General features: G+C 68.3%; 43 protein-coding genes (2 of these 43 running past the window's edge). 21 read left to right on the forward strand and 22 right to left on the reverse strand.

The genetic code is table 11. The features are described 5' to 3' along the window. A protein-coding gene (locus tag ACFK0J_RS24295) for an AraC family transcriptional regulator (RefSeq protein WP_378731008.1) crosses the window boundary here: on the reverse strand, positions 1–196 show its start. It extends 848 nt beyond the left edge of the window; only the first 196 of its 1,044 coding nucleotides appear in the window; it begins with the start codon at positions 194–196; its stop codon lies off the left edge, out of view. Between the two features lie 51 nt (positions 197–247). Further along, entirely contained in the window at positions 248–904 is a 657-nt protein-coding gene (locus ACFK0J_RS24300; protein WP_378731010.1) for a hypothetical protein, read from the reverse strand. Between the two features lie 95 nt (positions 905–999). Here ACFK0J_RS24300 and ACFK0J_RS24305 point away from each other — a divergent pair, with 95 nt between their 5' ends. Continuing rightward, positions 1,000–1,848: a TetR/AcrR family transcriptional regulator gene (locus tag ACFK0J_RS24305; protein WP_378731013.1), complete on the forward strand. Its 849-nt coding sequence runs from the start codon at positions 1,000–1,002 to the stop codon at positions 1,846–1,848. Here ACFK0J_RS24305 and ACFK0J_RS24310 read toward each other — a convergent pair. Both ACFK0J_RS24310 and ACFK0J_RS24315 read right to left on the reverse strand, forming a co-directional pair. Continuing rightward, positions 1,798–2,445, reverse strand: coding sequence for a pentapeptide repeat-containing protein (locus ACFK0J_RS24310; RefSeq protein ID WP_378731015.1), 648 nt, complete (start codon positions 2,443–2,445; stop codon positions 1,798–1,800). The genes ACFK0J_RS24305 and ACFK0J_RS24310 overlap by 51 nt on opposite strands. A gap of 92 nt (positions 2,446–2,537) precedes the next feature. Beyond that, entirely contained in the window at positions 2,538–2,789 is a 252-nt protein-coding gene (locus tag ACFK0J_RS24315) for a dihydrofolate reductase family protein (protein ID WP_378742977.1), read from the reverse strand. 196 nt (positions 2,790–2,985) lie between these two features. On the opposite strand from ACFK0J_RS24315, the gene ACFK0J_RS24320 reads away from it, so the two are divergent. After that, positions 2,986–4,248, forward strand: coding sequence for a serine hydrolase domain-containing protein (locus ACFK0J_RS24320; protein WP_378731017.1), 1,263 nt, complete (start codon positions 2,986–2,988; stop codon positions 4,246–4,248). Between the two features lie 30 nt (positions 4,249–4,278). Here ACFK0J_RS24320 and ACFK0J_RS24325 read toward each other — a convergent pair whose 3' ends face one another. After that, positions 4,279–7,461 carry a carboxyl transferase domain-containing protein gene (locus ACFK0J_RS24325; protein WP_378731019.1) on the reverse strand — a complete coding sequence of 1,061 codons (3,183 nt, stop codon included), beginning with the start codon at positions 7,459–7,461 and terminating at the stop codon, positions 4,279–4,281. A 117-nt stretch (positions 7,462–7,578) separates the two neighbouring features. Continuing rightward, positions 7,579–9,084, reverse strand: coding sequence for a flavin-containing monooxygenase (locus tag ACFK0J_RS24330; protein ID WP_378731021.1), 1,506 nt, complete (start codon positions 9,082–9,084; stop codon positions 7,579–7,581). A 262-nt stretch (positions 9,085–9,346) separates the two neighbouring features. Here ACFK0J_RS24330 and ACFK0J_RS24335 point away from each other — a divergent pair, with 262 nt between their 5' ends. The 7 genes from ACFK0J_RS24335 (at position 9,347) to ACFK0J_RS24365 (ending at position 16,392) form a co-directional block, all read left to right on the forward strand. Next, positions 9,347–10,141: an ABC transporter permease gene (locus ACFK0J_RS24335; protein WP_378731023.1), complete on the forward strand. Its 795-nt coding sequence runs from the start codon at positions 9,347–9,349 to the stop codon at positions 10,139–10,141. A 77-nt stretch (positions 10,142–10,218) separates the two neighbouring features. After that, a complete protein-coding gene (locus ACFK0J_RS24340; protein WP_378742979.1) occupies positions 10,219–10,947 on the forward strand; it encodes an ABC transporter ATP-binding protein in 729 nt (242 codons plus the stop codon). Then, positions 10,944–11,951 (forward strand): ABC transporter substrate-binding protein, encoded by a 1,008-nt coding sequence (locus tag ACFK0J_RS24345; protein WP_378731025.1) that lies wholly within the window; start codon positions 10,944–10,946, stop codon positions 11,949–11,951. The genes ACFK0J_RS24340 and ACFK0J_RS24345 overlap by 4 nt, the downstream gene beginning before the upstream one ends. A gap of 14 nt (positions 11,952–11,965) precedes the next feature. Beyond that, positions 11,966–13,111 carry an LLM class flavin-dependent oxidoreductase gene (locus ACFK0J_RS24350; protein WP_378731027.1) on the forward strand — a complete coding sequence of 382 codons (1,146 nt, stop codon included), beginning with the start codon at positions 11,966–11,968 and terminating at the stop codon, positions 13,109–13,111. Between the two features lie 137 nt (positions 13,112–13,248). Then, the gene (locus tag ACFK0J_RS24355; protein WP_378731029.1) at positions 13,249–14,649 is read left to right on the forward strand and encodes an amino acid permease; all 1,401 of its coding nucleotides are present in this window, start codon (positions 13,249–13,251) and stop codon (positions 14,647–14,649) included. A gap of 131 nt (positions 14,650–14,780) precedes the next feature. After that, positions 14,781–15,191, forward strand: coding sequence for a YybH family protein (locus tag ACFK0J_RS24360; protein WP_378731031.1), 411 nt, complete (start codon positions 14,781–14,783; stop codon positions 15,189–15,191). A 163-nt stretch (positions 15,192–15,354) separates the two neighbouring features. After that, positions 15,355–16,392 (forward strand): hypothetical protein, encoded by a 1,038-nt coding sequence (locus tag ACFK0J_RS24365; RefSeq protein ID WP_378731032.1) that lies wholly within the window; start codon positions 15,355–15,357, stop codon positions 16,390–16,392. A 9-nt stretch (positions 16,393–16,401) separates the two neighbouring features. Here ACFK0J_RS24365 and ACFK0J_RS24370 read toward each other — a convergent pair whose 3' ends face one another. Continuing rightward, complete coding sequence (locus ACFK0J_RS24370) at positions 16,402–16,725, reverse strand: hypothetical protein (RefSeq protein WP_218469839.1); 324 nt, start codon at positions 16,723–16,725, stop codon at positions 16,402–16,404. 229 nt (positions 16,726–16,954) lie between these two features. Here ACFK0J_RS24370 and ACFK0J_RS24375 point away from each other — a divergent pair, with 229 nt between their 5' ends. Beyond that, complete coding sequence (locus ACFK0J_RS24375) at positions 16,955–17,290, forward strand: RNA polymerase-binding protein RbpA (protein ID WP_378731034.1); 336 nt, start codon at positions 16,955–16,957, stop codon at positions 17,288–17,290. Between the two features lie 46 nt (positions 17,291–17,336). On the opposite strand, the gene ACFK0J_RS24380 is transcribed toward ACFK0J_RS24375, so the two are convergent. The 9 genes from ACFK0J_RS24380 to ACFK0J_RS24420 form a co-directional block, all read right to left on the reverse strand. After that, positions 17,337–18,119: an ABC transporter permease gene (locus tag ACFK0J_RS24380; protein WP_378742981.1), complete on the reverse strand. Its 783-nt coding sequence runs from the start codon at positions 18,117–18,119 to the stop codon at positions 17,337–17,339. A gap of 225 nt (positions 18,120–18,344) precedes the next feature. Then, positions 18,345–19,337 carry an ATP-binding cassette domain-containing protein gene (locus ACFK0J_RS24385; RefSeq protein WP_378731036.1) on the reverse strand — a complete coding sequence of 331 codons (993 nt, stop codon included), beginning with the start codon at positions 19,335–19,337 and terminating at the stop codon, positions 18,345–18,347. Positions 19,338–19,371: 34 nt separating this feature from the next. Next, the gene (locus tag ACFK0J_RS24390; protein WP_378731038.1) at positions 19,372–33,282 is read right to left on the reverse strand and encodes an amino acid adenylation domain-containing protein; all 13,911 of its coding nucleotides are present in this window, start codon (positions 33,280–33,282) and stop codon (positions 19,372–19,374) included. A gap of 360 nt (positions 33,283–33,642) precedes the next feature. Continuing rightward, positions 33,643–35,319, reverse strand: a complete 1,677-nt coding sequence (lnt, locus tag ACFK0J_RS24395; RefSeq protein WP_378731040.1) for an apolipoprotein N-acyltransferase — start codon at positions 35,317–35,319, stop codon at positions 33,643–33,645. Next, the gene (locus tag ACFK0J_RS24400; RefSeq protein ID WP_378731042.1) at positions 35,309–36,904 is read right to left on the reverse strand and encodes an amidohydrolase; all 1,596 of its coding nucleotides are present in this window, start codon (positions 36,902–36,904) and stop codon (positions 35,309–35,311) included. Before ACFK0J_RS24400 ends, lnt begins: the two co-directional genes overlap by 11 nt. Positions 36,905–37,089: 185 nt before the next feature. Next, entirely contained in the window at positions 37,090–37,341 is a 252-nt protein-coding gene (locus tag ACFK0J_RS24405; protein ID WP_378731044.1) for a hypothetical protein, read from the reverse strand. Positions 37,342–37,417: 76 nt separating this feature from the next. Continuing rightward, entirely contained in the window at positions 37,418–37,900 is a 483-nt protein-coding gene (locus ACFK0J_RS24410; RefSeq protein ID WP_378731046.1) for an FxsA family protein, read from the reverse strand. 86 nt (positions 37,901–37,986) lie between these two features. After that, positions 37,987–38,646, reverse strand: a complete 660-nt coding sequence (locus tag ACFK0J_RS24415; protein ID WP_218469844.1) for a response regulator transcription factor — start codon at positions 38,644–38,646, stop codon at positions 37,987–37,989. Positions 38,647–38,848: 202 nt separating this feature from the next. Beyond that, the gene (locus tag ACFK0J_RS24420; protein ID WP_378731049.1) at positions 38,849–40,024 is read right to left on the reverse strand and encodes a sensor histidine kinase; all 1,176 of its coding nucleotides are present in this window, start codon (positions 40,022–40,024) and stop codon (positions 38,849–38,851) included. Positions 40,025–40,211: 187 nt separating this feature from the next. On the opposite strand from ACFK0J_RS24420, the gene ACFK0J_RS24425 reads away from it, so the two are divergent. Beyond that, entirely contained in the window at positions 40,212–40,979 is a 768-nt protein-coding gene (locus ACFK0J_RS24425; protein WP_218469846.1) for a TSUP family transporter, read from the forward strand. Here ACFK0J_RS24425 and ACFK0J_RS24430 read toward each other — a convergent pair whose 3' ends face one another. Beyond that, complete coding sequence (locus ACFK0J_RS24430) at positions 40,980–41,624, reverse strand: TetR/AcrR family transcriptional regulator (protein ID WP_378731052.1); 645 nt, start codon at positions 41,622–41,624, stop codon at positions 40,980–40,982. A 198-nt stretch (positions 41,625–41,822) separates the two neighbouring features. Between ACFK0J_RS24430 and ACFK0J_RS24435 the strand changes: the two genes are divergently transcribed. Together ACFK0J_RS24435 and ACFK0J_RS24440 are read left to right on the forward strand one after the other, a co-directional pair. Then, positions 41,823–43,352, forward strand: coding sequence for a TldD/PmbA family protein (locus ACFK0J_RS24435; RefSeq protein WP_378731054.1), 1,530 nt, complete (start codon positions 41,823–41,825; stop codon positions 43,350–43,352). An 8-nt stretch (positions 43,353–43,360) separates the two neighbouring features. Continuing rightward, positions 43,361–44,773, forward strand: coding sequence for a metallopeptidase TldD-related protein (locus ACFK0J_RS24440; RefSeq protein WP_378742983.1), 1,413 nt, complete (start codon positions 43,361–43,363; stop codon positions 44,771–44,773). 57 nt (positions 44,774–44,830) lie between these two features. Here the strand turns inward: ACFK0J_RS24440 and ACFK0J_RS24445 are convergent, their stop codons facing one another. Further along, positions 44,831–45,379, reverse strand: coding sequence for a PadR family transcriptional regulator (locus ACFK0J_RS24445; protein ID WP_378731056.1), 549 nt, complete (start codon positions 45,377–45,379; stop codon positions 44,831–44,833). A gap of 114 nt (positions 45,380–45,493) precedes the next feature. Here ACFK0J_RS24445 and ACFK0J_RS24450 point away from each other — a divergent pair, with 114 nt between their 5' ends. Further along, positions 45,494–46,213 carry a glyoxalase gene (locus tag ACFK0J_RS24450; RefSeq protein ID WP_378731058.1) on the forward strand — a complete coding sequence of 240 codons (720 nt, stop codon included), beginning with the start codon at positions 45,494–45,496 and terminating at the stop codon, positions 46,211–46,213. Between the two features lie 44 nt (positions 46,214–46,257). Here ACFK0J_RS24450 and map read toward each other — a convergent pair whose 3' ends face one another. Further along, positions 46,258–47,025, reverse strand: a complete 768-nt coding sequence (gene map, locus ACFK0J_RS24455; protein ID WP_378731060.1) for a type I methionyl aminopeptidase — start codon at positions 47,023–47,025, stop codon at positions 46,258–46,260. Between the two features lie 75 nt (positions 47,026–47,100). Between map and ACFK0J_RS24460 the strand changes: the two genes are divergently transcribed. Then, positions 47,101–47,364 carry a helix-turn-helix transcriptional regulator gene (locus ACFK0J_RS24460; RefSeq protein ID WP_378731062.1) on the forward strand — a complete coding sequence of 88 codons (264 nt, stop codon included), beginning with the start codon at positions 47,101–47,103 and terminating at the stop codon, positions 47,362–47,364. Between the two features lie 62 nt (positions 47,365–47,426). Here the strand turns inward: ACFK0J_RS24460 and ACFK0J_RS24465 are convergent, their stop codons facing one another. The 3 genes from ACFK0J_RS24465 to ACFK0J_RS24475 all read right to left on the reverse strand — a co-directional run bounded on the left by ACFK0J_RS24465 (position 47,427) and on the right by ACFK0J_RS24475 (position 51,246). Next, complete coding sequence (locus ACFK0J_RS24465; RefSeq protein WP_378731064.1) at positions 47,427–47,816, reverse strand: PPOX class F420-dependent oxidoreductase; 390 nt, start codon at positions 47,814–47,816, stop codon at positions 47,427–47,429. A 96-nt stretch (positions 47,817–47,912) separates the two neighbouring features. Next, the gene (locus ACFK0J_RS24470; RefSeq protein WP_378731066.1) at positions 47,913–49,076 is read right to left on the reverse strand and encodes an epoxide hydrolase family protein; all 1,164 of its coding nucleotides are present in this window, start codon (positions 49,074–49,076) and stop codon (positions 47,913–47,915) included. 226 nt (positions 49,077–49,302) lie between these two features. Beyond that, on the reverse strand, positions 49,303–51,246 hold the full coding sequence (locus ACFK0J_RS24475; protein ID WP_378731068.1) for an amino acid transporter: 1,944 nt from the start codon (positions 51,244–51,246) through the stop codon (positions 49,303–49,305). A gap of 216 nt (positions 51,247–51,462) precedes the next feature. On the opposite strand from ACFK0J_RS24475, the gene ACFK0J_RS24480 reads away from it, so the two are divergent. From ACFK0J_RS24480 to ACFK0J_RS24505, 6 genes are all read left to right on the forward strand, one after another. After that, positions 51,463–52,176: a cysteine hydrolase family protein gene (locus tag ACFK0J_RS24480; RefSeq protein ID WP_378731070.1), complete on the forward strand. Its 714-nt coding sequence runs from the start codon at positions 51,463–51,465 to the stop codon at positions 52,174–52,176. A 341-nt stretch (positions 52,177–52,517) separates the two neighbouring features. Further along, on the forward strand, positions 52,518–53,048 hold the full coding sequence (locus tag ACFK0J_RS24485; RefSeq protein ID WP_378731072.1) for a GtrA family protein: 531 nt from the start codon (positions 52,518–52,520) through the stop codon (positions 53,046–53,048). 5 nt (positions 53,049–53,053) lie between these two features. Beyond that, a complete protein-coding gene (locus ACFK0J_RS24490; RefSeq protein ID WP_378742985.1) occupies positions 53,054–53,698 on the forward strand; it encodes a formylglycine-generating enzyme family protein in 645 nt (214 codons plus the stop codon). Positions 53,699–53,820: 122 nt separating this feature from the next. Continuing rightward, entirely contained in the window at positions 53,821–57,093 is a 3,273-nt protein-coding gene (locus tag ACFK0J_RS24495) for a beta-phosphoglucomutase family hydrolase (RefSeq protein WP_378731074.1), read from the forward strand. Between the two features lie 202 nt (positions 57,094–57,295). Next, the gene (locus ACFK0J_RS24500; protein WP_378731076.1) at positions 57,296–57,574 is read left to right on the forward strand and encodes a hypothetical protein; all 279 of its coding nucleotides are present in this window, start codon (positions 57,296–57,298) and stop codon (positions 57,572–57,574) included. A 58-nt stretch (positions 57,575–57,632) separates the two neighbouring features. Beyond that, on the forward strand, positions 57,633–57,671 hold the 5' end (the start) of the coding sequence (locus tag ACFK0J_RS24505) for a helix-turn-helix transcriptional regulator (protein WP_378731079.1). Its footprint extends 921 nt past the window's final position; 39 of the gene's 960 nt are visible here — the first part of the coding sequence; it begins with the start codon at positions 57,633–57,635; its stop codon lies off the right edge, out of view.

A 57,671-nucleotide genomic window follows, 5' to 3' on the forward strand; every position in this document is an offset into this window, starting at 1 on the left:
CGAGGCCGGGCTCGGTACCGAAGCGGGCCAGCAGATTACGCACGACCAGTAGTTCCTGACGTGCCGTGCAGTCGACATCCGCCGGTGCCAACGCGGTGCCCGACAGGCAGTCCGTCGCGGACATTCCGCGTTCCGCCGCCATCGTGATCAGCACGCGAACGCCGGCAGCGCTGCGGCGATAGTCCCGGTCGAACATGTACCCGCATTCCTCATCGAATTCGCCGTACGGACGGCTTGGCGAAATCTATCAATGCGCGGCCCGGGATATGGGCGAAATGACGAACTGATCGGCCGGCGCGCGCAACAAGGCGACGCTCACCGCGAGCAGCCAGAGTATGGTCAGCCCGCCGGTGGTCGCCGTGGTGCCCCAGCCGTTGGCCGCGTAGAAGTTCGCCGGGTCGTTCCCGCAGTACATCGAGGGCACGAAAGCCAGGTGGATCGCGGCCAAGCCGAACGCCGAACGCCGCGTCCACGGTGGCAGCAGGCCGGTGCCCGCGATCGCGAAGGCGAACGCCACCAAGAACAACGCGATCAGCAATTTCGACAGCGAGCCGTAGAGGATGTAGGTGCCGGTGACGGCAATAGTGGGATCGATCGGGTCCGGTGCCGCGATCGCCGCACCGACCTCGAGGCTGGTGGAGATGGCGGCGACCGTGAGCCACATCAATCCAGCGGCCGCACTGATCGACCCTATCCAGACCGCTGTCGGGCCCGCCGCCCGCAACAGGTGCGGGATGCCGATCATGAAGACCACCAGCAGCGTCGTGCCGGTGAGCCCGAACATGCTGCGGGTGAAGATATTCCAGTCCGGCGGTGGGCCGCCGTAGACGAAATAGAGCGGTAGTTCCACGAGCATCAGCAGCGTGGCGGCCAAGCCCGCCGCGCCGGTGGTGCGTCGGATCACGGGGCCGTCCATCGACTCTCGCTTTCGGTGAAATGTCGCCGAGGCGTGGCGACCAAGCCGTTCCTAGTTAGTATATGCCTTATACTATAAGGCGAATGCTAACGTTCCGGCCGTTCGAGCACAAGCACCCGAGGAGGCGGACCGCACCGATGGTCGACGACAATCCCCCCGACGAGTTGATTCGGCTATGGCGCCTGCCCACCGGTTCGCGACTGGGCCGCCCGGCCGGGCTCGATGTCGATCTCGTCGTCCGCACGGCGGTCGAACTGGCGGACCGGGGCGGATTGCCGGGTGCGACACTGCCGAAGATCGCCGAAACGCTCGGCGTCACACCGATGTCGCTCTACCGCCACATCGGTTCCAAGGAGGAGCTACTCGTCCTGATGAGTGACGCGGCTACCGCGCCTCCCCCGGATTTCGCGACGCCAGTCGATGATTGGCGTCCGGCGCTGCGCGAATGGGCCAGCGCGCTCTGGTCGGTGCACCGGCAACGGCCCTGGCTCGCCCAGCTGCCGATCGCGGGACCACCCCGCGGGCCCGGCGCGATCGGCTGGATGGACGCGGGCTTGCGCGCGCTGCGCCCCGCCGGACTCGACGCGGGCATGAAGGTCGGTGTGGTGATGGTGGTCAGCGGGTATGTGCGGCAAGCCGACCTGTTGGCGCAGCAGCTCGAACAAGGCAGGCGCGCAACAGGTCTCGATGAATCCCAGACCAACCGCGCCTACGGTCGGCACATGGCTCGGCTGGTCGATCCGGAACGGTTCCCGGACGCGGCGCAACTCTTCGCTTCCGGCCTGTTCGAGTCGGCACCCCCGCCCGCGGCCGACCCGGGTCAGGACGATTTCGAGTTCGGGCTGGAGATCGTGCTGGACGGGGTGGCCGCGATGATCCGATCAGGAGTCGCGCACGGCGAGGCCGAGGTGGCGGGCGAAGGCAGAGGCTAGGTCCATCAATTGGCCGCTGTCGATCGTCGCGCCCCGTAGCGACTCGAAACCGTCGGTGATGTCGAGGGCGCGGGCGCCGCGGAAGTCGACCTTGGTCAGCTTGACCCGATTCAGCACCAGACTCTCCAGGGTCGACCCGGGGAAGGTCACGTTGGTCAGTGCGGCGTCGCCGAAATCGCAGTCCCGCAGGACACATTCGACGAACGAGACGTCCCGCAGCCGGGCGGTGCGAAAGTTGACCGAATCGAACTTGCAGCCCTCGAACCGCACCCGGCGCAGGCTCGAACCGGCCAGATCCACACCCGACATGGCACCGGCGATCATCTCGCCATCCAGCCACCCGGTGTCGGCGAGTTCGGTACCCACCCAGCGGACATTGCGCAGCCAGACATCGGCGAACCTGGTGTGCCGCATGCTGCCCCGGTTGAACGCGACCGATGTCAAGGCGCACTCGCTGAAGCGGGCGTTCTGCACGTCGACGTCGTCGCGCTCGCCGCCGTCCACGTGCACGCAGTCGTAGTCGCCTTCCGGCTCGAGGTCACCCGCCAAAGCCGCGAGATAACGCGCGTAGGACAGGTCTTCGAGCTCGCTGGGCATGCGGATGATCCTCCCGGTGACGGTTCGTGGTGCGACAGCGATCGAGTATTCCGTGCGGCACCGACAGGTTCATCCCGAGGTCGCACTTCGGGTTACGGGCGCTGATAGTGCAGTGCGACCGTGTTCGTGGCGGGGAGGGTCGTGGCAGCGGCGATGCGCCAGGTCGAGCTGTAGTTGTCCGGCAGCAGTCGCAATCCGCCGCCGAGCGTCGCGGGGACGATGGTCAGGTAGAGGTCGTCGATCAGGTCGGCCTTCAACAGAGCTTGAATGATGCTCGCGCTGTTGAGGACGAGGATGTCGCGGCCTGCTGCGAGAACACGACCTTCTCGACGGTGGCGAGCCAGTTTCCGAGGTCGCGGGTGCGGTGCGAGCTATTCGGATCGGCGGTGCACTCTCAGACATGCGACTTCTCCGTTCGATCGTTGCTGCTTTCCTGGACAGACCGACCGCATAGCTCGAATTCATCGGTGCCACAAGGAATATCGGGCATATCGACACGGAACAACGCTCGCGCCGACAGCGGCGGCACGGATCGAACGCATGTTCCCGGTCATCGGCTCCGAAAGGACCACGGAGCGGGTCGTGCGCGCCGAGGTCTCAGGTAGGTCGGTGGTGCGCCGTGACATGCTGGGCGGCATGCGGATCGACGGAACGGTTGCTCCCGCGTACGAGGCGGTTCGGGCCGCATTTGCCGCGAATTTCGCTGATCGAGGCGAGATCGGAGCTGCCGTGTGCGTGTATCGAGACGGGCAGCCGGTGGTCGATCTGTGGGGTGGACTGGCCGATCCCGACACGGGCAAGCCGTGGGAGCGCGACACCTTGCAGTTGGTCTACTCCGCGACCAAAGGGGTGGTGGCGTCCGCGGCCCATCTGCTGGTCCAGCGCGGGCAACTCGACCTGGCCGCGCCGGTCGCGCGGTACTGGCCCGAGTTCGCGGCCGCGGGTAAGGCCGAGATTCCGGTGCGCTGGTTGTTGACTCATCAGGCGGGTCTCGCCGCGCTCGACAAGCCGGTGCCGCTCGCCGCCGCGCTGGCCTGGACACCGATGGTCGACGCGTTGGCCGCGCAGGCGCCGAACTGGCCACCGGGTACCGACCACGGCTATCACGGCCGCACCTTCGGCTGGCTCGTCGGCGAAGTGATCCGCCGGGTCACCGGACGGAGCGTCGGGCAGTTCGTTGCCGAGGAAATCGCGGGGCCCTACGCCGTCGATTTCTTCATCGGTCTGCCACCTGCCGAACGGCACCGCGTCAGCCGATTGGTCTTCGCGCCGAAACCAGATCTCGAATCGCTGCCGGACGAACTCATCCCCGAGCAGATCCGACCGATGGTTGCCGCGATGCGTGACCCGGAGTCGCTGACCAACCGCGCCTTCCAGATCACCGACCCGCCCGACATCGACTTCAACTCCCCCGCCGTTCAAGCCGCGGAGATTCCCGCGAGCAACGGCATCGGCACCGCCCGCGGCCTGGCCCGCCTTTACGCCTCGCTCATCGGCGAGGTCGACGGCCACCGCCTGCTCACCCCGGAAACCCTCGCCGCCGCCATCCGCGAACAGACCAGCGGCATCGACCGGGTGATCATGCTCCCCGACCGGTACGCCACCGGGTACATGCTCCCCATCGCCGACCTGACCCTCGGCGGCCCCAACTCCTTCGGCCACCCCGGCCGTGGCGGCTCCCTCGCCTACGCCGACCCCACCCGCAACCTCGCCTTCGCCTACGTCACCAACCACATAGTCGAAGGCGCGCTGGATCTACGCGCCCGCAACCTGGTCGACGCCCTCGACGCGGGAGTCGAGTAACCCTGCACCGCCACAACGAAGCAACGGCGGTCAGCGGAGGGTGGTGATCCAGCGGCGGGTGTGCGCGGGGTCGATCACGTCATCCAGTTCGAGGACGGTGGCGGCGGTGAGCGCTTTGCCGTTGGCGTAGGCGAGGGTGACCAGGTTGTCGAAGGCTTCCTGGCGGGCGACCGGATCCTCGATGGCAGCCAGTTCCTTGGCGAAGCCGAGGCGGACCGCGCCTTCCAGGCCCATGCCGCCGATTTCACCGGTAGGCCAGGCGATGACGAAGCGGGGAGCACGGAAGGAGCCCGCGGCCATGGCTTGAGCGCCGAGGCCGTAGCCCTTGCGGAGGATTATGGTGCCCCACGGAACAGACAGCGCGGCGGCGTCGATGAAGAGGCGGCTGAATTTGGTGACGGCGGCGTCCTTTTCCGCCTCGGGGCCGACCATGAAACCCGGTGTGTCGCAGAGAGACACGATGGGTAGGCCGTTGGCGTCGCAGAGGCGTAGGAAGCTGCTGAGTTTGTCGGCGGCGGGTGCATCGATGGCACCGCCGAGGTGATGACAGTTGTTGGCGATGAGGCCGTAGGGACGGCCTTCGACACGGACCAGGGCGGTGACGATGCCGACCGCCCAGTCGCGGCGCAACTCGAGCACCGAATCGAGATCGGCGACGGCCTCGATTGCGGCGCGGATGTCGAACGCGTGCAGCCGATTCTCCGGGACAACATGGCGAGACAGGCGCGGATCCGGGGCGGCCCAATCATCCACCAGCCCTTGGAAGTAGGCGAGATAGCGCTGGGCAACGCGGACGGCTTCGGCTTCGTCGGCGGCCACGATGTGCACGACACCGTTGCGGCGCTGCACGTCGATCGGGCCGATGTCCTCGGGGGCGTAGACGCCGAGCCCGCCGCCTTCGATCATGGCGGGCCCGCCCATGCCGATATTCGCGTCGGGGGTGGCGATGACGACGTCGCACATGCCGAGCAGAGCGGCGTTGCCCGCGAAGCAGCGGCCGGAGACGATGCCGACCAACGGGACTCGGCCGGACAGCGCGCCCATCGCGCGGAAGGTGGTGACGTCCAGGCCGGAGATACCGCTGTAGTCGGTGTCGCCGGGGCGGCCGCCGCCGCCCTCGGTGAAGAAGACCACCGGAAGCTGTTGTTCGCGGGCCAGTTCGAGCATGCGGTCGGTCTTGGCGTGATTACGCATTCCCTGGGTTCCCGCCAAAACGGTGTAGTCATAGGACATTACGACTACCCGGCTACGGTCGGTGCCGAAGCGGTCGACGTTGATGGTGGCGACTCCGCCGATCAAGCCGTCGGCCGGAGTGTTGGCGATCAGGTCCTCTTGACCGCGGCGCAGTCGTTGCGCGGCGACCGCCAGTGCGCCGTATTCGATGAAGCTGTCGTCGTCGACCAGGTCGGCGATGTTCTCGCGGGCGGTGCGCCTGCCGAGTCGATGACGTTTGGCGACGGCGGTGGGGCGGGACTCGTCGAGACCGATACGGTGGCGGTCGCGCACCTCGGCGAGGTCGGGGCGGACAGCATCGAGGTCGACTGCCGTGATGTCGGCGACGAGTCCGTCGTGGTCGGCTTCGGTCCAGACGAGCAGGGGCGTATGCGGGTCCACCGTGGTGCCAGGTGCCGCGACGTGCCGTCGGATACGCAGCGGTTGTTCGGCACGCAGCACGTGCTGCATCTTCATGGCTTCCAGGACCGCGACTTCGGCACCGGCCGCGACGACGGTGCCCGGTTCGACCAGGCTGACCACCGTGCCGCCCATGGGTGAACGCAGCGTTTGTTCATCGTCTTGCAGGACGACGGAATCGGTGATGACGGCGTCGGCAGGCTGCTCCAGGTGCGGAGCGGGCACATAATCGATTGCTCGCGTGACGATTTCGTCCAGATTCTGTTCGAACCACGAGGTCGACACGGTGGTGCCGTCCGAGAGTCCATCGATGGTCGCCCGCAGCAATGCCGCGTTCGTATCGACACCGACCACAACAATTTCGGCCAACGCATCAGCACAACGGCGCAGGGCCGCCGCATACGACGGCGCGTGGGTGATTACCTTCGCCAGCAGCGAATCGAACTGTGCCCCTTGCCGCATCCCGATATACGCGGCGGTGTCGACCCGCACCCCCACGCCGGTCGGCGCAGCGAACTGTGCGACAGTCCCGGTACTCGGCAGCACATCCCCACTCGCGGTGACGATTTCGGCGTTCACCCGCGCCTGCACGGCGTAGCCACGCGGTGCACCGGCCGGAAGATCGAGGTCCGTGAGAGTGCACCCGCGCGCCAGATCCAGCTGGATCGCCACGAGATCGACACCCATCACCGCCTCGGTGACCGTGTGCTCGACTTGCAGACGCGGATTCACCTCCAGGAACCAGGCATCCTCGGCCCGCACCAGGAACTCGACGGTGATCACGCCGCGACAGCCGACCGACTCGGCGAGCCGAACAGCATCGTTGTGCAGCCGGTCCCGCAGCGCCGCACTGAGATTCGGTGCGGGCGCCACTTCGATCAATTTCTGCTGCCGCCGCTGCACACTGCAATCCCGGTCGCCGACGGCAACCGCACGTACACCGTCCGCGACCACCTGCACCTCGATGTGCCGCGCATCGTCCACCAACGCTTCGCCATACACCGTGTCATCGCCGAACCCCGCCAGCGCCTCCGCCCGACAACGCGCATACGCCTCCCCCAGCGCCGCCGGGTCCCGCACCACCCGCATCCCACGCCCGCCGCCCCCGGCCGCCGCCTTCACCATCACCCCATCCGGGTGCGCGGCAAGCAGTCCGGCAATCTCGGCCACCTCCGCGCCCGCCGACGTAGCCGCCAACACCCGCACCCCGGCCCGCGCCGCCGCCGCACGGGCGGCAACCTTGTCACCGAATGTCCGCAGCACCTCCGCCCCCGGCCCCACGAACACCAGCTGAGCCGCCGCACAGGCGGAAGCGAGATCCGCACTCTCACTGAGGAACCCATACCCCGGATGCACCAACGCCCCCACCCCCGCCTTACCCGCCGCCGCCACGACCGCGTTCACATCCAGGTACGCGGCAGCACCAACCCCGGGAAGCTGGACAACATCATCCGCCAGCCGAACATGCAGCGCATCCCGCTCCTCAGCAGTACACACCGCCAACGTCCCCCACCCCCGCTCCCGAACCCCCCGCAAAACCCGAACCGCCACCTCACCCCGGTTCACCACAACCACGCGCATCCAGCCAGTCTCCCGCACCCGCGCCGAACGGGACATCGCTGAGCGAAACACCGAGTAAACCCTCAACTAAGTCCCACTCGGCAACGACCCAAGCCGCCGAGCCGGGCGAACGGGGGGTCAGGCGGTGCGGGCTGTCTCTAGGGGTCGGCCCGTGGTGGTGTCGGCTGCGGTGGTGAAGGTGAGGACGCCGTCTTCGATGGGGCCCTTGCGGAGCATTTTGCGATCGCGGAAGTAGTTGTTGATGACCTTCCAGGGGCCGCGGGTGCCTTGGCGGGGCATGACGGCGTCGCCGCGCTGGATGTAGCCGGAGGTCAGGGCGCCGCCCATGACGGAGTCGGGCGAGCGGTCGGCTTCCTCGGCGACGGCGACCATGCGGGTGTAGCCGTGCGTTTTCATGTGGTTGAGGATTCGGCAGAAGTATTCGGCGGCGAGATCTGCCTTCAGCGTCCAGGAGGCGTTCGTGTAGCCGAGCACCATCAGTGCGTTGGGGACGCCGTCGAGCAGCGCGCCCTTGTAGACGACGCGGTCGCGGGTGACCACCGGTTCACCGTCCAGCTCGAGGGTGGCGCCACCGAGCATCTGCACGCGCAGGCCGGTCGCGCTGATCACGATGTCGGCGGGTAGTTCCTCGCCCGAGGCCAGGCGGATGCCGGTCTCGGTGAAGGTGTCGATGCGGTCGGTGACGATGGACGCCTTGCCGCTGCGCAGCACCTTGAACAGGTCACCGTTCGGCACGACACACAGCCGCTGGTCCCACGGGTTGTAGGACGGCGTGAAGTGCCGCATGTCGATGTCCTTGCCGAGCTGCATCCGCACCGCACCGAGCAACAGCTTGCGGGCCGCCTCGGGGTTGGTGCGGGACAGCTGAAAACTGGCGCGCTGCAACGCGATATTGCGCGCCCGACCGGCCCGGTAGGCCAGCTTCGCGGGCACCCTGGCCAGCTTCAGGCCGACCGCGACCGGATCGTCGGCGGGCAGTGCGGTGATGTAGGTCGGCGACCGCTGCAGCATGGTGACATGCGCGGCGTCCTCGCTCATCGCGGGAATCAAGGTGATCGCGGTCGCGCCACTGCCGATCACGACCACCCGCTTGCCGCGGTAGTCGAGATCTTCCGGCCAGTGCTGCGGGTGCACGATCTGCCCGCCGAAATCGGCCTCGCCGGGGAATTCCGGTCGGTAGCCGTTGTCGTAGTCGTAGTAGCCGGTGCAGCCGACCAGGAAGTTGCTGGTGAAGGTCTCGACGGCGCCGGTCTGCTCGTCGAGCGCCTCGACGGTCCAGATTCCCGCCGCGCTGGACCAGCGGGCCGTGGTGACCTTGCGGCCGAAGTGGATGTGCTGCGTGACGCCGTATTCGTTGGCCGTGTCCTCGACGTACTGGCGAATGTGCGGGCCGTCGGCGAGCACCTTGGTGCCGACCCACGGGCGGAAACCGTAGCCGAAGGTGTACATGTCCGAGTCGGAACGAATGCCGGGGTAGCGGAAAAGGTCCCAGGTGCCGCCGATGGCGGTGCGCCGCTCCAGGATCGCGTAGCTGCGCCCGGTCTGCTCGCGGGTGAGATGGCAGGCCATACCGATTCCGGATAGCCCGGCGCCGATGATCAGTACGTCGACATGCCGCGTCATTGAGGAACTCGTTTCGTCTGGTCACGCCTCGATCACCTTCGATCGAGGGCTCCCATCGAGGTTACGTGTTATTCCAGGTTACGTCTAGTCGAGTTTGCTCACATCATGCTGGGCGGCGATGTCCAATTAAAACCGCACTGGTTCCAAACGGTGACTCCCGCGGCCCACGCGCACACCATGGATAACTGCGGCGCACTCAGCGGCGGCCGCGGATCCTGTCCCCTACCTGAGGTGTTGCGTGTCATCAATTGCCTTGGAGCCGATGCCCGTTCGGGCTCGATCGGCGGCCCGATGGCGACCACGCAAGACGTGGTTGCGGATAGTCAGCCCGCTGGTCATCGTCGTGGGATGGCAGCTCGCCAGCGCCGGCGGCGTGCTGCCGGAGCGGTTGCTGGCCTCGCCGGTAACGATTGCGCGGACCACCTGGGAACTTATCCAGGAAGGAACGTTGCAGGAGGCGATCACGGTATCGCTCGGCCGCGCCGCGACCGGCTTCGTGATCGGCGCCGTGCTGGGCATCGGCCTCGCCGTGCTCGCCGGACTGAGCACGGTCGGCGAATACATCGTCGATCCACCGATGCAGATGTTGCGCACGGTGCCGTTCTACGGTCTGATCCCGCTGCTCATCCTGTGGTTCGGGATCGGTGAGCTACCCAAGGTGGTGCTGGTCGCGTTCGGTGCGGCGATTCCGTTGTACCTCAATACTTTCGCCGGTATCCGCGGGGTGGACAGCAAGCTCGCCGAGCTCGCCGAGGTGCAGCAGCTCGGCCGGGTCGCCCTCATCGGGCACATCGTATTGCCCGGTGCGCTGCCGCAGATCCTGGTCGGCCTGCGCCAGTCGCTGGGTATCGCCTGGCTGGCGTTGATCGTCGCCGAGCAGGTCAATGCCGATGCGGGGCTGGGCTTCCTGATCAACGACGCCCGCGAATTCCTGCGCACCGACGTGATCGTGGTCGGCCTGCTCGTGTACTGCGTGCTCGGCCTGCTGACCGACGCATTCGTCCGATTGATCGAGCGGAAGGCACTGGCGTGGCGACGCGGATTCCTGGGACAGTGATCACCGAACCACGGACGGCGACACACACTTCCGTCGACGCCGCACTGGCAACGACCGAGCAGCATTCGGCGGCAACGATTTCCGCGGACGCAGCGGAAGGAACCGCGGTTGCCCGGGTGCGCGGCCTCGTCCGCGACTTCGACGGCCGACGCGTCCTCGACGGTCTCGATCTCGACATCGCACCAGGCGAATTCGTCGCCTTGCTCGGTCGCAGCGGCTCGGGCAAGTCCACCTTGCTCCGTGCACTGGCGGGTCTCGATCGCGGCGTCCAGGGCGAGCTGACCACCCGGGGCACGATTGCCGTCGCCTTCCAGGAACCACGCCTCGTCCCATGGAAGCGGGTGCTGGCCAACGTTTTTCTCGGCCTCCGGCACGCCGACCCCAAGGCCGCGGCCCGTGCCGCGCTGGCCGAGGTCGGCCTGGCGGAACGCGCGAACGCCTGGCCGCTCACCCTCTCCGGCGGCGAAGCACAACGAGCCAGCCTGGCCCGCGCCCTGGTCCGCGAGCCGGACCTGCTGCTGCTCGACGAGCCCTTCAGCGCCCTCGACGCGCTCACCCGGATCACCATCCACCGTCTCGTCATCGACCTGTGGCAGCGCCGCCGTCCCGGTGTCCTGCTGGTCACCCACGACGTCGACGAGGCGCTGCGGCTGGCCGATCGGGTGCTGGTGCTCGGCGACGGCCGCATCGCGCACGAGTCACGCATCGATCTGCCGCGCCCGCGCCGCAATGACCACCCGCACCTGCTCTCGCTGCACGACATCTTGCTCGCCGAACTCGGCGTGGCACCGGAAGGAACCGAATGAAAGCCGGCAGGCTGCTCCTCGCAACGGCTCTCGCGCTGGTCGCGACGATCGGCACAGCCTGCGGATCCGACAAGTCCGACGATGCGGCCGTCCGCGCCGACGGTTCGATCGACCTGTCCCAGGTCACGGTGCGCGCGGGCGATCAGAAGGGCACCGGCCTGCAAGCGCTGCTCACCGCGGCCGGTGAACTGGCCACAACGCCCTACAAGATCACCTGGTCGCAATACCAATCCGGCCCGCCGATGCTGGAGGCGATCAACGCGGGCGCGGTCGATCTCGGCGGCGTCGGCAACGCACCGCCGGTCTTCGCGGCGGCGGCCAAGTCCGCCATCAAGATCGTCAGCGCCTACCAGGCGGGCAAAGCGGGCCAGGGCATCGTGGTGCCCAAGGAGTCACCACTACGGACCCCGGAAGAGTTGCGCGGCAAGAAGATCGCCGTCGCCAAGGGTAGCTCGGCGCACGCCCACCTGCTCGCCGTGCTGAGCAAGGCGGGGATCACCTGGGACGAGATCGAGCCGCAATACTTGCAGCCGCCGGACGCGCTGGCCGCGCTGTCCACCGGCCGAGTCGACGCGTGGGCGATCTGGGACCCGTACACCGCCCAGGCCGAGCAGCAGTCGAACGCGCGAATCCTGGTGGACGGCAACGGGTATGTGACCGGCGATGCGTTCTACGTCGCCGGTGCCAAGGCCCTCGGCAACAAGGCGACCGCCGCCGCGCTGCGCGACCTGCTCGCCCGCATCGCACGGGCGCACGCCTGGGTCAACGAACACCCCGAGCAGTGGGCGAAAACCTATGCCGAACTGACCGGCCTGCCCTATGACGTCATCCTCGCCGTCGTCGAGCGCGGCCCGTACCACGACCATCAGCTCGACGCCGCCACCATCGCCGCCGAGCAGGGTGTCGCGGACGCGTTCGCCGACGCCGGGCTCATCCCGCGCAAGGTGACCATCTCGGACTACACCGACACCCGCTTCAACGACCTGTTTCCCCCGGCCTCCTGAGGAGTTGGCTCTCCATGACCCTGTCATTCCACTGGTTCCTGCCCACCTACGGTGACTCGCGCGGCCTGGTCGCGGGCGGGCACGGCACCTTCATGTCCGGCGACCGCCCCGCGACGCTGCGCTACCTGAACCAGATCGGCGCGGCCGCCGAGGACAACGGCTTCGAGGCCGTGCTCACCCCGACCGGCGCCTGGTGCGAGGACGCCTGGCTCACCACGGCGATGCTGGTCGACACCACCGAGACGTTGAAGTTCCTGGTGGCGCTGCGCCCCGGCCTGGTCAGCCCGACGCTGGCGGCGCAGATGGCGGGCACCTTCCAACGGCATTCGCAGGGCAGGCTGCTGCTGAACGTGGTGACCGGCGGCGAATCGCACGAACAGCAGGCCTACGGCGACTTCCTGGACAAGGAACAGCGCTACACGCGCACCGGCGAATTCCTGCACGTGGTGCGCGAACTATGGAACTCGCACGAGCCGATCACCTTCGAGGGCGAGCACATCCACGTCCGCGACGCCCTGCTGAGCAACCGGCCCGACCCGATCCCGCCGGTGTTCTTCGGCGGCTCCTCCGCGCCCGCCGGACCGGTCGCGGCCCGCTACGCCGACACCTACCTGACCTGGGGTGAACCGCTGCTCGCGGTGAGCAGGAAGCTGGAGTGGATCCGCCGCCTGGCCGTCGACCAGGGCCGCATCCTCGACTACGGCCTGCGCATCCATGTGATCAGCCGCGACACCGCCGAGGAGGCCTGGGCCGAGGCCGACCGGCTGCTGCAGGGTATCGATCCCGCCGATATCGAGCGAGTGCAGGCGAGCCTGGCCCGCAGCGAGTCCGAGGGGCAGCGGCGCATGTCCGAACTACACGGCGGCAGCACCGACCGGCTGGAGATCGCGCCCAACCTGTGGGCCGGGGTCGGCCTGGTGCGCGGCGGCGCGGGCACGGCGCTGGTCGGTTCGCACGACGAGGTCGCCGAGCGGTTGGTCGAGTACGCGAAGCTGGGCATCGACCACTTCATCCTGTCCGGCTACCCGCATCTCGAGGAGGCGTACTGGTTCGGCGAGGGTGTGCTGCCGATCCTGGAGCGCAAGGGCCTGTGGCGGCATCCGTCCCGTCCGGTCGCCGCACCGGTCTCGACGCCCTTCGCGGCCTCGTCCAGCAGCTGAGCCACTTGGTCGAACACTGCGGCTACCGTTGGTTTCCCCAGTTCACCCCCCAGTTAACGGCGATTGACTCACTACGACAACAATGGACTGTCGGTCCGGCCCTCAGGCGGGACCCTGGACGAGTTCATAAGGGAGTCATGACCACCCCAGCCGCTCAGCGATGGCGCCGCCGCCTGCCCGATACCGCGATGACCGACGGAGCACCGACGCTGGCGCGCAGGCTCGGCCGGATCGACCTCACGGCGATGGGTGTCGGCACCATCGTCGGCGCGGGCATCTTCGTGATCACCGGTGTGGCCGCGGCGGAGAAGGCCGGGCCATCGATCGTCCTGTCGTTCATGCTGGCGGGGACAGTGTGCGTACTCGTCGCGCTCTGCTACAGCGAACTGGCGGCGATGGTGCCGGTATCCGGCAGCGCTTACACCTACACGTACGCGACGCTCGGCGAAGGGCCCGCGTTCCTGGTCGGCTGGAATCTGTTGCTGGAGTTCGTGATCGCGGGCGCCGCGGTGGCGATCGGCTGGTCCGGGACCACGGTGTCGGCGCTGGATTCGATGTTCGGCATCACGATTCCGAAGGTCCTCGCGGCGGGTCCGACCGAGGGCGGCATCGTCAATTTGCCGGCGATGCTGATCATCTGCGCAATCGTCGCGGTGCTGGTCGGCGAGGTATCGCTGACCGCGCGGATCACCAAGGTGCTGGTCGGTGTGACGATCGGCGTGCTGGTGCTGGTGGTCGCGGTCGGCGCGCCGCATATCGAGGTCGGCAATTGGACTCCGTTCGCGCCCTTCGGTGTCAGCGGCATCATCGGCGGTGCCGCGATCGCGTTCTTCGCGTTCCTCGGCTTCGATGTGGTCGCCGCCTCGGCCGAGGAGGCGCGCAACCCGCGCCGGGACATCCCGTTCGCCATCATCGGCACGGTGCTCATCGCGACCGTGCTCTATGCCCTGGTCAGCGCCGTGCTCACGGGTATCGCGCCGTTCGCGACGCTCAACAACGGGGCGCCGATCGCGACCGCGTTCGAGGGGCTGCACATCGGCTGGATCGGCAACGTCATCGTGCTCGCCTCGATCGTCGCGTTGACCAAGGGTCTGCTGATGATCGTCTACGCGCAGGTGCGGCTGATGTTCGCGATGTGCCGAGATCGGTTGCTGCCCTTCGGTCTCGCGCAGACCGGCAAGCGGTCCACGCCCGTGCGGCTGACGCTGCTGCTCGGCGCGGTCGGTGCGGCGATCGCCGGGCTGCTGCCGATCGACATCGTGGTGGAGCTGGTGAATATCGGGGCACTCTCCGCGTTCGCGGTGGTGTGCGTCGGCGTGCTGGTGTTGCGCAGGGCCGAGCCAGAGCGGGAGCGGCCGTTCCGCACCCCATTCGTTCCGGTGGTACCGGTGCTCGCGCTCATCGGATGTGTGTTGCTCGCGACCACGTTGGACGGGCTCACCTGGGTGCGCTTCGCGATCTGGGTGGCGGTCGGTCTGGCCGTCTACTTCGGATACGGCCGCAAACGCTCCACGCTTGCCCCGGCTGCCGTGGGTTAGCAGCGGAACCGACCCGCAGGGGTCGGGATATCTCACATATGACATGGAATCCATTGCGTCCCATGCGTGTCTTCGGCAGGCTCACAGCAGCCGAACGCACTGGGTGAGGCCAGATGAAGGGACGATGACCGATGTCGGACGACGAGAAGAAGATCCGGGTGCTGATCGAGCGGTGGGCCGCCGCCGTGCACGCGGGTGACCTGGACACCGTGCTCGCCGACCACGCGCCCGACATCGTCATGTTCGACGTGCCGCCGCCGGACGAGGGCCTGCGCGGCATCGACGCCTACCAGGCGGCCTGGCCCGGTTTCTTCGAGTGGCAGGCGCAGGGCGCGACATTCGAGATCGTCTCGCTCGACGTCACCGCGGGTACCGACGTGGCATTCGCGCACGCCCTGCTGCTGTGTGGCACGGCCGACGACTTCGCGAAGGATCCGGGACGCCGGTTGCGGCTCACCCTCGGCCTGCGCAAGGAGAACGGCCGGTGGATCGTGGCGCACGAGCACCACTCGTTCCCCGACGCCAGCCTGCCCGCCGTCTGACCGACCCTCGCCCAGCGCGGCCCCGGATGCGGCGGTAGCAGAGCATCGAGCGGTACCCACCTTGACGTGCCAGTCGCCGACCGGACTTCAGTACTGGAGTGCTAGGCGCGGATAGTGCTGCGGCGGGAGGTGTTCCAGGGGTGGCGGTTTCTAGCGTCGGGGCATGCTCACAACACAATTCGGCGCGGAGCTCGTGGAGCAGCCGTCGGCGCGGCATCGCCGCGGCATCGCGGCTACCCGGCTGCATCGCCCGCTGACCTGGATGACGTTCACGATGGCGGCGCTGACCGGCGTCGCCCTGGTGGGGATGCTCGTCGACGACCGGATGCTGCTCGGCGAGTCGGTCTGGCTGAAACCGATGAAGTTCGGTTTCGCGTTCGCGCTCTACGGGCTCACCCTGGCGTGGCTGCTGTCGTTGCCGCACAAGGGAAGCCGGGCGACTTGGTGGCTGGGCACGGTGTTCGCGGTGACCGGATTTCTCGATGTCGGCTTCATCGCCGTGCAAGCGGCGCGTGGCACGTTCAGTCATTTCAACAACTTCGACACCGACCCCGTCAATGCGATCGGGCAGCAGATCTTCATGTCCGGTGTGCCCGGGCTGTTTCTCGCGAATCTGGTCATCGTGGTGATCCTGTCGTGGCAGCGCCTGGTCGACCGGCCGACGACGCGCGCGATTCACTTCGGGTTGGCCCTGGCCGTCACCGGAATGGCCATGGGCTATCTGATGGGTTACACCGGTAAGCAGCTCGTGCGCGACGCCGACGGGAAGGTAGTCGAACTGATCGCGGGCCACACCGTCCTCGACCCCGCGAGCCGCGACCTCTCGCCCCGCGACGCCGCGCCGGGCATGCCGATCACCCACTGGAGCACGATCGGCGGTGACCTGCGGGTGCCGCACTTCGTCGGATTGCACGGCATCCAAGTGCTGCTGCTCGCCGTTGTCGTACTGGCCTGGCTGGCCCCGCGCTACCCCTGGCTGCGCGCCGAACGCATCCGCACCGCCGTCATCGGTGTGCTCGGCCTCGGCTACACCGGGCTCTTGGCCATCGTGTTCTTCCAGGCGATGTGCGCCCAGTCGCTCGTCCACCCGGACAGCACCACCCTGGCCGCGTTCGCCGGACTCACCGCGGGTGTCGCTGCGCTGCTGGCTTCCGTGTACTGGAAAGGTCGCGCCGCTGTGCGGCGTGCGAAGGCTCTGTGACCACCCGGGTCAGCGCAGGCGTTCGGCGTCGCGGGTGAGTTCGACCAGGGTTTTGCCGAGGGTGGCCAGTTCCTCGGTGCTCGCGCCCTCTTCGATGGCGATGGCGACGTCCTCGGCGGCGCAGCGGGCGGCGAACCAGCGGTCGGCCAGGTCGGCGGCCTCCTGGGCGCTGAGCACGACGGAGTCGTCCGGAATCCCGGTTCCTTTGAGGCTGTTGCGGTGCTCGTAGGCGCGTTGGCGACAGGACTGGCGGCAGTATCGGCGACGACGCCCGGCCTCCGACTCCACGATCTCCCGGCCACACCACAGACAGGACAGCAAGCGCCGCGACATGACGCAGAACCTTAATGCTTCGACGGCGCGAAGCGGCTCAGCGACCCCCGCGAACCGCCGGACGGCGGGCGCGGCGAAGTCGGCACGCCGTTGGCACTACAATGGAACGGTTCCGCGGCCCGTCGGGAACTATCGGCGCAGGCCCGTTCGTTGCACATAAGGTCCAGCGAGCACCAGACGCTCGTACGGTCGCAGCAACAAGACTCGAGCACACAGGGAGAGGCACACCATGGCAGATCGCGTACTCCGGGGCAGTCGGCTCGGAGCGGTGAGCTACGAGACCGATCGCGACCACGACCTGGCTCCGCGTCGGATCGCCCGGTACCGCACCGACAACGGTGAAGAATTCGACGTCCCGTTCGCCGACGACGCCGAGATCCCCCCGACGTGGCTGTGCCGCAACGGTCAGGAAGGCATGCTGATCGAAGGCACCACCGTCGAGACCAAGAAGGTCAAGCCGCCGCGCACGCACTGGGACATGCTGCTGGAGCGCCGCAGCAAGGAAGAGCTCGAGGAACTCCTCAAGGAGCGCCTCGACCTCCTCAAGTCCCGCCGCCGCGTCTAGCCGACCCCGAAAAGGCCGCCTTCGTCGAAGGCGGCCTTTCGCATGGTCAGTGGCTGGCGACCTTGCGGTAGCGGAGTAGGGCCAGTGGGACGGCGATGGCGAGGATGGCGAGGGAGCAGCCGACGGCGTATTCGACGCAATGGTCGGCGGCCCAGCCGGTGGCGGGGGCGAAACTGGGTGGGGCGCTGTTGTCGAACAGTTTGCGGCCCGCGGCGGAGACGGCGGTGATCGGGTTCCACTCCGCGATCGTGCGCAGCGGACCGGGCAGGGTTTCGGCGGAGATGAAGGCCGAGGAGATGAACGACAGCGGGAACAGCCAGATCAGGCCCGCACTCTGCGCTACCTCGACATTCGGTGACATCAGCCCGGTCAACGCGCCGACCCAGGACATGGCGAAGGCGAACAGCAGGATCACACCGAAAGCGAGTGCGGCATCGGCGATTCCGCCGTTGATACGCCAGCCGACCACATAACCGCAGCCGACCATCACGGCGACGCTGAGGACATTGACCACCAAATCGGACAGGGTGCGCCCCATCAGCACCGCGAGCCGCGACATCGGCAGCGTTCGCATCCGGTCGATGATTCCCTTCTGCAAGTCACCGGCCAGGCCGACGGTGGTGAACGCCGCATTGAAAGCGACTGTCTGCGTGAAGATCCCGGCCAGCAGGAATTCCCGGTACTGACTGCCACCCAGCGAAGCCCCGAAAATGTAGGCGAACAGGAACACGAACATCAGCGGCTGAATCGTCGCGGTCACCAGCAGGGTGGGCACCCGCAAAATGGTCAGCAGATTGCGGTAGGCGACGATCGCGCTGTCCCGGAAGATCCGCAGCCTCGGTCCCGAATCGAACTGGACCACTTGCGTTTTCGGGACATCGACGACAGCGGTCACGACTCCACCTCGCTGACGCTCGGCTCCGCCGTGCCCGCTGGGGCGGCTCTGCTTATGGTTCGCTCGCTACGCTCGCTCACGACTCCACCTCGCTGACGCTCGGCTCCGCCGTGACCGAGCGATGCTCGGCTGTGTCTATGGTTCGCTCGCTACGCTCGCTCACGACAAAATCTCCTCTTGTACGTCATCGGTTTCTGGCTGCCGGTCCGCCGCGCGGGCGGTGGTACCGGTGAGGGACAGGAATACGTCGTCGAGGCTCGGACGGTGCACATTGGCGTCCACCACGCACACACCCGCGTCGTCGAGCCTGCGCAGTGCCTCGACCATGGTGCGCGAGCCGTCGCCGACCACGATCGACGCCTCGTCGGTGCCCGCCTCGTGGCTCGGCTCGCCGATACCGACCTGCGCGAGCACGGCCAGGGCGGGCTCCACGTCCTGTCCGGCGGCGAGGGTGACGGTGAGCCGGTCGCCGCCGATGGACATCTTCAGCTCATCCGCGGAGCCACGCGCGATCACCCGTCCGCGGTCGATGACGGTGATCCGGTCCGCGAGCAGGTCGGCTTCTTCCAGGTACTGGGTGGTGAGCAGCACGGTGGTGCCGTCGTCGACCAGCTCGCCGATGACGCGCCACATGTCGAGCCTGCCGCGCGGATCGAGTCCGGTGGTCGGCTCGTCCAGCACCACCACCGCGGGCCGGGCCACCAGCGCGCCCGCCAGGTCGAGCCGCCGCGCCATGCCCCCGGAGTAGGTACCCGCCCTGCGGTGCGCCGCGTGGTCCAATCCGAGCGCCGTCAACAGGTCCGATGCCCGCGCGGCGGCCTGGCGCTGCGACATCCCGTACAGGCGGGCGACCATCCGCAGGTTCTCGTAGCCGGACAGGTTCGCGTCGACCGCGGCGTACTGACCGGACAGGCCGATCCGCCGCCGCGCCGCCCCGGGATTGCGCAGCACATCCACCCCGGCCACCCGAACCGATCCCGCGCACGGGCGCAGCAGAGTGGTGACGATGCGGACGGTCGTCGTCTTGCCCGCACCGTTGGGCCCGAGTAGACCCATCACCGTTCCGGTCGGTATCTGCAGGTCGATCTGGTCGAGCACCCGGATCTTGCCGTAGTTCTTGACCAGGCCCAGTACTTCCACTGCCAAGCTCACCGCGTCACCTCCACGCACTCCCCCGTCTGCCCACTCACCGTTGCTTCTCCTTCTTTCTGGTACCGACGGCGGTCGTCTCGAGGCGCGCACCGTTCTCGGCGCGCTTCGCCGGGGCCGTTCCGTTGGTCTGCGGCACGAGCTCGCCGTCCAGTGCGCGGCGCAGCACCGACCCGATCGCGGCGAGCGATTCGGGCGCGGTCATCGCCGAGTGCCGGCACGGCAGTTCGTGGTCGTGGATGTCGCCGGTGACGAACGGCTGCCAGGCGGCCGCGCGGCGCTCGGGGTCGGCCCGGTTGATCTCGTCCGCCGCGGCGGTGAAGAACAGCAGGTCGCCGTGGAAGACGCGAGGCCGGAAGCCGTGCGCGAGCAGGGTGCCGTTGGTGTAGCCGGCGTAGAGCCGCTCGAGGTGCTCGACGGTGAGCGCCGCGAACGGACCGGGCCGGGCGCGCAGCAGCTCCGCCGCGTCGCGCAGGTTCATCGCCGGATCGAGGGGCGCGTCGAGTTGGTCGCTACCGAATTCCTCGATGATCTCGGCCACGCTCGGAATCGCGTGCTCGAGCCATGCGTCGGAGAGCCGGTAGCTGTCCATCATCGCCAGCAGTGCGACCTCATCGCCGTCCGCCTGCAACCGCACCGCCACCTCGTGCGCGATCAACCCGCCCAGCGACCAGCCGAGCAAATGGTAGGGCCCGGTCGGCTGGATCGACTTGATATGTGCCACATACTGTCCGGCGGCCTCGGCGATCGAGGTGAAGCCGTCCTCCCCCGCCACATGCGGCGCCTGCAATCCGTACACCGGACGGTCCGGCGCGAGGTGTGCGAGCAGACCCGAGTAGCACCAGGCCAGCCCGATCGCGGGGTGGATGCAGAACAGCGGTGCCGCCGCGCCGTTGGGCCGGATCGGCAGGACCGGTCCCAGCGCCGCGGCGATGCCCGCACCCGCACCGTCGAGGCGGGCCGCGATGGCGGCCGGGGTCGCCTCGCCGAACATCGACTGCACCGGCAGGTCCAGGCCGTTGGCCCGCACCTGCGCAACGACTTTCGTCGCCAGCAGCGAGTTGCCGCCGAGTTCGAAGAACCCGTCGTCGGCGCCCACCGATTCCACTCCGAGCACCGTCGCGAAGGCCGCGCACAATGCCGCCTCGGTCGGAGTGCTCGGCGCACGGTAGCCGTCGGCGGCGGCGAATACCGGTTCCGGCAGCGCTTTTCGGTCCAGCTTGCCGACCGGGCTGAGCGGCACCTCGTCGAGCAGCATGATCGATTGCGGCACCATGTAATTCGGCACCAGCTCGGCCACGTGGTCGGTGAGCTCGGCCGCGGTCAGCTCGGTTCCGTTGCGCGCCTTCACATAGGACACCAGCGCGGTGGAACCCGCGGGCGTGCGATGCCCGATGGTGGTGGCGAACTCCACGTCGCGGTGCCGTGCCAGCGCCGCGTCGATCTCGCCGAGTTCGATCCGGAAGCCACGGATCTTGACCTGATGGTCGGTGCGGCCGACGTACTCGATTTCCCGCCCGGAGCCGGTGCAGCGGCCCGCGGCCAGCGAACCCTGCCCGGACCACCAGCGCACCAGATCACCGGTCCGGTACATCCGCTCGCCCGGTTTGCCGTACGGGTTCGCCACGAACCGCTGCGCCGTCAGGCCGGGCCGATTCAGGTAGCCACGAGCCAGCGCCGAACCGGACAGATGCAACTCGCCGGTGACACCGACCGGCGCCGGGTGCAGGCGCGCGTCCAGGATGGTCGCGCTGACACCACGGATCGGCCCGCCGATGGTGATCGGCCCGCCCGGCGTCATCGGCTGGGAGATCACCGTGACGATGGTCGTTTCGGTGGGCCCGTACACGTTGTACAGGTTGCGGTTCGGCGCCCACCGGGTGACCAGGTCCGGCGGCAGTGCCTCGCCGCCGACCAGCACGTGCCGCAACTCGGTGACGCCGGTCGGGTCGACCGTGCCGAGCGCCGAGGTGGTGATGAACGCGTGCGTGATCGCCTCCTCGATGAACACCCTGGCCAGGTCGGCCCCGCCGACCACACCGGGCGGCGTGATCACCAGGGTGGCCCCGCCACCGAGTGCGAGCAGCAGGTCGAGCATCGCCGCGTCGAAGCTCGGTGTCGCGAAATGCAGGACGCGGCAACCGGGCCGGACGTCGAACCGCTGCGCGGTCTCGGCGGCGAAATTGGACAGACCTCCGTGGGTGACCACCACACCCTTCGGCGTGCCGGTCGAGCCGGACGTGTAGATCACGTACGCCGGGTTGTCCATTCGCAGCGCAGCGGTGCGTTCGGCCGCGGTGATCGGCGTGTCGGCGGCGTCCAGCACGAGTCCACGGAAGTGCGGGTCGTCCAGCACGATCCAGTCCACCCCGCCGGGCAGCTCGTCGCGGTAGTCGCCGAGCGTGATGCCCAGTGCCGCACCGGAATCCGACAGCATGTGCGCGATCCGCTTGGCCGGATACAACGGGTCGACCGGTACGAAGGCGGCACCGGCCTTGGCCACCGCGAGCACCGTGGCAACCGACTCGACCGACCGCGGAATACCCAGCGCCACCAGCGTTTCCGGGCCGACGCCACGCCGGATCAGCACCCGCGCCAGCCGGTTCGTCCACCGGTCCAGCGCGTCGTAGCTTACCTGCGTGCCCTCGGCGCGCAACGCGATCCGCGAGCGATCGATATTCGCCGCCGCCTCGAACACCTCGGGCAGGGTGACCGGGCGGTCCGCCTCCGCACCACGCACCGGGGCCAGCCCGGACCATTCGGCGGGGTCCAGCAGCTCCAGATCGCCCACGGCGGTGGTCGGATTCGCGGCGACGGCGGCCAGCAGCCGGGTGAGCCGCTTGCCGAGCCGCAGCGCGGTCTGCTCGTCGAACAGATCGCTGGCGTAATTCACCGACACCGTGATGCCCGCCGGATCCCGTTCCGGCGTCTGCGATTCGGTGAGGGTGAACTGCAGATCGAACTTGGCGATGCCGGTGTCGATATCGGCGGCCTCGATCCGCAGATCGGGCAGCTCGAGCCCGCTCACCGGCTGGTTCTGCACCGAGAGCATCACCTGGAACATCGGGTGATGGGCCTGGGACCGAGCCGGGTTCAGCACCTCGACCAGCCGCTCGAACGGCACGTCGGCGTGCGCGAACGCGTCCAGGTCGGTGTCGCGGACGGTGTGCAGCAGATCGGTGAACCTGGCATCGGGGTCGATGCGGGTGCGCAGCACCAGCGTATTGACGAACATGCCGATCAGCCGGTCCAGCGCGGGATGGCCGCGCCCGGCGATGGGCGTGCCGACGGTGATGTCGTCGGTCGCGGTCATCCGGTGCAGCAGCACCGCGAGCGCGGCGTGCAGCACCATGAACATGCTGACGTTATTGCTGGTGGCGACCGTACGCAATTCCCGATGGGTGAACGCGTCGACCCCGCACTCGACGAGCCCGCCGCGGTAGGACGGCACCGGCGGCCTGCGCCGGTCCGCGGGCACGGTGAGCAGTTCGGGGATGCCGTCCAGCGTGCGCCGCCAGTAGGCGAGCTGACGGCTCAGCACCGAGTCGGGATCGTTCTCGGCGCCGAGCGTGTCCTGTTGCCACAGTGTGTAATCGGCGTACTGCACCGCCAGCTCGGTCCACTCCGGCGTCTTGCCCGCACAGGCCGCCCGGTAGGCGGTGGCCACGTCGACGGCCATCGGCTCCAGCGACCAACCGTCCATCGCGATGTGATGCACCACCAGGACGAGTACGTGCTCGTCGGACACCTCGGCCGGGTTCTGCACACCGGTATCGCCGTCCGGCGACACCGAGATCAGCGCGGCCCGCATCGGCACCATGCCCGCGAGGTCGAATCCCGGTGCGGCGAAACGACGTACGGCGTCGTCGACCTCATCCGGGGTGACCGTCGCGACGAACAGGGTGATCGCGGCGGCGGCCAGATCGAGCACCCGCTGGGCCGGTTCCCCGTCGGTCTCGGGGAACACCGTCCGCAGCGTCTCGTGCCTGGCCTGCACCGCGTGCAGCGCCATCACCAGCGCGTCGACATCGAGCTTGCCGGTCATCCGCAGCACGACCGGGACGTTGTAAGCGCCCGCCGCCTGGTCGGCATCGCCGGTTCCGTTGAAGCGGTTGAGGAACCACAGCCTGCGCTGGGCCGCCGACAACGGAATCCGCGCCGGACGGTTGCGCCGGACCAGCGCCGGACGCGACGCCGAACCAGCGGGCCCCGAGTCGAGCAGGGCCGCGAGCTCGGCCACCCGCGGCGCCGCGAACACAGTGCGCACCTCGAGCCGGATGTTCGTCGCCGCGGCCAGCCGGGCGACGAGTTGCGTGGCCAGCAGCGAGTTTCCGCCGATATCGAAGAAACTGTCGTCGGCACGCACGGCGTCGACACCGACCAGGTCGCCCATCACCTTCGCGACCAGCCGCTCCGATTCGGTCTCCGGCGCGCGCGCCGTGACAGCCGCGGTGAGCTGCGGTTCGGGCAGCGCGGCGGTGTCCAGCTTGCCCACCGGCGTCAATGGAATGCGTTCCAGCACAGTGATACTCGACGGCATCATGTGCGACGGCAACTGCGCGCCCACATGGGCGCGCACCGCCTCCACATCCACACCCGCGTGCTCGTCGGAGGGCTGCACGAACGCCACGATCCGGTCGGCGCCCGCGATCCGGCGCACTTCGGTGTGCGCGAACCGCACCCCGGGATGCTCGCCGAGCGCGGCGGTGATCTCGCCGAGCTCGATGCGGAAACCGCGCACCTTCACCTGATGGTCGCTGCGGCCGAGATAGCACAGTTCGCCCGCGTCGTTCCAGCGCACCACGTCACCGGTCCGGTACAGCCGCGCACCGGCCGGGCCGAACGGGTCGGCCACGAAACGCAGGGCGGTGAGCCCGAAGCGGTCGAAGTACCCGCGGGCCACGCCGTGCCCGCCGAGGTAGAGCTCGCCGGGCACGCCGACCGGCACCGGACGCAGCCGCTCGTCGAGGACCAGCGCCCGCGCGCCCCGCACGAGCGTGCCGATGGTGATGGGCCGATCGACCGCCATCGGGTCGGAGATGGTGATGACGATGGTGGTTTCGGTGGGCCCGTAGACGTTGTGCAGGTTGCGATTCGGCGCCCAGCGCGCCACCAGATCGGGGGTGCACGCCTCCCCGCCGACCATCAGCGAACACAGGTGCGGCAGCGGCCAGCGGTCCCGGTCGATGGTGGACAGCGCTGCCGGCGTGATGAAGGCGTGCGTGATCCGCTCGCGTTCCAGCAGCGCGGCCAGCTCGTCACCGCCATAGATGTCGGGCGGGCAGATCACCATGGCGGCACCGGAGCCGATCGCCAGTAGCAGTTCGAGGACCGCGGCGTCGAAGCTGGGCGAGGCGAAGTGCAGCGTGCGCGACTCCCGCCCGACCCGCATGCGGTCGCGGAGCTCGTCGGCGAAATTGGACAGGCCCGCGTGGGTGACCGCGACGCCCTTGGGTTTTCCGGTGGAACCGGAGGTGTAGATCAGGTACGCGAGATCGTCGGGCTCGATGGTGCACAGCCGGTCCAGGTCGTCGACCAGCGCGTCGTCGTGGGTCTCCAGTTCGGCGACGAACTCGGGGTCGTCCAGCAGCAGCCAGTCGGTCACCGGGCCGTCTTCGGCGGCGGCCGCGTGCAGCCGTTCGGCGTGCGCGGTGGCGGTGACGCCGACCCAGCATCCCGCGTCGGTGAGCATGTGCCGGACCCGGTCGGCCGGATAGTTCGGGTCGACCGGCACGAACGCCGCGCCGGTCTTGACGACGGCGAGCACCGTGAGGACGGACTCGATCGAGCGAGTCAACCCGAGCGCGACCCGATCCCCCGACCCGATGTCCCGAGCGATCAGGGCGCGCGCCAGCCGGTTGGAGCGGCGGTCGACTTCGGCGTAGGTCATCGTGCTGGTGCCCGACCGCAAAGCGGTGCGATGCGGGTGCATGTGCGCGGTCGCGGTGAAGTACGCCGACAGTGTGCACTGCGGTGTGGTCGGTCCGCCGGTCGCCGGCGCGAACAGGCGCCGTTCCCGCTCGGTCCGAGCATCGATGTCGCGCACCAGGACGCGCGGATCGGCGGTGACCGCCGCGAGCACTCGCAGGAACCGGTCGGCCAGGATGTGGATCGTCGATTCGTCGAAAAGCTCGGCGGCATAGACGAATTCGAATTCCTGCCCGGGCTCGCCCGGCCCGGCGTCGCAGCCGATGTGCGCGACCCGCAGTTCCAGATCGAACTTGGCCAGCGCGATGTCGAGTTCCTCGGCGCGCAGCGCGAGGCCCGGCAACTCCAGTGTCGGGACGGGGCCGTCCTGCACGGTCAGCGCCACCTGGAACAGCGGGTGCTTGCCGCGAGTCGCGGAGCTTGCGTAGCCGCCATTGGACAGAGCGCGTGCGTCGCGGCCCAATTCCTCCACAATGCGCTCGAACGGGATATCGGCGTGCGCCATCGCCGCCAGCTCGGTGTCCCGGTCGGCGCGCAACAGCCCCGCGAAGGTGCGGTCGGGATCGACGTCGGAGCGCAGCACCAAGGTGTTGACGAACATGCCGACCAACTCGTCGAGCTTGGTATCGGTGCGACCGGCGACCGGCGTGCCGATCACGATGTCGCGGCCGCCGGTCACGCAGCGCAGCAGCACCGCGAGCGCCGAGCGCAGCACCATGAACATGCTCACGCCCTGCTCCCTGGCCAGTTCGGCAAGGGCGCGCTGGACCGGGTCGGGCACCGTGAACTTCACCGCGCCCGCCTGCTGCGTCGGTTCCGCGGGGCGCGGCCGGTCGTAGGGCAGCGGAAGTTCCTCGGGCAGGTCGGCCAGCGCGGTCCGCCAGTACTCCAGCTGATTGCCCGCGAGACTGCCGGGGTCGTTCTCGTCACCGAGGCAGGCGCGCTGCCACAGCCCGAAGTCGGCGTACTGCACCGGAAGTGGCGTCCAGGCCGGCGCGGCACCCTCGTGCCGTGCCACATAGGCGGCGGCCAGATCCCTGGTCAGCGGGCCGAGCGACCAGCCGTCGGCGGCGATGTGATGCACCACGATGCCGAGCAGGTAGCGCTGGGACGCGGTGCGCAGCAGGGTCATTCGCAGCGGTGTTTCGCGTACCAGGTCGAACCCGGTGTGCGCGAGAGTGCGCAGCGCCGTGGCGGCGCCCGCGTCGTCGGTATCGATCGGATCGATCGTCGGGAGCGCCTTCGAGGTCGGCAACACCACCTGCTGTGCCCCGTTGCTGTCCTCCGGGAACACCGTCCGCAGCACCTCGTGCCGCTCGACGACATCGGTGAGCGCCGCGCGCAGCGCCGCCACATCCAGATCGCCCGCGATCCGGATGACGAAAGCGATGTTATAAGCGCTGGATGCGGGAGAATATCGATTGAGGAACCACAGTCGCTGCTGTGGCAGCGACAATGGAATGCGTCCCGGACGCGTGGTCTGCACAGCCAGCGCCAGCCGCTGCGTCCGGGGCGCTTCCGTAAGCCGCTCGGCGACGCCCGCCACCGTCGGCGCTTCGAAGATCGCCCGCACCGGCAGATCGACGCCGAATTCCGCGTGCAGCGCGGCCGCCAGCCGGGTGGCGAGCAGCGAGTTGCCGCCGACGTCGAAGAAGCTGTCCTCGGCGCCGGTGATCGGGCGGCCGAGGATGTCGCCGAAGACGCCCGCGACGCGCAGCTCCAGGTCGGTGCTCGGCGCCCGGGAGCAGCCGATGGCCGCGAAAACCGGTTCCGGCAAGGCCTTTCGATCCAGCTTGCCCGCCGGTGTGACCGGCAGTTCATCGAGCACGGTGACCGATGCGGGCACCATGTAGCCGGGCAGCCGCTGACGCGCCGTCTCGGTGATCCCGGCGGCGTCGACGGGCTCGTCCGCGGTGACATAGGACGCGAGCCGCGGCTGGCCGTGCTCGTCGGTGTGTACCACGGTGAGCGCGAAACTCACCCCCGGATGGCCGCGCAGCACATGGTCGATCTCGCGCAGTTCGATGCGGAAGCCGCGGATCTTGATCTGGTCGTCGGCGCGGCCGAGGAAGCGCAGTTGTCCGCCGGGCTCGACCACCACCAGGTCGCCGGTGCGGTACATGCGCTCGCCCCGCCTACCGTGCGGGTTGGCCGGGAACCGTTGCGCGGTAAGGGCGTAACGACCGTGGTAGCCGCGGGCCAGGCCGGGCCCGGACAGGTACAGCTCGCCCGGCGTCCCCGGTGGCACGGGGTGCAGTCGGCCGTCGAGTACGAACAACCGCATGCCGCGGATGGGCATGCCGAGCGGCACCGGACGACCCGGCACCATCGGGCCGGTCGCGGTGGCCGCGACGGTCGCCTCGGACGGCCCGTACATATTGTGCATCCGGTGCTGGACCGACCAGGTTTCGACGAGTTCCTCCGAGCATGCTTCACCGCCGACGATGACCGCCTCGAGCTCGTCGAGCCCGTCGGTCGGCACGGTGCCGAGCGCGGCCGGGGTGATGAAGGCATGGGTCACCCGTTCGTCGCGCAGCAGCGCGGCGAGCTCGGCGCCGCCGTAGAGCCCGGCGGGGGCCACCACGATGGTCGCGCCCGCGGCGAAACCGAGCAGCAGTTCCAGGACCGAAGCGTCGAAGCTGGGCGACGAGAAGTGCAGTGTCCGTGCCGAATCCGAGACGCCGAACAGGTGCATCTGCTCGTGCGCGAGCGAGGCGAGACCGGTGTGGGTGATGATCACCGCCTTCGGTTTTCCGGTCGAGCCCGAGGTGTAGATCAGGTACGCCGGGTGCACCGCGCACAGCGGGTGGTGCCGGTCGGCGTCGGTGATCGGATCGGTGGCGTAGTGCACGGCTTCGGCGGCCAGCTCGTCGGAGCCGAACACCAGCCAGTCCACGTAGGTCTTGCGGTGCTTGCCGCGCGGCGCGGGCCATTCGGGCATGGCGGCAAGGCATTCGGCATCGGTCAGGCCGAGCATGGCGCCGGAGTCGCCGATCATGTGCGCGATCCGCTCGCCCGGGTAGCTCGGATCGATCGGCACATATGCCGCACCGGTTTTCGCGACGGCCCACACGGCGGTGATGGCGTCCAGTCCGCGCGGCAGCGCGATCGCGACGACCACCTCGGGACCGGCGCCGTGCTCGATCAGCACGCGCGCCAGCCGGTTCGAGGTTTCGTCGAGCTCGCGATAGGTGGTGTCGACGCCGAGATAGCGCACGGCGACCGCGTCCGGCACCCGTTCGGCCGTGTCGGAAAGCAGTTGCGCGAGCGTGCTGAACGGTTCGGCGGGCGAGCCCGCGATCGGCACCAGGTTGGCCAGTTCGCGGCGGTCCAGGATGGGCAGGTCACCGATCGGCATGCTCGGCGCGGCCACCACCGCGTTCAGCACCGCGACGAACCGGCGGGCGAACGATTCGACCGTAGAGGCGTCGAAAATGTCGGTGGCGTAGCCGAATTCGGCGGTGAGCGGGCCGTCGGAGATGTCGTCGTGCACCACCAGCTGCAGATCGAACTTGGCGATGTCGGAGACGATCGGCAGCACCTCGGCCCGCAGGCCGGACAGTTCGATGCGCAGGTCCGGCGCGCGGTCGTAGGACAGCATCACCTGGAACAGTGGATGCCTGGCGGCCGAGCGGTCCGGATTGACGACCTCGACGAGCCGCTCGAACGGCACGTCGGCGTTGGCGAAGGCGTTGAGGTCGGTCTCGCGCACCACATCGAGCATGCGATCGAAACCGGCGGCCGGGTCGACCTCGGTGCGCAGCACCAGCGTGTTGACGAACATGCCGACCAGCTCGTCGAGGGCGGGATCGGAGCGGCCCGCGATCGGCGTGCCGATGGCGATGTCGGTGCTCGCGCACAGTCGCGACAGCAGGGTGGCCAGCGCCGCGTGCAGCACCATGAACATGCTCACGCCCCGGCTGGCCGCCAGTTCGCCTGCGGCGCGCCGGATTTCGGGCGCGATGGTGAACTCGACCCGGCCGCCGGTGGTGGACCGGCGCAGCGGGCGCGGGCGGTCCAGCGGCAGGTCGAGCTGGTCCGGCAGCCCGGCCAGCGCCGAACGCCAGTGCGTCAGTTGGCTACTCAGCGCGCTCGCCGGATCGGATTCCGCGCCGAGCAGTTCGCGCTGCCACAGCGCGAAATCGGCGTACTGCACCGGCAGCGGCGTCCACTGCGGCGCGGCACCGTCGGTCCTGGCCGACACCGCGGTCATCAGATCCCTGGCCAGCGGCGCGATCGACCAGCCGTCACCGCAGATGTGGTGCAGCACAAGCAGGAACACCCACTGGTCCGGTCCGGTGGTGTAGAGCGCGACCCGGATCGGGGCCTGGGTGCGCAGATCGAAGCCGTATCCGGCGAATTCGGTGGCCAGCGCCGCGACGTCGGCGCCGGTGGCGTCGATCGGGTCGAGGGTGAGCGGGATCTCGGTGGCCGGGTGGATCAGCTGGCACGGCCCGTCCGCGGACTCGGGGAAGGTGGTGCGCAGGCTCTCGTGCCGTTCGATCACGTCGATCAGACCGGCGCGCAACGCCTCGACGTCGAGCGCACCCTCGAGGCGGACGGCCAGCGGCATGTTGTAGGCCGCGGCGTGTTCGGCGAACCGGTTGAGAATCCACAGCCGCTGCTGGGCCAGCGACAGCGGGATCCGCTCCGGCCGGGCGCCCGCGACGAGTTTCGGCGAGGCGACGTCGAGGGTGTGCCTGGCGAAGCACTGGGTGAGCGCGGCGATGGTCGACGCCTCGAACAGGTCACGAATGGTCAGTGCGGTGCCGAGCGCGGCATTGATCCGGGCGACCGCGCGGGCGGCGATCAGCGAGTTGCCGCCGAGATCGAAGAAGCTGTCCTCGACGCCGACGTCGTCGGTGCCGAGCACGTCGGCGAAGATGCCCGCCAGTACGCGCTCTACCTCGGTGCGCGGCTCGGCGGTGGTGCTGCTCACCGAGCGAGCGCCGATCGCGGGTGCGGGCAGCGCCTTGCGGTCGATCTTGCCGTTGGCGCTGAGCGGCAGCTCGTCGAGTTCCATCAGCGCGGACGGCACCATGTACGCGGGCAGGGTGCGGCGCAGCGCGGTCAGTAGCGCGGCGGTGTCCAGCCGGAACTTCCCGGCGTCCGGCGCCGCGACGACGTAGGCGACCAGTTCGTCACCGTTGCGTCCGGCGTGGGCCACGCAGACCGCCCTGGCCACCCGGTCGTCGGCCAGCAGCGCCGCCTCGATCTCGCCGAGCTCGATGCGCAGACCGCGGATCTTGACCTGGAAGTCGCTGCGGCCCATGTATTCCAGGACACCGCGCCGATCGGTCGAGAGCTGCCAGCGAGCCAGGTCGCCGGTGCGATACATCCGGGCACCCGGGGTGAACGGGTTGGCCACGAAACGATCGGCGGTCAGCTTGGGTTGTCCGAGGTAGCCGCGGGCCAGTTGCACACCGGCCAGGTACAGCTCGCCCACCACGCCGGGCGGCACCGGCCGCAACCGCGAATCCAGCACGTAGGTCTGGGTATTCCACACCGGCGAACCGATCGGCACGCTCGCCGGATCGGCCGGGCACGGCCAGTAGGTGACGTCGACCGCCGCCTCGGTCGGGCCGTACAGGTTGTGCAGGGTGGGGCCATGCCGGGGGACGGCAGCCGACGGAGCCGGTGGGGTGGGTGAACGCAGCGCCGCGTGGAAGTCGCGGACCGTCGCGGCGGGCAGCGCCTCACCGCTGCAGAACACCTGACGCAGGGCCGAGCAGCCGCGCACGTCGGTGTCGGTGACGAAGACCGACAGCATGGACGGCACGAAATGTGCTGTGGTCACGTTCTTTTCGGTGATGACCCGGGCGAGATAAGCCGGGTCGCGGTGGCCGTCGTGCTCGGCGACGACCAGTCGCGCGCCGATCTGCAAGGGCCAGAAGAACTCCCACACCGACACGTCGAAGGTGGCCGGTGTCTTCTGCAAGACCGCGTCGGCGGCGTCGAGCGGATACTCGTGCTGCATCCAGCGCAGCCGGTTGACGATCGCGGCGTGCGTGACGCCGACGCCCTTGGGCTTTCCGGTCGAGCCGGAGGTGAAGATGACGTAGGCGAGGTGGTCCGCGCGCAGCACGGTGGTGCGGTCGGCGTCGGTGATCGGATCCCCGGCGTATCCGGACAGGTCGACGGTGTCGATGGCGAGTGTGTCGGTGGGCAGGGTGAGCTCGTCGCGGTCGGCCGTGAGCACGCAAACCGGTGCGGCCTGCCCGATGATCTGCTCGATCCGCTCGACCGGATGCTCGGGGTCCAGCGGCAGGTAGGCCGCGCCCGACTTGACGATCGCGTACATGCCGACCACCAGGTCGAGGCTGCGGCGCAGGCACAGCGCCACCACCGTCTCCGGACCCGCGCCACGCGCGATCAGCAGCCGGGCCAGCCGGTTGGCGCGCTCGTCGAGTTCGCGATAGGTAAGCGTCGCGCAGCGACTCATCGAGGGGTGGTGGTCGGGCGACGGGTGGGCAAGCGTCGCGGAGCGACTCGTTGGGGGGTGGTGGTCGGGCGACGGGTGGGCCGGTGTCTCGGCGGCGTACTCGAGGGCCACTGCCTCGGGGCAGCGGGCCACGCGGTCGGCGAAGAGCCCGGCCAGGGTGCCGGTGTGCGGCGGGGTCCGGGTGGCGTTCCAGTCGTGCAGGACCCGGTCGCGTTCGACGTCGGTGATCGCGGTGAGCGTCTCGGCGAGGGTGTCCGGCGCGGCGGTGAGGAAGCGGGTGAGGAAGTCCAGGTAGCGCTCGTGGTGCGTGGCGACCTCGGTCTCGCCGTAGAGCCGCGGGTTGGCCTCGAAATCGACGTGGATGCGGTTGCCGACGCCGTTGTACAGGTTGACCGACAGATCCTCGACCGGCCCGGTGGCCAGCACGTTCAGCGAGCCGACCAGGCTGCCGAACTTCAGCTCGTGGTGGAACAACATGATGTTGACCATCGGGCCGAAGAAGCCGCGGGCGTCGCGGGAGTAGCCGCAGTCGCGGCGGATGTCGTCGTGCCGGTAGCGCTGATGGCGCAGCGCACCGGTGATCTGCAGTTCGGTGGCCTTCACCACGTCGGCGAGGGTGGTTTCGGCGGTGAACTTCAGCCGGATCGGCACGACGTTGGATACCACCCCGGCCGAGCGGCGCAGCGAGACGGTGGTCCGAGCGGACACCGGCAGGCTCAGCACCACGTCGGGATTGCCGGTCACCGAGCGCACATACGCGGCCAGCGCCGCGACGAACAGTGCCGAATTGGCGGTGCCGAACGCGGCCATCGCGGCGTCCATCGCGGCCTGGCACCGGTCGTCGAGCACACCGGTGGCGGTCCGCCTACCCCCGTCGTGGGTGGCAGCGGTGACGGTGACGCCGCTGAGGCTCATCGGCTCGCCCGCACCGGCCAGTTGCTCGAGCCAGTAGTCGCGGTCGGCGCGGAACCGGCTGGAATCCCGGTAGCGCAGTTCGTCGGCATACATCTCGGCCAGCGGCGTCGCCCGGGAGGCCACCGGCTCGGTGTGGTTCTCCAGCGCGGTGTAGATCTCCGCGGTGCGGGTGAGCGCGTTCATCGCGCCGTATCCATCGATCACGATGTGATGGGCACGGGCGTACCAGATGTAGTCCGAATCTCCGGTTCGCAGTACGACATTCGTGGTGAGCGGGTCGCGCTCGAGATCGATCGGCGAGCCGGCGTGCTCGTTCATCCAGCGCACCGCCGCCGCGTGCGGATCGGTCTCCGTGCGCAGATCGACCCGGGCCCAGCCGGGCCGCCGGGTGGAATCGACCACCTGATGCGGGATTCCATCGATCTCCAGCAGCCGCACCTGCCCGACCTGGGTCTCCGCGCCGAACCGCTCGATCGCGTAGAGCAGGCGGCCGACATCCAGGTCACCGCGGATCTCGACATACTGGGCGATCGTCAGTGGCACATCCGGACGAATCCGCTGCGCGTACCAGAGAGCCGTTTGGGCTGGCGACAAGACGAATGGTTGTGCCGAAGATTCGCCCGATGAACATTGGTCGACGCTGTCCGTGGCCAATGAACTCATCAATCACTCCGTTCTGCCGCTGTTCGACGCAACTCCCCGAGCTTTGCCCCACAGCAGGCGCGCAAGGCCGACCGTGGAACTTGATCCACGCCCTATGATTCGGAGCGTCTGATCGGCCGGATTGCCAACGTGGTGGATTTGTTTCACATCGCACGCTAACGGCGGCAGCAAAGTTTGGCTAGCAAACTTTTAGCTAACTACGCAAACCGCCCAGACTGCCCAGCGGAAATGCGCGGAAAATTATGCGCTGACAAGCGCTTACGGCAGCCGTATCGCAAGCTTGCGAACGCTTCGTTACATGACGAGTCAGCCACAGCAACCACAGAAAAAACCGGAAGACAGGTTATCTTCCCGAGACCTTCAACCGAGGATTTCGGCGCTTTGTACGTGCCGGTCGGTCTTCTTTGCGCCCCTCGATGATCGCTTCCGGACCATCGCGACCGCCATGGCGGCGACGGTCAGGACCACGAAAACGCGCTCCGGCGCGGGGCCGACATGAGTAGCGAGGGTGTTGCTGGTGCGCAGCGGCAGGTCGGCGACCAAGGCGGCGGGCACGAACTGCGGACTTTCTTGCCGCACAGTGCCGTCCGCGCCGATGATCGCGCTGACGCCCGAGGTTGCCGCGACAACCAGGGCGCGGCCGTGCTCGACGGCCCTGATCCGGGACATCGCCAGCTGCTGGTAGGTCATCTCGCTGTCGCCGAAGGTCGCGTTGTTCGTCGGCACGGTGAGCAGTTGGGCGCCCGCGCGCATCGCGTCCTCGAAGGCACGGTCGAAGGCGACCTCGTAGCAGGTCGCCACGCCGATATCGATGCCGTCGGCGCGCACCACGCCGTCGCCGTGGCCGGGCACGAAATATCCGGCCCGGTCGGCGTATTCGGAGAACAGCCGGAAGAACGAGCGCATCGGCAGGTATTCGCCGAACGGCTGGATGATCTTCTTGTCGTGCCGCTCCCCCGGGCCCGCCGCGCCGTTCCACACGATCACCGAGTTCGTCGTGGTGTGGTCGCTGTTCACCAGCACGGCGCCCACCAGGATCGGCGCACCGATCTGTTCGGACGCCTGGGTGATCAGCGCCGCGGCGTCGGTGTTGCGCAACGGATCGATGTCGGACGAGTTCTCCGGCCAGATCACCACATCCGGCCGCTTCGCCTGGCCCGCCTCGACCGCCCGCGCCAGTTCGATGGTGCGTCGAACGTGGTTGTCCAGCACCGCCCGTCGTTGCGCGTTGAAGTCGAGGCCGAGCCGCGGCACGCTGCCCTGGATCGCGGCGACAGTGATCGTCCGGTCGCCGTGGTCCGGGTCGGGCAGGGCAGACCCGAGCGCCAGGCCCGCGACCGGCATGATCGCCAAGGCGACTGCCGCGGTAACGAATCCGATGCGGAGGTTCGCGCAACGATGTGCGGGCGCGGATCCGGTGCGCAGCGTCGAACGCAACAGCAGAATCAACGCCGCAGCACCGGTTCCGGTGAGCGCCACCGCGAAGCTGACCAGTGGCGCACCACCGATCGCGGCCAGCGACAGGAACCATCCGTCGGCCTGCCCGAATGCCAAACGGCCCCACGGAAACCCGCCGAACGGGAAACTGGACCGCACCCACTCCGCGGTGACCCACGCCGAGGCCACCCACAGCGGCCAGCCGGGCAATGCCCCGACGAGCCGCGTCACCAGCCCGAACAACCCGATGTACACCGCGCACACCGCCGAAAGCGCCAGCCACGGCAGCGGTCCCACATAGATCCCGGTCCACGGCAGCAGCGGTACGAAGAACGCGAGCCCGGCCAGGAACCCATACCCGAACCCGGCGCGCAGTCGGCCGGCTCCGCGCACGGTCAGCGTAAGTACCGCGATCCCCAGCGGCGCGAGGAACCACCACGGCCGAGGCGGGAAGCTGCCGAACAGCAGCAGTCCGGCCAACACCGCCGAGACCGAGCGCCACAGCACCGGATACCGGATCGGCCCGTCGGCGAAGGACGAGAGTCGCGCACGCAGCAACCGCGCGGATCGGCTGCCCGTGGCGGCGCGTTCAGGCCTCATGGATGGTCACTCCACGGTGCACAGTGCGCAGGCAGGTCGGCAGCGGCGAATCCGATTCCAGCGGAGGCAATCCGGGCACGCGGGAGCGCGGGTCGGTCGACCAACGCTGGACGGAGTCGGCGGCCGCGGCGACGACGAGTCGGTCGGCGTCCCACACCGCGTAGGAGGCGGGGGCGCCGGGGACGAGGGTGCCCGCAACGCCGTCCCGGACGCCACCGGCCCGCCAAGCGCCACGGGTGGCCGCGGCGAAGGCGGCGCGTGGCGACAGGGAGTGGCCGGGGGTGCGATGGTTGGCGGCGGCGCGGACCGCGGACCAGGGGTCGAGCGGGGTGACCGGGGCGTCGGAGCCGATGGCCAGCGAGATGCCCGCGGCGGCCATGGCGGCGAAGGGGTTCAGTGCGGCGGCGCGGTCGGGGCCGAGGCGGGCGGCGTACATGCCATCGGTGCCGCCCCATGCCGCGTCGAATCCTGGTTGGACGCTGGCGATGACGCCCCAGGAGGCGAGTTCGGCGATCTGGTCGGCGTCGAGGAGTTCGGCGTGTTCGATGCGGTGGCCGCGGGCGGCGACGGCGGGGCCGCCGAATTCGGTGACGACGCGGTCGAATCCGGCGATGATCGCGTCCATGGCGGCATCGCCGATGACGTGGAAACCGGCTTGGATGCCCGCCTCGGTGCAGGCGCGGACGTGGGCCGCGATCGTGTCGGCGTCGAGGTAGGCGCGGCCGGTGCCCGGGTCGTCGGCGTAGGGGTCGCGCAGCCAGGCAGTGTGTGAGCCGAAAGAACCGTCGACGAACAGGTCGCCGCCGAGCGCGTGTACGCCGAGCTCGTCCACCAGGGCGCGCGCCTCGTCCGCGCTGCGCACCGCTTCGCCCCAGTACGCCCGCACCTCCACGCCGTGCCGGAAGTCGAGCAGTTCGCGAATGTCGGTGCGCCCGGCGATTTCCGGGCCCGCGCATTCGTGCACCGCGACGATGCCGTGCGCGGCGGCGTGGTCCAGTGCGGCCGTCCTGGCCCGATCCCGTTGTGCCCGATCCAATTCCGCGAGCACCGCGGTCCGCACCAGGTGGTGCGCGGTGGCGCGCACCGGCTCGCCGCGGGTGAATCCGTCGGTGGCGGTGACCTGGGACAGCGTGTCGAGCAGGGCCGAGGACACCACGGCGGAGTGCGCGTCTACCCGGGACAGGTACACGTACCGTGCGCCCGCCGCCTTGTCGATCTCCTCGATCGTCGGCGGGCGTCGCTCCGGCCAGGTGGTTTCGTCCCAGCCGTCACCGAGGATCGCGCCAGCGGGATGGGCCGCGGCGAAGTCGCCGAGCAGTGCCAGGCAGTGATCGAGCGAGCGGGCCGCGGACAGGTCGAGTCCGGTGAGCTTCAGTCCCAGCGCGGTGACGTGCACGTGCGGGTCGACGAACGCGGGCGCCACGAACGCGCCATCGAGGTCGATGATCTCGGCGTCCGGATGCAGCGCCCGGCCCGGCTGTTCGGCGCCGAGCCACACCACGGTTCCGTCGGTCACCGCCATCGCCGTGGCGTCGGGGGAACTGGAACTGTAGAAACGACCGCCGATCAGCAACTGGGTACTCACGACTCCACCTCGCTGGCGCTCGGTTCCGTCGTGCGTACGCACACTGTGCCGATGGTTCGCTCGCTACGCTCCCTCACGACTCCACCTCGCTGGCGCTCGGTTCCGCCGCGCGTGCGCACACTGTGCCGATGGTTCGCTCACTCACGAGTGACCAGTCTGCCGTACGCCCGATTCAGGCGTTCAGGTCAGCCGTTCAGTATGGGCTGCGGTGCCACGTCCTCCGGACATGCGAGCACCGTCATCACGTCGGCGAATTGCGACGAGCCGCCGGACCCGCGACCAGATCCGGGCCTGCATCCCGCTTCGACGGCGATCAGTTCCAACCGCAGTGCGGCAGCGGTGAATCCGGAAATCGATTGTCCGGCAGCAGCCGCCGCTTTTTTCACTGCGGCGGCTAGCTCCTCGCTCACCGTGACGGTGAGTTGCTCGGTGGCCATCGCGCCACCATAGTCCTGTTTCGCCCGGAACCCTAGCGTTCGCGAGGACCTTTACTACTCGTTGGTAGTCGGCAGACTACGGCTTGGTAATCGCACGGTGGGCGTTGCCTTGGCCGTCGTCGTACCACTGCCGCACGACAACGCCGTCGACCACCTCGTCGCCGTCGATCACCACCCCGCGATACGGGACGGCGGCGGCCAGTTTCCCGAACCGGCGCGCGGCGAACGCGGTGACTAGCGGACGCACCAGGAACCGCGTCGGCGGCAACAGCAACAGCAGCCCGAACAGCGAGGTGACCAGGCCGGGCACGAACATCAGCACCCCGCCCGCCGCGACGAGCGCCCCGTCGGCCATCGCGGTCCCCGGCGGAATCTCCCCACGCCCGGCCCGCCGGAACTGCTCGAACACCCGCCGCCCCTGCGCACCGACCAGCAGCATGCCCGCGGTCGATCCAGCGATCAACAGCAGAATGGCAGGGAGCACACCGAGCCACTGGCCGACGGCGACCAGCGCGGCGATCTCGGTGATCACATAGAGGACGAACACTAGGGCGGGCATAGCGATCCTTTCGGACGATCTACCTCTAGCAACGCCCGAGGCCCCCATTTTTCTCCCGATTCCGCCTGAGAGCCCGCTGAGACCTGCTAACCGCCGGGGCGGACCAGGCCGGTTTCGTAGGCCAGTACTACGGCTTGGACTCGGTCGCGGAGGCCGAGTTTGGTGAGTACGCGGCCGACGTGGGTTTTGACTGTTGCCTCGGAAAGAAAAAGCTGTTCGGCGATTTCGGCGTTCGAGCGGCCTGCGGCGATCTGTTCGAGTACTTCGCGTTCGCGGGCGGTGAGCACGTCGAGGACGCCGGGGTCGCGCATGCGGGCCGGGTCTTCGGCGATGAGGCGGTCCAGTAGGCGCTTGGTCACCTTCGGGGACACCACCGCGTCGCCGCCGGCGACGCTGCGGATGGCGGAGATCAAGTCCTCGGGCGGGGTGTCCTTCAGCAGGAAGCCGCTGGCTCCGGCGCGCAGCGCGCCGAGGGCGTGTTCGTCGAGGTCGAAGGTGGTCATCACGAGCACGCGGCAACCGTGCCCCGCTTCGACGATCCGGCTGGTCGCGGTGACGCCGTCCACCACGGGCATCCGCACATCCATCAACACCACATCGGGCCGCAATTCAGCCGCCCGGCTGACCGCGGCCGCCCCATTCGCCGCCTCCCCGATCACCTCGATGTCCGGGTGCGCGCCGAGCACCATCTTCAGCCCCATACGCATGAGTTCCTGGTCATCCACAACGAGAACGGTGATCGGCACGCCCCCAATCTAACGTGCCCACTCCCACACCCCCGCTAGCCCGCCGCGCCCCTCCCGGCCAGCCGCGCACCGATCAGCTGGCGATTCCACGCGCAGCAAGCAGATCCGCGCGCGGCAAGCCTGTTCGCACGCGGCAGCCGAATTGGCGCGCAGCGCGGAGCAGGTCGCCGCCACGCACCCTTTCGAGACGGGTGCGCCGCGGCTACTCCGGGAAGCCGGGGTTGAGGGGGATGGTGGCTTGGACGTGCCAGGCGCCGTCGGGGGAACGGCCGGTTTCCAGGGTGCCGCCGAGGACGGCTATGCGTTCGCGCATGCCGACCAGACCCATGCCGCTGCCTTTGATGCGGATCGCGGGCTCGTCGAGGGGGACGCCGCCGGTGTCGGTGATGTCGACGGTCACGTCGGTGTCGCGGCGGCGAATCCGCACCCATGCCTTGGGGTGCGGGCCCGCGTGCCGCAAGGTGTTGGTGAGCGATTCCTGCACGATGCGGTGCACGCCGAGGCTGACCTCCGGTGCGATGTCGTCGAGTTCGCCGGTCAACTCGAGTTCCACGGCCAGGCCGGTGCCGCGCATCATCTCGACCACCTTCGCCAGGCCCGCGGTCCCGTGCTGGGGCAACTGGTCGGGCGCGTGTTCGGTGCGCAGCAGCGCGACGGTCCGGCGCAGTTCGCGCAGCGCCTCCCGTCCGGTGCTCGCGATGGTGGTGAGCGCCTGCTCGGCCGCGTCGGGATCGCGGCGCAGGGCGTATCGCGCTCCGTCGGCCTGCACGATGATCACGCTCACCGCGTGCGCGACCACGTCGTGCAGTTCCCGTGCGATGCGGGTGCGCTCGGAGGAGACCGCGTCGTGCGCCCGGCGCTCCTTGTCGTAGTCGGCGACCGCGAGCCGCGCCGCGACCTCGGTGTCGTAGGCGTGCCGCGCGCCGATGAATTCCGCCAAGGTCCAGCACAGGGCGAAGAACATCACGGTGAAGATGCCGTCGCTGGCCGGTTTGTCCGGCACCGCCGCGTACGACAGCACACTATCGGCCACCAGACCGCCCGCGAACCACAGCCCGTCGCGCCGCCCGACGTAGGCGACCAGCGTGTAGAGCATGATGCCGAGGCTGAACAACGTGATGTGCTCGGCCTTGTGGTCGGCGGTCACATACTGCACCGCGGTCGTGGTGAACGACAGCAGCAGCGTCGCCGCCGACATCGCCCTCGGGTAGATCCGCCGGAACACCAGCGGCAGCGGCAAGAACACCCCGATCGCGAGAAACGCGACCTTGCTCTCCGCGGTGGTGACTCCGAAGACTTCGAGCACCAACAGGACGAACGCCAGCATCGAATCCGCAACAATGGGCTTCCCGCGAAGCCACAGACTGAACCGACGCACGACTTCAGCCTAGGTCTACCGCCCGGTATCCCAGCGCACCCGCCGCGTGCCGCCACGGACGGCGACGGCCCCGCCCGGCGGACGGTGCCGCACACCCCGGCGTCCGACCGCGCCACGGCCACGCACCGAGCGCGCCCGCACTGGACTGCTCACTGGTCCTGGACACCCGATCTGGTTGGCTGACCGCGTGCAGATCGGCGATTGGGTGGTGTTGTTGACCGCGGCGACGGCCGCTGGCTGGGTGGACGCGGTGGTCGGCGGCGGCGGCTTGATTATTCTGCCGACGCTGTTCCTGGTCGCCCCGACCATCACACCGCAGACCGCGCTCGGCACCAACAAGATGGCCGCGGTGGCAGGCACCGGCGCCTCGGTGGTGACCTTCGCCAGGAAGGTGCCGATGCGCTGGCGAGTGCTGCTGCCCGCCGCGGCGATCGCCGCGGTCACCTCCGGAACCGGCGCCGCCGCAGTGTCGTTGATCGACCGCGACCTGTTCATTCCGATCGTGATGGTGGTGCTCGTCGCGGTCGCGGTGTTCGTCACGCTGCGCCCGTCGATCGGCGTCACCCTCGCCACCCACCCGCCGACCCGGCGCAAGTTCATCCTCACGATCGCGCTGGCCGCGGGCCTCGTCGGCTTCTACGACGGCCTGCTCGGTCCCGGCACCGGCACGTTCCTCATCATCACCTTCGCCACCCTGCTCGGCACCGAGTTCGTCCGCGCCGCCGCGATGGCGAAGGTGATCAACTGCGGCTCCAATGTCGGCGCGCTGATCTTCTTCGGCGCCACCGGCAACATCCTGTGGGCGCTCGGCGCGGCCATGGCGGTGGGCAATGTGGCGGGCGCGATCGTCGGCTCGCACATGGCGTTGCGCAATGGCGCGAAGTTCGTCCGCGTCGTGCTGCTGGTGGTGGTCGTCGGGATGGTGATCCGGTTGGGCTGGCAGCAGTTCGGCTGATCAGGCCCGCGTCTCGACCTGCGACGCCAGCCACGGCTTCAGCACCCGGGAGGTCGTCTCGTGGATGCGCTTGTGTAGGCGCTCCCCGTCCTCCGTACCGTTCAGCGGCTGCTGGAACAGCACGGTGAGCGCACCGGACACCGCGCCGACGACCGCACCGACCAAGGCCGCGGCACCGACCTCGTCCAGCTCGGCCGGAAACGCCGCATGCAACTGGCGGGCGATCTCCCGCTGCGCGACCAGCTGCGCGTGCGCGGCCCGCCCGCTCACCGACGGCACGGTGCGCGACACCTGCGCGCGCAACGCGGCGATCCGAGCGTTCAGATCGTCGACCAGATGCTCGCCGGGATTGTCCCCGGCCGCGCGCAATGCCCGCAGCAACACCTCGACCGGCCGCTCCCCTGGCCGCCGACTGGCGATCGCGGCCACCGCGGCGCGCACCCGTTCGTCCGTCTCCGGGAAGAGTAGTTCTTCCTTGCTGGCGAAGTAGTTGAAGAAGGTGCGGGTTCCGACATCGGCCACCGCGGCGATGTCGGCCACCGTCGTTTCTTCATAGCCTCTCGTCTCGAAAAGCTCTACGGCTGCCTCGAGCAGGGCTCGGCGGGTACGTTCGCGTTTGCGGTCACGAAGGGCGGATGGCGGCACGCGGGCACAGTACGGCATTTCGCGAGGCAGACGCGGTAAGCGCAGGTTCCGCGCGTGCCGTTCACCCCGCACACCGGCGTGCGGTTCATTCTGTGCGACTGTGCATTTCATGCAGGTTTGCACTCGATGCAAGATGGCACGGGGGGTAATGGCGGCAGGCACAGGTGCACTGCCCCCCGACCGACTAGGTTGGACCGAGTGAGCATCGCGACTTCCAAGGATGTGGACGCCGAGTTCCTCGACCTGCCACTGGCCGCGCTCGCCGACGCCGCGTTGACCGCGGCGCAGGCGGCGGGCGCCGAGCACGCGGACCTCCGGGTGCATCGGCTGGTCACCCAGTCGATCCGACTGCGGGACGGGCGGGTCGAGTCGATCTCCGACAACGCCGAGCTCGGTTTCGCGGTCCGCGTGATCGTCGACGGGACGTGGGGTTTCGCCTCGCACGCCGCGCTGACCCCGGACGCCGCCGTCGAGGTGGCCCGCACCGCGGTGACGGTGGCGACGACCTTGCGCGCACTCAACCGCGAACGGGTCGAACTCGCCGACGAGCCGATCTACGACAATGTGTTCTGGGTGTCGGCCTACGACCTCGACCCGTTCGCCGTGCCGACCACCGACAAGGTCGCACTGCTGCAGGACTATTCGGAACGCCTGTCCGGCGCGGACGGCGTCGACCACGTCACCGCGGGCCTGCTGCAGGTGAAGGAACAGACCTTCTACGCCGACACCGCGGGCTCGACCATCACCCAGCAGCGGGTCCGGCTGCATCCGCAGCTCGAGGCGACCACGGTCGACTCCGCGGCGGGCGTATTCGAAACGATGCGCACGCTGGCCGCCCCGGCAGGCCGCGGCTGGGAATACGTCACCGGCGCCGACGGAATCTGGGACTGGCAGGACGAACTCGCCCGCATCCCGGAATGGCTCGCCGAGAAGGTGAAGGCCCCCACCGTCACCGCGGGCCCGACCGACCTGGTGATCGATCCGAGCAACCTGTGGCTGACCATCCACGAGTCCATCGGCCACGCCACCGAGTACGACCGGGCCATCGGTTACGAATCCGCCTACGCGGGCACCTCGTTCGCCACCCCCGACAAACTCGGCACTCTGCGGTACGGCACGCCGATCATGCACGTCACGGGCGACCGCACCGAGGCGCACGGCCTGGCGAGCGTCGGCTTCGACGACGAGGGCGTCGCCGGACAACGCTGGGATCTGGTGCGCGACGGCATCCTGGTCGGCTACCAACTCGACCGGGTCTTCGCCCCGCGCCTCGGGCTAAACCGCTCGAACGGCTGCTCCTACGCGGACTCCGCGCACCACGTCCCGATCCAGCGGATGGCGAACGTCTCGCTGCAACCCGACCCCGACCGTGACACCAGCACCGAGGAACTCATCTCCCGGGTCGACAACGGCCTCTACATCGTCGGTGACAAGTCCTGGTCGATCGACATGCAGCGCTACAACTTCCAGTTCACCGGCCAGCGGTTCTTCCGGATCCGCGGCGGCAAGCTGGCCGGGCAGGTTCGTGACGTCGCCTACCAGGCGACCACCACCGACTTCTGGGGCGCCATGGAGGCGGTCGGCGGGCGGTCCACCTGGCAGCTCGGCGGCGCGTTCAACTGCGGCAAGGCCCAACCCGGCCAGGTCGCGGCGGTCAGTCACGGCTGCCCGTCGGTCCTGGTGCGCGGCATCAACATTCTGAACACCCGGACGGAGGCGGGAGCGTGAGCGTGGACGTGATTCCCGCGGGCGAGGTCGTCGAGCGGGCGCTCGCCCTGTCCCGCGCCGACGAGGCGATGGTCATCGTCACCGACGCCTACGATGCGTCGCTGCGGTGGGCCGGGAATTCGATGACCACCAACGGGTCGTCGGTGTCGCGCGAATGGTCCGTCGTTTCGATATTCCGCGACGGCCCCCATTCGGCGCGCGTCGGCACCATCGGTTCCACCAGCGTCGACCCCGCCGAGATCGAAGCGGTGGTGCGCCGCAGCGAGCAGGCGGCCCGCACCGCCGAACCCGCCAGGGACGCGATGCCGCTGCTCGAACCGGACGCTCCGGTCGACGACTGGACCGACCCGCCGGGCCGCACCGGCATCGAGGTGTTCACCGATCTCGCCCGCGACCTGTCCACCGGCTTCGACCGCAGCGACCGTCTCTACGGTTTCGCCCACCACACGATGCACACCACCTGGCTGGGCACCTCGACCGGACTGCGGCGGCGCTTCGTCCAGCCCACCGGATCGGTGGAGATCAACGGAAAGCGCGGCCTCGCGCATTCGCGACTCGCAAGCGCTCCAAGCGGCGAGGGAGCCGACTTGGCCAGCGCCTGGGTCGGTGTCGGCACCGCCGACTTCACCGACATCGACGTGCCGGGCATGCTCACCGAGCTGTCCCGGCGCTTGGACTGGGCCAAGCGCAAGGTCGAGCTGCCCGCGGGTCGCTACGAAACCCTGATGCCGCCCTCCACTGTCGCCGACCTGATGATCTATATGAACTGGGAGATGGAGGGCCGCGGCGCGCACGAGGGGCACACCGCGTTCTCCCGCGCGGGCGGCACCCGAATCGGCGAGCGGCTCACCGACATTCCGCTGACGCTCTACTCGGACCCGAGCGCGAGCGGGCTGGAATATCAGCCGTTCGTCACGACTTCCGCGTCCTCCCAAGCGCTGTCGGTCTTCGACAACGGCCTGCGCGCCGAACGGGTCGACTGGATACGCGAAGGCGTCATCCGATCGCTGGTCTACCCGCGCGCCACCGCCGCCGAATTCGACGCTCCCACTACAGTTCCCGGCGGAAACCTGCTACTCACCGGCGGCTCGGACGCCTCGCTCGACGAGATGATCGCCCGCACCGAACGTGGCCTGCTGCTCACCACGCTCTGGTACATCCGCGAAGTGGACCCGGCCAGCATGCTGCTCACCGGGCTGACCCGCGATGGTGTGTACCTCGTCGAGAACGGCGAAGTCACTGCCGCGGTCAACAACTTCCGCTTCAACGAGAGTCCGCTGGACCTGCTGCGCCGCACCACCGAGGCGGGAGCCACCCAGATCACCCTGCCCCGCGAGTGGAAGGACTGGTTCACTCGAACGGCCATGCCGCCCTTGCGAATCCCCGACTTCCACATGTCCTCGGTCAGCCAGGCGACCTGATCATCCGGCGAGGGTGATCTCGATGCCGACGGTGCCCGCACCCGGCGGCGTGCCCGTTCAATCGGACATTCGGTACTCGCCCGCCTCGAGCCGTGCCAGGACGCCGTCGGTCCAGCCCGCGAGGTTCCCGAAGACGCTGCTCCACAGTTCCAGCAGGTCCGTCGAGTGCGGCGGCTCGTCGCGGCCGGGGAAACTCGGGATCATCTCGAGCAGTCCGGTGCGGACCTCCTCGCTGCGGCGCCGTTGTTCCCGCAGCTTCTCGATCACGTGCGCGCGGGGCAGCGCGTCCATGAACGCGATACCCGCGCCGAGCTCCTCCATGTCGATGCTGACCAGTGCCTCGTCCATCAACTTCAGGAACTCGGCTTCGCCGTCCTCGGTCAGCTGGAACAGCGTGCGGCCCGGCCCCTCGCTGCTGCCCTCGGTGCCGTACGCGCTGAGCTTGCCTTCCTGGGTCAGCTGTTTCAGCGCGTGATAGATCGAGCCCGGTTTGACGTTCGTCCACGTTTCGGCACGCCAGGACAGTAATTCGCGCCGCACGGCGTAGCCGTAGGTGGGCTGACGCAGGCGCATCACCCCCAGCACCAACAGGCGCACAGCCGACATGGACGACCTCCTTCAGATAGGAAATTTCTACAGTAGTCAAACTTGACTTCTGCGCCGCAGCGATTCTAATCTCGGGTAGTCAAAATTGATTACCGCAGGTAGTGGGAGGATTTCATGGGCGACACGGTGGTACCGGTGATGTGGGGCGGCAACCTGACCGAGGCCTTCGAGTTCTATCGGGTACTCGGCTACAAGGTGACCTATGAGCAGACCAGCCCCTACGTCTACGGCTCGGTGGAACGCAACGGCTACGAACTGAACTTCTACCGCGACAAGAAGGACGGCCGCAGCGCCGAGGACATCGACTACGGGTGCCTGGTCTACGTGGACGAGGTGGCGCCCTTGCACGCGGAATTCAGCGACGCCTTGCGCGAGCACTACGGCAAAATCCCCGCGCGTGGCATCCCACGCATCAGCCGGTTCCGGCCGGGCCAGACTCGGTTCACCGTGGTCGATCCCGGCGGGAACTCGATCACCTACATCCAACGCGACGAACCGGAATACGAGTACGGCGGTTCCTGCAAACTAGAAGGGCTGCAACGGGTTCTGGACAACGCCCGGATCCTGCGCTTCTCCAAGGAGGACGACGAGGCGGCCCGCAAAACCATCGAGTCCGGACTGCGGCGCTTCGCCGCCACCGCGTCGACGCTCGACAAAGCTCATGCGCTGGCCGAGCTCACGGAACTGGCTGTGGCGATGGGCAATCCGGCCCGCGCCGCCGAATTGCGCGGCGAGATAGCGGCACTCGATCTCACCGACGATGAGCGGGCCGAGATCGCGAAGCACCTCGAGATTGCCACGAACCTGCAGCAGTGGCTGGACGACTCCGAGTAGTCCCGACCCGGATGGTGGCCGCCGCGGCCACCCTCCGCAAGGACCTATGCCGCGCGGGTCAGCACGTCCGGACCGTCTTCGGTGATGGCTACGGTGTGTTCGGAGTGGGCGGTGCGGGAGCCATCGGCGGAACGGAGGGTCCAACCGTCCGGGTCGGTGACGATACGGGCGGTGGTGCGGGCGAACCAGGGCTCGATGGCGATGGCGAGGCCGGGGCGCAGTCGATAGCCGCGGCCCGGGCGGCCATGGTTGGGCACGTGCGGATCCTCGTGCATGGTCCGGCCCAGTCCGTGACCGCCGAATTCGGTGTTCACCGGGTAGCCGTAGTCGCGCGCGACAGCGGAGATGGCGGCGGAGATGTCGCCGATGTGGTTGCCCGGCACCGCGACCGCGATTGCCGCGGCGAGTGCCTCCTCGGTGGCCCGCACCAGACGCAGGTCCTCCTCGGCGGCCGCGCCGACCACGACGGTGGTCGCCGCATCGCTGACCCAGCCGTCGATGCCGACAGCCAAGTCCATGGTGAGCACATCACCGTCGCGCAGCTGGTAGTCGAACGGAAGCCCATGCAGCACAGCGTCGTTGACCGAGAGGCAGACGGTATTGCGGAACGGGCCACGACCGAACGACGGCGAGTAATCCCAGTAGCAGGACTCCGCGCCGCGCTGCCGAATCCGCTCGCGCACATGGGCTTCCAACTCCAGCAGGTTCACCCCCACCTGGGCGAGCCCGCGCAGCTCGCCCAGCACCTCGGCAACGAACTGCCCGGTGACCCGCATTCGCTCGATCTCACCGGGCGTCTTCAACTCCACCATCAATTACCCCTATCTCGGTATTTTAATACCACCGTAGCGCTTGCGGTATTTAAATACCAGCCCTACCCTGAACGCATGGTCCGTCTCCCGTTGACCCCGGCTCAGATCGACGCAGGTCGTCGCCTCGGCACCGCCCTGCGCGCGGCCCGCGCCGACCGCGACCTCGTCGACGTCGCACGCGCGGCCGGCATCTCGCCGGAAACCCTGCGCAAGATCGAGACCGGCCGCCTCCCCTCCCCCGCGTTCGGCACGGTCGTCGCCCTCAGCCTCGTCCTGGACCTCCCCCTCCAAGACCTCGCCGACACCTGGCGCGCGGCGGGCCTCGCCCAATCCGCCTGACCATGATCAACGGGACATCGTGGCGGCATCGCCCGAGAAGGCCCGCCGTCATGTCCCCTTGATCATGAACCGTTCGACTGTTGGGTGATGGCGATGCCGACGGAGCCGTCGAGGCCGCGGAACAGCTTGTGCAGCCTGATCAGGACCGTGCCGATGATGCCGTACTTGCGGGAGACGAGATCGCGGACCCGCTGAGTGCCCTCGGCGTCGAGCAGCGTGGCGGTGCCCGCGAATGTCTCGTCGCCCTTCGGGCGTCCGCGCGCGTCGGACTGTTGCAATGTCACGTCGGGTGTGCGCCGGATGCGCTTGACCTTCCAGGTCTTCGAATTGGTCCAGACGACGATCCGTTCGCCGTCCAGCGCCACCCACACCGGCGTGCCCACCGGGGTGCCGTCCTTCTTGTAGGTCGTCAGCAGCACGAATTTGCTCGCGCCCAACTCGTTCCATGTCATAGTGAAAACGGTAGGCGGCCGAGTGGGATGCAACATCCGTCCACGGACTCAATTCGCGGTACGCACGGCGACGTATCGGCGGTTCGGTGGTACGACTCAACCTCGATATGCGCGGAAGAACGCCCGCACATCGTCGACGAACAGCTGCGGCTGCTCCAGCGCGGCGAAGTGCCCGCCTTCCGGGTACTCGGTGAAGTGCTCGATATATCCGCCCGGGTTCATCACCCGCCGCATCAACGGATTCGTGTTGAACACGGCCCACCCTTGCGGCACGCCCGACGGAGCGGTCCAGGCCATGCCGGAATGCGCGGTCTCCCAGAGGAACTGGGCCGCCGAGGCGCCACTGCGGGTGAACCAGTAGATGCTGATATTGGTCAGCAGCAGATCACGGTCCACCGCCTCGCCACCCGAGCGAGCCGGGTCGGTCCAGACCTGGAATTTCTCAGCGATCCAAGCCAATTGAGCGATCGGTGAGTCGGTCAACGCGGCGGCGATCGCGTTCGGCTGGGTGGACTGCAGCACCAGGTAACCCTTCTGCTCCGACCACTGCACTTGGGCCGCCTTGATCTGTGCCAGCTCGGCATTGGTGAGACCGTCCGGCATCGGCAGTTGCTCACCCACCAGGCCGAGCATCCCCTGGTCGCTGTTCACGTGCGTCGCGATGACCCGCTCCGGATAGTTCGCGGCCAGCCGTCCGGTCACTCCCGCCCCCACATCGCCACCCTGCGCCACAAACTTTTCGTAGCCGAGCCGCGTCATCAGTTCCGCGAAAGCCTCAGTCGTCCGTGCCAACTCCCACCCCGTCGAGGCCAGCGGGGTGGAGAACCCGAACCCCGGCAGCGACGGAATCACCACGTGAAACGCATCCGCCGCATCGCCACCGTGCGCGACCGGATCCGTCAAAGGTCCGATCAGGTCGAGGAATTCGACCACCGAACTCGGATATCCGTGCGTGATCAGCAGCGGCACTGCCCCGGGGTGCGCCGACCGCACATGAATGAAATGAATGGTCTGCCCGTCGATTTCGGTCGTGAACTGGTCATGCGCATTGAGCTTCGCCTCCTGCGCCCGCCAGTCGAACCCCTCGCGCCAGTACTCGGACAGTTCCGCCAGGTAGGCAGGCGCGATGCCACGCCGCCAATCGTTTTCGGTCCCCGGTACCGCGTGCGGCAGCCGCGTGTGCGCGAGCCGATCGCGCAGCTCATCGAGCTCGGCCTGCGGAATGTCGATGCGGAAGGGGCGGATCGCTGTGTTCGTCATGAGAACTACTCTCGCGGCAATCGCGGAAGAATTGCTTCCGCAATATCCAGGTCCAGGCAAGTTTTCGGGCTTCCTGTACCTAACGTATTCGGCCGCACCCAACACCATGGCTCTTCATTGGAACATTCCAAGATGCGCATATCTACGTGAAAGCATGCTAATTTTCGACCCCCGGCCCCGCGCGGCGGTAGGCGTCGCTCACCTCCCCACGTGCTCGAACGGTGCGCTAACTGTCGACGTGCACGTGTGGCCGTCTGCTCGGGACCCGCTCGGCGCGCCGCAGGATTTCCCTGGTGACCGGCGCGTCCTCCCCCTCGCCGACGAACAGGAACTTCAGCAGGTTGACGATCGGATTGCCTTCGGACCATTCGAAATAGACATGCGGCTGCAGGCCGGTGTGGTCGCGGATGGACAGCAGGATCGCGGCAATCGAATTGGGGACGGCCGCCGCCTCGACCCGGAGAATCCGATAGCCGTCCACCTCGACACCGGTCACCCGCAGATCGGTGCTGAACTCGGAGGGGTCCTGCACGATGACCTCGAGGAACAGGATTCGATCACCCTTCGGGATGTGGCTTTCCCAGCACTGCTGCGCCTCTTTCCGGGCGTACTCTTTCGGCCCGCGGTGCTCGAAGTCGTGGGTGACGATCCGGATCACCCCGGTCGCCGCCGTGTCCTCGAGAAACCGGCGTGCCGTCTCGTCGAACGTCACCTGGATGGCGCGCAACTCGAAGGCGCGCCGGACCCGGGACACGAACGACACCACGATGATTGTGACGATGAACAGCGAAGCCAGTTGCACCCCTTCGGGTCGCTCGAAGATGTTCACGATTGTCGTGTAGACGAACACCGCCGCTACCGCGCCGAACCCGAACATTTTGGCGCGCTCCCCCTTTCGAGCCGCCGACAGGGTCACCGCGACGGCGGCGGAGGTGATCAGCACCAGCACGCCGGTCGCGTACGCCGCGCCCTGCGCGTCGACGTCGGCATCGAAATACCAGGTGATGCCGAACGCGATCACCGCGAACACCAGCACGAGGGGCCGCACCGCCCGCGCCCACTCGGGCGCCATCCCGAACCGGGGCAGATATCGCGGTACCAGATTCAGCAGCCCGGCCATCGCCGAGGCGCCCGCGAACCACAGGATCGCGATCGTGCTCACGTCGTAGATCGTGCCGAAGACGTTGCCCAGATATTTGTGCGCGAGATACGCCAGCGCCCGGCCGTTCGCCGCACCACCGCTCTGGAATTCCCGTTCCGGGATGAGCACGACGGTGATGAAGCTGGAGACGATGAGGAAGGCACTCATGATCAGCGCCGCGGTGGTCAGCAGTTTGCGTGCCCCCGCGATCCGAGTGACCGGATCGTCCTCGGATTCCCCTGGCGCACCGGCGATCTGCGGCATCACCGCAACCCCGGTCTCGAAGCCGGACAGGCCGAGCGCCAGCTTCGGGAAGACCAGCAGCGCGATGCCGACCATGGCGAGGACATCACCGTGCTGCGTGGTCATCGCGTGCGTCCAGTCCACGATCAGCCCGCTCGCGGTGAACACCTGCCACAGCCCGACCGCGGCGACCACCACGTTCAGCGCCAAGTACGTGCCGACCAGCGCGACCGCTATGCCGATCGCCTCACCGAACCCCTTCAGGAACACCGCCGCGAGCAGCCCGAGCAGGATGAACGTAATGAGCAGCGAATGATCGTGCAGCGGTGCGGGGGTGAACGGATTCTGCACGATATGCGCCGCACCGTCGGCGGCGGACAGCGTCATCGTGATGATGAAATCCGTTGCGGCGAAACCCAACAGCACCAGGATGAACAGCTTGCCCGTCCACTTGGACAGGAACCGGCTGAACATCGCCAGCGACCCACCACCGTGCGGGCTCTCCCCGGCCACCCGCCGGTACACCGGCAACGCGCCGAGCAACGTCAGGGCCACGAGCACCAGCGTCGCCAACGGTGAGAGCACGCCGGCGGCCACCGCCGCGATCCCCGGCTGATAGCCCAGTGTCGAGAAATAGTCGACACCGGTCAGGCACATCACCCGCCACCAGGACCGCTGCTGCTCGGGCGCCTCGACCCGGCGGTGCGGGCCGGGATGCCTGGCGTGCTGCTCGTCGTCGACGCCCGCCAACAGCCAGGACGAAAGCTTCTCCGAGGTGGTCGTCACCGAACTCCTGAGCGTCGGTCCGGTCGCCCGGAGTCCCGTCCAGATCCGAGAACAATCTACGCGGGCCAGGCCGCCACCGAAGGCAACGACAGACCCGCGACCGTGCTGTCGCGCGTGCCCACCGACCGCGAGCGCGACGCCCATTTCCCGACGTCGGCCCCGGCCCAGTCCTTACCCTGAGGACAAGGGTTCCCTCGACGTACGCGGAGGACACCGATGATCGAGACCGCGGTCCTCATGATCGACCTCCAGAACACCTACATCGCCGACGACGGTGTCCGTGACGCATTGGGCTGGCCGCCGATCTGGCGACTCGACGAGGTGGTCCGCGAATGCGCCGTCCTGGCCGCACACGCGCGCCGCCGCGAGCTCCCGATCATCTACTCGCGCATGGTCCCCGCGCCGGCCGGGTCGGTCGGGATCGGTCCGCGCCCCCGCCGCCACCTGCAACACCGCAGGCACCTGGTGCCGAAACTGTCCACCGAGCACCGCGAATGGAAAACCCGGATCCTGGATGCCGTCGCGCCGCAGCAGGGCGACCTGGTCCTGTTCAAAACCCGGCACAGTTTCTTCGCCTACACCGAACTGGAGCCGCTGCTGCGCAATCTGGGCGTGCACCGGCTGGTGGTCGCGGGACTGCAGACCAATGTCTGCATCGAAGCCACCGTACGCGCCGCCCTGGAACGCAACTTCGAGGTCGGCGTGCCGGACGACGCCGTCACCACCGACGGTCCGGCGCTGCACTACGGCTCACTGAATGCGATGCGCGTCCTGTACGTCGAAGTCGCCCCGTGGCGGGAATTGCTGGCGCCGGACGCACCGTGGGATCGGGCGTACACCACCCGTGACTACGGGCGTGATCCCGAATACTGGAGCGCCCCGACTTCCCTTGGCACCGAACGCACAGCGGGGACCTCAGCAGATAGCTGAGGCCCCGCGGTCGTGCCGACCAGTGTCCGAGTAATTTCCTCTGGGCCCCGGCCTCGATACATGAGGCTCTCACACTTCCCGCCGTTCGGCGCACCGAGCGAAGACTCGATCGGTGAGCGTGTGCGCCCGTGCATTTGCACGAGCAACGGGGCCGCGCCCTTCCACCGGAATCACCGTCCGAAAGTTGTTCATAGATAACGAATTAGCAACATCACCCGCGCACCGTGCCCAAACTGTTCGCTTCGTTGTCAACCACAGCATCCGAAGAATTCGCCGATGAGCCACCTCGCGGCAACGGTCCGCCCGCTACCACCGAATTACCTCTGGGCTAGCCTGTTCCGATGTTCTTGGCCCAGATCGTCGCCGCGCGGGTACCGAGCCGAATGTTGTCGGTGTTCGTGCGGAACGCGGAGTTGCTGAAGTTCCTGACCGTCGGCGCGATCGCCTTCGTGACGACCTCGGTGCTCTTCTTCGGCCTGAAATGGACTGTGCTGGACGGGAAGCCGGTCACCGCGAACGTGGTGGCCGTGCTGATCGCGACCGTGGTGTCCTATGTGCTGAACCGGGAGTGGGCGTTCACCGCGCGCGGCGGTCGGGAGCGCCGTCACGAAGCGGCACTGTTCTTTCTGGTGGCCGGCGTCGGCATGGTGATCAACCAGTTGCCGCTGGCGATTTCGGCCTACCTGTTCGAGCTCCGCACGCCGCACGTGTCGGTCTTGGTGGAGAACATCGCCGACTTCGTCAGCGCGAGCATCATCGGCACCCTGCTCGCCACCGTGTTCCGCTGGTGGGCCATGCGCAGATTCGTTTTCCCCGATTCCGTGGAGCCTGCCATGGAACGTGCCGAACCGGTTGCCGAGACGCGAGCCTGACCGTGCTGGTTGCCATCCCGCCGGGACAGGTGACGCTGTCGGACCGGCGCACGCAGCGCAGTTGGTCGGTCGAGGTCGCGCCATTCCTGATGGCGGCGGTTCCGGTCACGCAGGAGCAGTACGCGCAGGTCACCGGCCAACGGCCGAGCAGCAGCCACGGCGATCACCTGCCTGTCGACAGTGTGTCCTGGTGGGACGCGCTGCGGTTCTGCAATGCCCTGTCGATCCAGGAGGGGCTGACACCCGCGTATCACCTCGCCGACGAAGAGGCCGAGTGGAACACCGCCGCGGACGGCTACCGGCTGCCGACCGAGGCCGAGTGGGAGCACGCCTGCCGTGCGGGCAGCACCGGTCCGCGCTACGGCGAGCTCGATGAAATCGCCTGGTACCGCGGCAATTCGGATGAGCACGTGCACGAGGTGGGCGGCAAGCGCCCCAACGCGTGGGGCCTGTACGACATGCTGGGCAACACCTGGGACTGGTGCTGGGACATCTACGACGCCGAGGTCTACGGCAGCTACCGGGTGCTGCGCGGTGGCGGCTGGTTCGACGAACACTGGAGTTGCCGGGCTTCGGTCCGCCGCCGCAGCCACCCCACCCTGCGCCTGGACGACGTGGGATTGCGCCTCGCCCGGTCGATCGTGCCCTGATCCACCGGCGCTGACCACCGCACTTGCTCGTCCGCGCGGCCCCATGCACGATCGATTAGGTGTGCGACGCATGGCGACGGACCCTTGATCCGCCGCATTCGAAGCCGGCGGCAGGCTTGGCGATGCGGCTCGACAATCTGCCCGCGACGCCCGGCCGGACCGCCGACGACTACGGTGCGGTCATCTTCGACATGGATGGCGTGATCACCGACACCGCCGCGGTGCATGCCGCCGCGTGGCAGTCGCTGTTCGACCAGGTGCTGCCCGAACTCGACAGTGCGGCAGCACCATTCGATGTGGACGCGGACTATCGCAAGTGGGTCGACGGCCGCAGCCGTGAAGACGGGGTGCGCGCCTTCCTGAAGGCTCGCGACCTGGAGCTGCCGGAGGGCGAGCCGGACGACGGCCCGGACCAGCTGACCGTCGCCGGACTATCGGCGCGTAAGCAGGAGTTGTTCGCGACCGAGCTGGACCGTGTCGGGGTGCACGTGTTTCCCGACGCGCGGGAGTTGCTGGAGCGACTCCGGTCGGCGCGAGTGCCGACCGCGCTGGTCACGTCGAGTCGCAACAGCGTCGCCGTGCTCGATGCGGCGGGTGTCACCGGATACTTCACAGCCCGCGTCGACGGAAACGATGCGGTGCGGATGGGCTTGCCCGGCAAACCCGATCCCGCCATGTTCGTCGAAGCGGCGCGCCGCCTGCGCGTCGATCCCATCGATGCCGTGGTCATGGAGGACGCCACCGCAGGCGTCCAGGCCGCCGCCGCGGGCGGCTTCGGCCTCGTCGTCGGGGTCGACCACACCGGGGCCGGCGACGACACCGAAGCACAACTCGAAGCCGCCGGAGCCGACATCGTCGTCAGCGACCTCACCACCCTGCCGCTGACGCCGGACGCGCACCCCACCGCGGACGGCCACGGCGAAGCCCGCTGGTGCGGCGGTGCGATCACGGCGAGCCCCGGCGGCTGGGATCTGGTCTACGATCGATTCGACCCGGCCCAGGAAGGGACCCGAGAAGCGTTGTGCACGTTGGGCAACGGGTATTGGGGCACGCGCGCGGCGGTACCCGGCACCACGGCCGATTCGGTGCACTATCCCGGAACCTACTTGGCCGGTATCTACAATCGGGTCACGACCGACCTCAACGGCCATCCCTTCGAGACCGAGCACCTGGTCAATGCTCCCGACTGGACGTTCCTGACGATTCGGCCGACCGACGGACCCGTGCTACGCCCCGGTTCGCCCGAAATGCTCAGCCACCACCAGGATCTCGATCTGCGCGCCGGTGTGCTCACCCGCAGCAACCGGTACCGCGACAGCGCGGGCCGCACCACTCGGATCACCTCACGGCAATTCCAGTCGGTGACCGATCCCCACCTCGCGGCGCTGGAATTCACTGTCGAAGCCGAGGATTGGACCGGGACGGTCACCGTGGCGTCGGCGATCAACGGGCAGGTGGCCAACCGCAATGTGGTCGCCGACCGCGGCTTGGCGCACGACCATCTGCGTCCCGGCGGCTATGCCGAACTCGACTCCGACACCGTGCGGTACGAGGCGAGCACCAACCAATCCGGCCTCACGATTGCCATGGCGGCCCGCACCCGTACCGATGCCACCGTGACGGACCGCCGGTTTCTTGCCGAGAACACCTGCCCCGGACACGAATTCACGCTCGAACTGCATCAGGGTCGGCCGGTCACCATCGATAAGATCGCGGCCGCCGCAACCTCACGCGATCGCGGGCTGTCCACCGCCGCCTCGGACGTTGCCCACCGGATCGGCGAAACACCCGACTTCGCCGCCCTGCTCGAGGCGCATGTCGATGCGTGGACGCAGCTGTGGGAGCGCTTCGGCATCCGGCTGAGCGATGGCCGCTCGCACCGGCTCGCCTTGAACCTGCACGTCTTTCACGTGCTGCAAGCCACCGTCGCCGCCGGTCCGGATATCGACGCCGGGCTGCCCGCGCGCGGACTGCACGGCGAGGCCTATCGCGGGCACATCTTCTGGGACGAGCTGTTCGTCTATCCGATGCTGACGCTGCGGCGGCCCGCGCTGACCCGCGCTTTTCTGCTGTACCGCTACCGGCGGCTGCCGCGTGCTCGCGCCGCGGCCCGCGCCGAAGGGTTCGACGGTGCGCTGTTCCCCTGGCAGAGCGGCAGTGACGGGCGGGAGGAGACGCCGAGCACGCTGTTCAATATCCGCAACGGCCAATGGATGCCGGACAACTCGCATCGCCAGCGCCACATCGGACTCGCCATCGCCTACAGCGTGTGGCAGTACTACGAGGCCACCGCCGACCTGGGTTTCCTCGCCGACTACGGTGCCGAGATCCTCATCGAAGTGGCGCGGCTGTTCGCGGGCCTCGCCGAGCACGACCCGGTCGAGGATCGCTTCGACATCCGTGGGGTGATGGGCCCGGATGAGTATCACGACGGCTACCCGGACGCGCCGGGTCTCGGCCTGCGCAACAACACCTACACCAATGTGCTGACCGCCTGGATCCTCGCGCGGGCCGGTGACGTGGTGGAACTGCTCACCGGGCGGGACTGCGATCTGCTGTGGAATCGGCTGCGATTGCGGCAGGACGAACCGGCGCACTGGGACCGGATCAGTCGGCGCCTGCGGATCCCGTTCCACGCCGACGGCATCATCAGCCAGTTCGACGGCTACGAGAACTTGGCCGAATTCGACTGGGACCGGTATCGATCCCGCTACGGCAATATCGGCCGCCTCGATTTGATCCTGCAGGCCGAGGGCGACACCACCAACCGCTACAAGTTGTCCAAGCAAGCCGATGTGCTGATGCTGTTCTACCTGTTTTCCGCCGAGGAGCTGCGAGACATCTTCGACCGCCTCGGCTACCCGCTGCCGCCCGAGCTCATCCCCCGGACCGTCGACTACTACCTGGCCCGCACCAGCCACGGCTCCACGCTGAGTCGCCTGGTGCACGCGTGGGTGCTGGCCCGCACCGACCGTGCGCTGTCCTGGCGGCTGTTCACTCAGGCCCTCGACGCCGACCTGGCCGACACCCAGGGCGGCACCACCCGCGAAGGCGTGCATATCGGGGCGATGGCGGGGACGGCCGACATGGTGCTGCGCTGCTACGGCGGCGTCGAAACCCGCCACGACGTCCTTCGCCTGCACCCGGTGCTGCCCACCGAACTCCCGCAGGCGTCGTTCACGCTCAACTACCGGGGCCAGCCGCTCACCATCACCCTGACGCACACCCGGGTCACGGTGCGCCTGCATCCCAGCGCGGCCGCGCCGATCCGCGTCTGTGTCGAGGACACCGAGAAGACTCTGTCCTCCGGCCAGACCTGGGACGTCCCACTGGGTTCGGCAGCAAACCGAACAGACGGCCGCGGGCCGAGGACGGCATCGGCCACACCACGGTGAGCGCACGCGAACGGTGTTGAACTACTGCCTGTTCAGAACCCCCGCACCGATTACAGATCGGACATTTCGGACAGGTTTTTTTGTACGGTCCACGGAATCGTCAGCGCCGCACATACTGTCCGGTATAGGCATGGCTATCACCCAGACAACGCGCCCGTGATGCCTCCCGCAGGTGTCACATCGACCCGAAGCGAGCGTATACATGGTAATCATCGCTGTGCACGACGCCCTCCTCGCGCAGATCGGCAATCCGACGCCGGAAGCACCGCCGGTCTCGGACAAGATCCTGCAGATGGTCCGCTACCTCACCTGGTTGGTCCTGCTGTCCGGAGTCGCCGGAATCACCTACGCCGGTGGCCGCTTCGCCTGGGAGAAGTGGAGCGGCGGCCCGCTCGACTCGCCGAAGATGATCGCCGGAGCCATGATCGGCGGCGTCGTCGCCACCAGCGCGGGCACGATCATGAACGCGATCGTCGGCTGACCGGATCGCCGACCGAACGCGGAAGGTGACCTTCCTCGATTGCTGCGATGATCGAGGAATGCTGGAGACCTCCGCGCGGCTGCTCCGACTGCTCTCG

The sequence above is a fragment of the Nocardia brasiliensis genome (assembly GCF_042691675.1).
GTDB classification, from domain to species: Bacteria; Actinomycetota; Actinomycetes; order Mycobacteriales; family Mycobacteriaceae; genus Nocardia; species Nocardia brasiliensis_D.

What these genes read in the sequence shown, in the direction of transcription:
- map (WP_378731060.1), bottom strand. Translation starts at nt 47,025, where the DNA reads ATGGTGGAGTTGAAGACGCCCGGTGAGATCGAGCGAATGCGGGTCACC.
- ACFK0J_RS24500 (WP_378731076.1), top strand. Translation starts at nt 57,296, where the DNA reads ATGGTAATCATCGCTGTGCACGACGCCCTCCTCGCGCAGATCGGCAAT.
- ACFK0J_RS24355 (WP_378731029.1), top strand. Translation starts at nt 13,249, where the DNA reads ATGACCACCCCAGCCGCTCAGCGATGGCGCCGCCGCCTGCCCGATACC.
- ACFK0J_RS24445 (WP_378731056.1), bottom strand. Translation starts at nt 45,379, where the DNA reads ATGTCGGCTGTGCGCCTGTTGGTGCTGGGGGTGATGCGCCTGCGTCAG.
- ACFK0J_RS24305 (WP_378731013.1), top strand. Translation starts at nt 1,000, where the DNA reads ATGCTAACGTTCCGGCCGTTCGAGCACAAGCACCCGAGGAGGCGGACC.
- ACFK0J_RS24480 (WP_378731070.1), top strand. Translation starts at nt 51,463, where the DNA reads ATGATCGAGACCGCGGTCCTCATGATCGACCTCCAGAACACCTACATC.
- ACFK0J_RS24325 (WP_378731019.1), bottom strand. Translation starts at nt 7,461, where the DNA reads ATGCGCGTGGTTGTGGTGAACCGGGGTGAGGTGGCGGTTCGGGTTTTG.
- ACFK0J_RS24335 (WP_378731023.1), top strand. Translation starts at nt 9,347, where the DNA reads ATGCCCGTTCGGGCTCGATCGGCGGCCCGATGGCGACCACGCAAGACG.
- ACFK0J_RS24495 (WP_378731074.1), top strand. Translation starts at nt 53,821, where the DNA reads ATGCGGCTCGACAATCTGCCCGCGACGCCCGGCCGGACCGCCGACGAC.
- ACFK0J_RS24450 (WP_378731058.1), top strand. Translation starts at nt 45,494, where the DNA reads ATGGGCGACACGGTGGTACCGGTGATGTGGGGCGGCAACCTGACCGAG.
- lnt (WP_378731040.1), bottom strand. Translation starts at nt 35,319, where the DNA reads ATGAGGCCTGAACGCGCCGCCACGGGCAGCCGATCCGCGCGGTTGCTG.
- ACFK0J_RS24485 (WP_378731072.1), top strand. Translation starts at nt 52,518, where the DNA reads ATGTTCTTGGCCCAGATCGTCGCCGCGCGGGTACCGAGCCGAATGTTG.
- ACFK0J_RS24365 (WP_378731032.1), top strand. Translation starts at nt 15,355, where the DNA reads ATGCTCACAACACAATTCGGCGCGGAGCTCGTGGAGCAGCCGTCGGCG.
- ACFK0J_RS24350 (WP_378731027.1), top strand. Translation starts at nt 11,966, where the DNA reads ATGACCCTGTCATTCCACTGGTTCCTGCCCACCTACGGTGACTCGCGC.
- ACFK0J_RS24320 (WP_378731017.1), top strand. Translation starts at nt 2,986, where the DNA reads ATGTTCCCGGTCATCGGCTCCGAAAGGACCACGGAGCGGGTCGTGCGC.
- ACFK0J_RS24390 (WP_378731038.1), bottom strand. Translation starts at nt 33,282, where the DNA reads ATGAGTTCATTGGCCACGGACAGCGTCGACCAATGTTCATCGGGCGAA.
- ACFK0J_RS24405 (WP_378731044.1), bottom strand. Translation starts at nt 37,341, where the DNA reads ATGGCCACCGAGCAACTCACCGTCACGGTGAGCGAGGAGCTAGCCGCC.
- ACFK0J_RS24470 (WP_378731066.1), bottom strand. Translation starts at nt 49,076, where the DNA reads ATGACGAACACAGCGATCCGCCCCTTCCGCATCGACATTCCGCAGGCC.
- ACFK0J_RS24375 (WP_378731034.1), top strand. Translation starts at nt 16,955, where the DNA reads ATGGCAGATCGCGTACTCCGGGGCAGTCGGCTCGGAGCGGTGAGCTAC.
- ACFK0J_RS24460 (WP_378731062.1), top strand. Translation starts at nt 47,101, where the DNA reads ATGGTCCGTCTCCCGTTGACCCCGGCTCAGATCGACGCAGGTCGTCGC.
- ACFK0J_RS24310 (WP_378731015.1), bottom strand. Translation starts at nt 2,445, where the DNA reads ATGCCCAGCGAGCTCGAAGACCTGTCCTACGCGCGTTATCTCGCGGCT.
- ACFK0J_RS24360 (WP_378731031.1), top strand. Translation starts at nt 14,781, where the DNA reads ATGTCGGACGACGAGAAGAAGATCCGGGTGCTGATCGAGCGGTGGGCC.
- ACFK0J_RS24410 (WP_378731046.1), bottom strand. Translation starts at nt 37,900, where the DNA reads ATGCCCGCCCTAGTGTTCGTCCTCTATGTGATCACCGAGATCGCCGCG.
- ACFK0J_RS24345 (WP_378731025.1), top strand. Translation starts at nt 10,944, where the DNA reads ATGAAAGCCGGCAGGCTGCTCCTCGCAACGGCTCTCGCGCTGGTCGCG.
- ACFK0J_RS24370 (WP_218469839.1), bottom strand. Translation starts at nt 16,725, where the DNA reads ATGTCGCGGCGCTTGCTGTCCTGTCTGTGGTGTGGCCGGGAGATCGTG.
- ACFK0J_RS24465 (WP_378731064.1), bottom strand. Translation starts at nt 47,816, where the DNA reads ATGACATGGAACGAGTTGGGCGCGAGCAAATTCGTGCTGCTGACGACC.
- ACFK0J_RS24330 (WP_378731021.1), bottom strand. Translation starts at nt 9,084, where the DNA reads ATGACGCGGCATGTCGACGTACTGATCATCGGCGCCGGGCTATCCGGA.